This window comes from Rhizobium sp. FKY42 (assembly GCF_005222835.1).
Lineage (GTDB): Bacteria > Pseudomonadota > Alphaproteobacteria > Rhizobiales > Rhizobiaceae > Neorhizobium.
In genome coordinates this window covers 1-46,840 of sequence record NZ_STGA01000024.1, presented here as the reverse complement: position 1 = coordinate 46,840, position 46,840 = coordinate 1, and the positions used below count along the sequence as shown (strand labels likewise).

45 protein-coding genes and 2 pseudogenes are annotated in these 46,840 nt (G+C 55.9%); 30 read left to right on the top strand and 17 right to left on the bottom strand.

Annotated features, from left to right (window positions below):
- The first annotated feature begins 238 nt into the window (after window positions 1-238).
- Window positions 239-2,386, top strand: coding sequence for a TonB-dependent siderophore receptor (locus tag E8M78_RS08995; RefSeq protein ID WP_137134750.1), 2,148 nt, complete (start codon window positions 239-241; stop codon window positions 2,384-2,386).
- 54 nt (window positions 2,387-2,440) lie between these two features.
- On the opposite strand, the gene E8M78_RS08990 is transcribed toward E8M78_RS08995, so the two are convergent.
- On the bottom strand, window positions 2,441-4,426 hold the full coding sequence (locus tag E8M78_RS08990) for an EAL domain-containing protein (RefSeq protein WP_137134749.1): 1,986 nt from the start codon (window positions 4,424-4,426) through the stop codon (window positions 2,441-2,443).
- A 274-nt stretch (window positions 4,427-4,700) separates the two neighbouring features.
- Between E8M78_RS08990 and E8M78_RS08985 the strand changes: the two genes are divergently transcribed.
- Window positions 4,701-5,447 (top strand): FadR/GntR family transcriptional regulator, encoded by a 747-nt coding sequence (locus E8M78_RS08985; protein WP_348640112.1) that lies wholly within the window; start codon window positions 4,701-4,703, stop codon window positions 5,445-5,447.
- 77 nt (window positions 5,448-5,524) lie between these two features.
- Here the strand turns inward: E8M78_RS08985 and E8M78_RS08980 are convergent, their stop codons facing one another.
- Both E8M78_RS08980 and E8M78_RS08975 read right to left on the bottom strand, forming a co-directional pair.
- Entirely contained in the window at window positions 5,525-6,337 is an 813-nt protein-coding gene (locus E8M78_RS08980; RefSeq protein WP_137134747.1) for a discoidin domain-containing protein, read from the bottom strand.
- A 10-nt stretch (window positions 6,338-6,347) separates the two neighbouring features.
- Window positions 6,348-8,132, bottom strand: a complete 1,785-nt coding sequence (locus E8M78_RS08975) for a heparinase II/III family protein (RefSeq protein WP_137134756.1) — start codon at window positions 8,130-8,132, stop codon at window positions 6,348-6,350.
- Window positions 8,133-8,313: 181 nt separating this feature from the next.
- On the opposite strand from E8M78_RS08975, the gene E8M78_RS08970 reads away from it, so the two are divergent.
- The 7 genes from E8M78_RS08970 (at window position 8,314) to E8M78_RS08940 (ending at window position 16,362) form a co-directional block, all read left to right on the top strand.
- Complete coding sequence (locus tag E8M78_RS08970; RefSeq protein WP_137134755.1) at window positions 8,314-9,246, top strand: sugar ABC transporter permease; 933 nt, start codon at window positions 8,314-8,316, stop codon at window positions 9,244-9,246.
- Window positions 9,247-9,249: 3 nt separating this feature from the next.
- Window positions 9,250-10,086 (top strand): carbohydrate ABC transporter permease, encoded by an 837-nt coding sequence (locus tag E8M78_RS08965; protein ID WP_137134746.1) that lies wholly within the window; start codon window positions 9,250-9,252, stop codon window positions 10,084-10,086.
- Window positions 10,087-10,091: 5 nt separating this feature from the next.
- Window positions 10,092-11,264 carry a glycoside hydrolase family 88 protein gene (locus E8M78_RS08960; protein WP_137134745.1) on the top strand — a complete coding sequence of 391 codons (1,173 nt, stop codon included), beginning with the start codon at window positions 10,092-10,094 and terminating at the stop codon, window positions 11,262-11,264.
- Between the two features lie 14 nt (window positions 11,265-11,278).
- Entirely contained in the window at window positions 11,279-12,388 is a 1,110-nt protein-coding gene (locus E8M78_RS08955) for an ABC transporter ATP-binding protein (protein WP_137134744.1), read from the top strand.
- A 20-nt stretch (window positions 12,389-12,408) separates the two neighbouring features.
- The gene (locus tag E8M78_RS08950) at window positions 12,409-13,107 is read left to right on the top strand and encodes a DUF624 domain-containing protein (protein WP_137134754.1); all 699 of its coding nucleotides are present in this window, start codon (window positions 12,409-12,411) and stop codon (window positions 13,105-13,107) included.
- A 58-nt stretch (window positions 13,108-13,165) separates the two neighbouring features.
- Window positions 13,166-14,443 carry a sugar ABC transporter substrate-binding protein gene (locus E8M78_RS08945; RefSeq protein WP_137134743.1) on the top strand — a complete coding sequence of 426 codons (1,278 nt, stop codon included), beginning with the start codon at window positions 13,166-13,168 and terminating at the stop codon, window positions 14,441-14,443.
- A 71-nt stretch (window positions 14,444-14,514) separates the two neighbouring features.
- The gene (locus E8M78_RS08940; RefSeq protein ID WP_137134742.1) at window positions 14,515-16,362 is read left to right on the top strand and encodes a DUF2264 domain-containing protein; all 1,848 of its coding nucleotides are present in this window, start codon (window positions 14,515-14,517) and stop codon (window positions 16,360-16,362) included.
- Here the strand turns inward: E8M78_RS08940 and E8M78_RS08935 are convergent, their stop codons facing one another.
- Both E8M78_RS08935 and E8M78_RS08930 read right to left on the bottom strand, forming a co-directional pair.
- The gene (locus E8M78_RS08935) at window positions 16,363-17,727 is read right to left on the bottom strand and encodes an amidase (RefSeq protein WP_137134741.1); all 1,365 of its coding nucleotides are present in this window, start codon (window positions 17,725-17,727) and stop codon (window positions 16,363-16,365) included.
- A gap of 68 nt (window positions 17,728-17,795) precedes the next feature.
- Window positions 17,796-18,551 (bottom strand): IclR family transcriptional regulator, encoded by a 756-nt coding sequence (locus tag E8M78_RS08930; RefSeq protein ID WP_137134740.1) that lies wholly within the window; start codon window positions 18,549-18,551, stop codon window positions 17,796-17,798.
- A 138-nt stretch (window positions 18,552-18,689) separates the two neighbouring features.
- Here E8M78_RS08930 and E8M78_RS08925 point away from each other — a divergent pair, with 138 nt between their 5' ends.
- The 3 genes from E8M78_RS08925 to pcaF are packed head-to-tail and all read left to right on the top strand — an operon-like array spanning window position 18,690 to window position 21,300.
- The gene (locus E8M78_RS08925; protein ID WP_137134739.1) at window positions 18,690-19,397 is read left to right on the top strand and encodes a 3-oxoacid CoA-transferase subunit A; all 708 of its coding nucleotides are present in this window, start codon (window positions 18,690-18,692) and stop codon (window positions 19,395-19,397) included.
- A complete protein-coding gene (locus E8M78_RS08920; RefSeq protein ID WP_170973374.1) occupies window positions 19,394-20,083 on the top strand; it encodes a CoA transferase subunit B in 690 nt (229 codons plus the stop codon). The genes E8M78_RS08925 and E8M78_RS08920 overlap by 4 nt, the downstream gene beginning before the upstream one ends.
- Window positions 20,084-20,094: 11 nt before the next feature.
- Window positions 20,095-21,300, top strand: a complete 1,206-nt coding sequence (gene pcaF, locus E8M78_RS08915) for a 3-oxoadipyl-CoA thiolase (RefSeq protein ID WP_137134738.1) — start codon at window positions 20,095-20,097, stop codon at window positions 21,298-21,300.
- A gap of 24 nt (window positions 21,301-21,324) precedes the next feature.
- Here pcaF and E8M78_RS08910 read toward each other — a convergent pair whose 3' ends face one another.
- The 3 genes from E8M78_RS08910 to E8M78_RS08900 all read right to left on the bottom strand — a co-directional run bounded on the left by E8M78_RS08910 (window position 21,325) and on the right by E8M78_RS08900 (window position 24,024).
- On the bottom strand, window positions 21,325-22,827 hold the full coding sequence (locus E8M78_RS08910; RefSeq protein ID WP_246658277.1) for a carboxypeptidase: 1,503 nt from the start codon (window positions 22,825-22,827) through the stop codon (window positions 21,325-21,327).
- Window positions 22,828-22,923: 96 nt separating this feature from the next.
- Window positions 22,924-23,775 (bottom strand): sulfite exporter TauE/SafE family protein, encoded by an 852-nt coding sequence (locus E8M78_RS08905; RefSeq protein WP_137134737.1) that lies wholly within the window; start codon window positions 23,773-23,775, stop codon window positions 22,924-22,926.
- Between the two features lie 90 nt (window positions 23,776-23,865).
- On the bottom strand, window positions 23,866-24,024 hold the full coding sequence (locus E8M78_RS08900) for a YqaE/Pmp3 family membrane protein (RefSeq protein WP_082547372.1): 159 nt from the start codon (window positions 24,022-24,024) through the stop codon (window positions 23,866-23,868).
- A 258-nt stretch (window positions 24,025-24,282) separates the two neighbouring features.
- Here E8M78_RS08900 and E8M78_RS08895 point away from each other — a divergent pair, with 258 nt between their 5' ends.
- The gene (locus E8M78_RS08895) at window positions 24,283-24,984 is read left to right on the top strand and encodes a TIGR02587 family membrane protein (protein WP_137134736.1); all 702 of its coding nucleotides are present in this window, start codon (window positions 24,283-24,285) and stop codon (window positions 24,982-24,984) included.
- Complete coding sequence (locus E8M78_RS08890; protein ID WP_137134735.1) at window positions 24,981-25,397, top strand: hypothetical protein; 417 nt, start codon at window positions 24,981-24,983, stop codon at window positions 25,395-25,397. Before E8M78_RS08895 ends, E8M78_RS08890 begins: the two co-directional genes overlap by 4 nt.
- A gap of 12 nt (window positions 25,398-25,409) precedes the next feature.
- On the opposite strand, the gene E8M78_RS08885 is transcribed toward E8M78_RS08890, so the two are convergent.
- Entirely contained in the window at window positions 25,410-25,748 is a 339-nt protein-coding gene (locus tag E8M78_RS08885; protein ID WP_137134734.1) for a hypothetical protein, read from the bottom strand.
- Window positions 25,749-25,785: 37 nt separating this feature from the next.
- A complete protein-coding gene (locus tag E8M78_RS08880) occupies window positions 25,786-26,598 on the bottom strand; it encodes a helix-turn-helix domain-containing protein (RefSeq protein ID WP_281405058.1) in 813 nt (270 codons plus the stop codon).
- Between the two features lie 198 nt (window positions 26,599-26,796).
- On the opposite strand from E8M78_RS08880, the gene pobA reads away from it, so the two are divergent.
- The 3 genes from pobA to E8M78_RS08865 all read left to right on the top strand — a co-directional run bounded on the left by pobA (window position 26,797) and on the right by E8M78_RS08865 (window position 30,383).
- The gene (gene pobA / locus E8M78_RS08875; RefSeq protein ID WP_137134732.1) at window positions 26,797-27,966 is read left to right on the top strand and encodes a 4-hydroxybenzoate 3-monooxygenase; all 1,170 of its coding nucleotides are present in this window, start codon (window positions 26,797-26,799) and stop codon (window positions 27,964-27,966) included.
- 145 nt (window positions 27,967-28,111) lie between these two features.
- Window positions 28,112-29,161: an NAD(P)-dependent alcohol dehydrogenase gene (locus tag E8M78_RS08870; RefSeq protein ID WP_137134731.1), complete on the top strand. Its 1,050-nt coding sequence runs from the start codon at window positions 28,112-28,114 to the stop codon at window positions 29,159-29,161.
- A 4-nt stretch (window positions 29,162-29,165) separates the two neighbouring features.
- Complete coding sequence (locus E8M78_RS08865; RefSeq protein WP_137134730.1) at window positions 29,166-30,383, top strand: MFS transporter; 1,218 nt, start codon at window positions 29,166-29,168, stop codon at window positions 30,381-30,383.
- On the opposite strand, the gene pcaQ is transcribed toward E8M78_RS08865, so the two are convergent.
- Window positions 30,378-31,295: a pca operon transcription factor PcaQ gene (gene pcaQ, locus E8M78_RS08860; RefSeq protein WP_137134729.1), complete on the bottom strand. Its 918-nt coding sequence runs from the start codon at window positions 31,293-31,295 to the stop codon at window positions 30,378-30,380. The two genes, E8M78_RS08865 and pcaQ, sit on opposite strands and share 6 nt — an antisense overlap.
- A gap of 90 nt (window positions 31,296-31,385) precedes the next feature.
- Here pcaQ and pcaD point away from each other — a divergent pair, with 90 nt between their 5' ends.
- The 6 genes from pcaD (at window position 31,386) to E8M78_RS08830 (ending at window position 36,246) form a co-directional block, all read left to right on the top strand.
- Window positions 31,386-32,174 (top strand): 3-oxoadipate enol-lactonase, encoded by a 789-nt coding sequence (gene pcaD, locus E8M78_RS08855; protein WP_137134728.1) that lies wholly within the window; start codon window positions 31,386-31,388, stop codon window positions 32,172-32,174.
- A 12-nt stretch (window positions 32,175-32,186) separates the two neighbouring features.
- Window positions 32,187-32,606 (top strand): 4-carboxymuconolactone decarboxylase, encoded by a 420-nt coding sequence (pcaC, locus tag E8M78_RS08850; protein ID WP_137134727.1) that lies wholly within the window; start codon window positions 32,187-32,189, stop codon window positions 32,604-32,606.
- Entirely contained in the window at window positions 32,603-33,343 is a 741-nt protein-coding gene (gene pcaH / locus E8M78_RS08845) for a protocatechuate 3,4-dioxygenase subunit beta (protein WP_137134726.1), read from the top strand. The genes pcaC and pcaH overlap by 4 nt, the downstream gene beginning before the upstream one ends.
- A gap of 1 nt (window position 33,344) precedes the next feature.
- Complete coding sequence (gene pcaG, locus E8M78_RS08840) at window positions 33,345-33,962, top strand: protocatechuate 3,4-dioxygenase subunit alpha (RefSeq protein ID WP_137134725.1); 618 nt, start codon at window positions 33,345-33,347, stop codon at window positions 33,960-33,962.
- Window positions 33,963-33,968: 6 nt separating this feature from the next.
- Entirely contained in the window at window positions 33,969-35,024 is a 1,056-nt protein-coding gene (locus E8M78_RS08835; protein WP_137134724.1) for a 3-carboxy-cis,cis-muconate cycloisomerase, read from the top strand.
- Between the two features lie 151 nt (window positions 35,025-35,175).
- On the top strand, window positions 35,176-36,246 hold the full coding sequence (locus E8M78_RS08830; protein WP_137134723.1) for a GH25 family lysozyme: 1,071 nt from the start codon (window positions 35,176-35,178) through the stop codon (window positions 36,244-36,246).
- A 23-nt stretch (window positions 36,247-36,269) separates the two neighbouring features.
- Here the strand turns inward: E8M78_RS08830 and E8M78_RS08825 are convergent, their stop codons facing one another.
- Window positions 36,270-37,319, bottom strand: coding sequence for an ornithine cyclodeaminase (locus E8M78_RS08825; RefSeq protein WP_137134722.1), 1,050 nt, complete (start codon window positions 37,317-37,319; stop codon window positions 36,270-36,272).
- 130 nt (window positions 37,320-37,449) lie between these two features.
- On the opposite strand from E8M78_RS08825, the gene E8M78_RS08820 reads away from it, so the two are divergent.
- The 6 genes from E8M78_RS08820 (at window position 37,450) to E8M78_RS08795 (ending at window position 43,377) form a co-directional block, all read left to right on the top strand.
- Entirely contained in the window at window positions 37,450-37,887 is a 438-nt protein-coding gene (locus E8M78_RS08820) for an Lrp/AsnC family transcriptional regulator (RefSeq protein WP_137134721.1), read from the top strand.
- Window positions 37,888-37,976: 89 nt separating this feature from the next.
- Window positions 37,977-38,396: an RbsD/FucU domain-containing protein gene (locus E8M78_RS08815; RefSeq protein ID WP_137134720.1), complete on the top strand. Its 420-nt coding sequence runs from the start codon at window positions 37,977-37,979 to the stop codon at window positions 38,394-38,396.
- 200 nt (window positions 38,397-38,596) lie between these two features.
- The gene (locus E8M78_RS08810) at window positions 38,597-39,655 is read left to right on the top strand and encodes an LLM class flavin-dependent oxidoreductase (RefSeq protein WP_137134719.1); all 1,059 of its coding nucleotides are present in this window, start codon (window positions 38,597-38,599) and stop codon (window positions 39,653-39,655) included.
- Between the two features lie 39 nt (window positions 39,656-39,694).
- On the top strand, window positions 39,695-40,339 hold the full coding sequence (locus tag E8M78_RS08805) for a TetR/AcrR family transcriptional regulator (RefSeq protein ID WP_137134718.1): 645 nt from the start codon (window positions 39,695-39,697) through the stop codon (window positions 40,337-40,339).
- 47 nt (window positions 40,340-40,386) lie between these two features.
- Window positions 40,387-41,982: a GMC family oxidoreductase N-terminal domain-containing protein gene (locus E8M78_RS08800; RefSeq protein WP_137134717.1), complete on the top strand. Its 1,596-nt coding sequence runs from the start codon at window positions 40,387-40,389 to the stop codon at window positions 41,980-41,982.
- Complete coding sequence (locus E8M78_RS08795) at window positions 41,983-43,377, top strand: coniferyl aldehyde dehydrogenase (RefSeq protein ID WP_205910232.1); 1,395 nt, start codon at window positions 41,983-41,985, stop codon at window positions 43,375-43,377.
- A 215-nt stretch (window positions 43,378-43,592) separates the two neighbouring features.
- Here E8M78_RS08795 and E8M78_RS08790 read toward each other — a convergent pair whose 3' ends face one another.
- The 5 genes and pseudogenes from E8M78_RS08790 to E8M78_RS08765 form a co-directional block, all read right to left on the bottom strand.
- Window positions 43,593-43,928, bottom strand: a complete 336-nt coding sequence (locus tag E8M78_RS08790; RefSeq protein WP_246658275.1) for a hypothetical protein — start codon at window positions 43,926-43,928, stop codon at window positions 43,593-43,595.
- Between the two features lie 45 nt (window positions 43,929-43,973).
- Window positions 43,974-44,168, bottom strand: a complete 195-nt coding sequence (locus tag E8M78_RS08785; RefSeq protein ID WP_137134716.1) for a hypothetical protein — start codon at window positions 44,166-44,168, stop codon at window positions 43,974-43,976.
- Between the two features lie 3 nt (window positions 44,169-44,171).
- Window positions 44,172-44,834: an acyl-homoserine-lactone synthase gene (locus E8M78_RS08780; protein WP_137134715.1), complete on the bottom strand. Its 663-nt coding sequence runs from the start codon at window positions 44,832-44,834 to the stop codon at window positions 44,172-44,174.
- A 107-nt stretch (window positions 44,835-44,941) separates the two neighbouring features.
- Window positions 44,942-45,664: a LuxR family transcriptional regulator gene (locus E8M78_RS08775; RefSeq protein WP_137134714.1), complete on the bottom strand. Its 723-nt coding sequence runs from the start codon at window positions 45,662-45,664 to the stop codon at window positions 44,942-44,944.
- Window positions 45,665-46,431: 767 nt separating this feature from the next.
- Window positions 46,432-46,584, bottom strand: a pseudogene (locus E8M78_RS08765) (integrase core domain-containing protein); the annotation flags it as partial.
- A gap of 72 nt (window positions 46,585-46,656) precedes the next feature.
- Here E8M78_RS08765 and E8M78_RS23535 point away from each other — a divergent pair.
- Window positions 46,657-46,840, top strand: a pseudogene (locus tag E8M78_RS23535) (hypothetical protein); the annotation flags it as partial.

The window sequence follows — 46,840 nt, the reverse complement described above, 5'->3', positions numbered from 1 at the left end:
AATATAATCAATATTTTCGCAAACCAACCAAAATACACACAAAAGGACAACGCCAAACCCTGAAAAAAGGAATACAAATAGGAAGTGAATGCACTTTCCGCGCCCCGTTCTAATCGTATTCCAAGGCAAACCCGTTTAGGGAGCAGGAATTTCAATTCCGCCCTTGCCCGTCAGCAAATAGTTGAGTTAGAAAATCCACTTATTATTCGAGGGGCGATCGCCAAACTGGGGATGAAAGATGATGACCATTTCGAAGACGGGACGCATTGCGACCACACGGAGACTACTGGCGGCAGTTACCCTCTATGCTGCGTTTTCCACGGCTGCAGCGCAAGCTGAGCAGAAGAAGGCCGAAGAGGCCGAGGTCGTATTGCCTGAGGTGCTGGTGCAGGGTTCGACATACCAGACAGACACGACAGACAGCTATACGACGGATCTCATCAGTGTTGGCGATAAGGATACCCGTCCCCTCCGGGAGGTACCTCAATCAACGACGGTGCTGACCCGCGAACGGTTGAATGACGGAAATTATACGTCGCTGGACACTGCACTGAAGGAAACACCTGGCGTCGTGGTTTTATCGAATGACGAAGGACGCTCTAGTCTGTATTCTCGCGGTTTCGAGTTTGACAGCTTTTATCTCAACGGCTTGCCTACACCACTTTCCAGTATCTACGGCACACAGCCAGATATGGTCTTGGTGGATCACGTCGAAATTCTTCGTGGCCCATCCGGCCTGTTTGGCGGATCCGGCGAACCAAGTGGTGCAATCAATATGCGCCTCAAGCAAGCTGCGGATGTGCCGCGCGTGAGCGTAGATGCAATCTATGGATCCTATGGCAACAAACGTATCGAAGGTGACCTGACTGGACCACTCGTCGAAAGCGGCGCTGTCCGGGGCCGCCTTGTTGGCGCTCTGTCATCCAAGAACGGCTTCGTGGACGACACATTCAACAAGGTAGGAGTGATCTACGGTACGCTACAGGCTGATATTGCTGAAGATACAACTGCGACGCTCTCAGTCAGTCATCAGGAACGTCACATAAAGCCGTTCAACGGGCTGCCGGCTCTCAGCGACGGAACACTGCTCAATCTGGATCGCTCTACATTCACCGGTGCGGACTGGAACTATTTTGACAATCGTGTGACCAACTATCTGGCAGAAGTGGAGCATCGGTTCGAGGATGGCGGTCACGCCAAGATTTCCGCGCTTTACTCGCGCGCGGATGTTGATTTTCTTTACGCCTATGCTGCTGGCGCTGCTAATAGTGCCGGTGTTGTGACGAGTGGTACGCGCTGGTTGGCTCGCGACTATCAGGAAGACTCGTTCGCCCTTGATGCGCATATTAGCCGCCCCTTCGAGCTATTTGGCCTCGAAAACAATATCATAGCCGGTATAGATTATCGCGGTTCCGACAATTCCCTCTCCTCTGCGACAGGCGTTATCAGCGGCGCGCAGAGCCTCTACAATTGGAATACCTCTATCGCGCGCCCGCGCATTACCTTGAGCGCACCGGCGGAAACAGAGACGAGGCAGACCGGTGTTTACGGCCAGTGGCGCATAAAACCGACAGACCAGCTCACTTTGATCGGAGGCGGACGTTTCACCTGGTTCGGCAGCGAAACCAGCAGCAGCAAGGTGAGCGTGAACGGTGAATTCACACCCTACGCGGGCATCACCTATGACCTGACAAATTGGCTCACAGCGTATGGAAGCTTTACGGAAATTTTCCAGCCGCAATCCGTCACCAATGCTGCGGGCAATATCCTGGATCCTCGCACGGGCAAGCAATACGAAGTGGGCCTGAAGGCCGATCTATTCGACAATGCCAATGCTACGCTTGCCTATTTCAATATGACGGACAAGAACAGGGCAGTCTCGGATCCCAACAACTTGAGTTCCTATCTGGCGAATGGGGAAGCGAACATTCAGGGTCTGGAAGTCGAGGTTAGCGGCACCATTCTTGATCGATGGGAAGCGACAGCTGCTTACACATACACCGATACCGAGTTCAAGAATACGAACCGCGCCGCAGGATCTGAATTCTACACACCGGAGCATATGGTCCAGCTTTGGACCAAATACACGTTTGATGATCGCACCCCAGCGCTTGACGGCTTCTTTATTGGAGGAGGCGTGAAGGTGTTCAGCTCCTTCAAGAACGTTTCCCGGACTGCCGCCGGAGGAGCGACAAGCATCGAGGCACCGGGCTATACTGTTGTCGATCTTCAGGCAGGCTACAAGTTCAACGAACATGTCACCGCAAGCCTGACGGTCAATAACGTCTTCGACAAAACCTATTATGAGCGTGTCGGCGGCACCTCGGTCTTCAATTTCTATGGAGAACCGCGCACGGTGGTCCTGCGGGTGGGCACCACTTTCTAACATCGCATTGAGCTCGGCGGGATGCCTGTCGAGCTCAACGAGCGGCTTGCGAATTCAGGCTGTTCTTTGTTGTGCAGCGGTCTCATTCCGACCGTGATCGTCAAGGATCAGAGTGCGAGCATCATCAGGTGTCAGGGGGCGAGAGAAATGGAAACCCTGAACATATTGAACGCCCATTTCACGCAAGACTTCGAGTTCTGCTTCGCTCTCCACTCCCTCCACAATCGCACCAAGACCGAGTTCCCCGCAAAGAGAAAGCATCGTCCGGATGATTTTGGCGCTTGCTGGCCGCTCATGCACTTCGGAAACGAAACTACCGTCGATCTTGATCTTGGAAAGTGGCAGTTTGTGAACATGGTTCAGACTCGAATAGCCTGTCCCAAAATCATCAAGAGAAATCCCGGCCCCCAATCGTTTCAGTAGGGTGATCGACTGGGTCGCCTGCTCGAAATCTCGAATGACGGCAGACTCGGTGATTTCGAAGTTGATGCGCTTGGCATCGAAGCCGGATTGCTCAACAAGTGCGACAATCTTGAGAATGCTATCAGGGCTCGCAAGATCCAGCGGTGAGAGATTGAAAGAGAGAATTGCGTTTTCTGGCCATGTCTTCGCCTCCGCAAGTGCCTGGCGAAGCAAAGTGCGGGTAATAAGACTGATCCGCCCGGTATGTTCTGCAATCGGTATGAATTCGGCTGGAGAAACTCGGCCAAGCCTGGGACTTCTCCACCGTGCCAAAGCCTCGAAGCCAACGCAATGATGCGCCTGGATATTGTAGATCGGCTGGTACTCGAGTGTCAGTTCGCGGTCCAGATCGGCCGCCATCAACGCCTCTTCCACTTGCTTCTGACGATCGAGGGATCGGGCCTGAGCCGCATTGAAGATTACAACGCCTGCGCGCTGGTATCGCTTGGCTGTGTAAAGTGCATAATCTGCTCGCTCGTAGAGATCCTGCCCGTCGCGACCCACATCCGGATAGATCGCGACACCCATTGAACCGGTCACCTGCACCGTGTTCCCACCGACGGACATTCTTTCCGCAATCGAACTGCAAAGCTGTTCGCCCAGACGGGTCAATCGCTCCTCAGTGCAGTCTCCTGTACAGATCATGCCAAATTCATCACCGCCGAGGCGGTAGAATGACAAATCGCCCTGCTCGAGTTCTTTGAGCCGTCGAGCGACCTCGATGAGGACCTTATCGCCCGCGGCATGACCATACATGTCATTGATCGGCTTGAAGCCATCAAGATCAATGACCCCAACGCAGATTGACTTTGTGTCCCGTTCGGCAGTTCCGAACACCTCGGTCAGCACGTTGAAGAAATTTCTTCGGTTCGGTATTTCCGTCAAGCTATCCAGATTTGCCAACCGGAGATTTTCGTCCGAAAGCGCCTGCAAAGCCTTTTGCTGTTCGAGGAGCACCAGTCTCGACTCGTTCAACTGGCGAAAATCCCGATAATGAGTGACGACAATCGCAATCATTGCGCCGGTTACAAGCGCTACGTTCACACCGGTTGCTATGAAGGTTGGCTCTCCTGTCATGAACATAACGACCATGAACGGAATGTTGACGGTGACCGCCACGACCAGGGCGGCTGAGCGCAGGTGCATGAGACAAAAGATGATGCCGATCACAGTGATCGCCATGAAGAAGGCGACATGTGCTTTCTGATAGGCATCGCCATAGGGAAGAAGTGAGATCGACCACCAGGTACAAAACACTGCTATCGGTGCTGCCAGAATATTCGTGGAGCGGAGCTTGCGATAGGCGAAGTCCGGCGAAATCACCTTGTTTCGGTAGGAAATCCACTGTGCCGCCCGGCGCAGGCACAGGAGCGCAAAGACAATGGGCAAACCGACAACCAACCAGAGTGGTGCGGAACCTGCATGCGTCAGAGCGAGCGAGGTCATGTTCACGAGCAGAATGAAGTAAAGCAGAGGCACCTGCTTCGATAGCGCCTCGAACTGAGAAACGGTCAACACCGGATTGTGGTTCGGAACCTTCAACTCGCTGATGATTTTCGATGCATATCGACGTAGCATTCCAGCTCTTTTCGGTAGGTCGTGTGGTTCATTTGTCTCTCGATATCTAGCACTCCTCCGTTAAACTGCCGATAACGAAGGGTGCGAACCTGCGGATCTCCGCTCCCAGAGATTGAATTTCCTGATTGTGCTTAATAGATCCTACCACCCGGCCAACCATCCCAGCCGCCTTTCGATTGGTCTGACCTTTGACGATTTTGTTTGAATTTTTCTGGAATTCATCATACGTATTTGAGCAGTGGTGCGATTTTGTCACCCCAGCAGGATGGAACTCGTGGCAGTGGAACTGAAGACCGGTCGCAAGGGAAGCGGCTCCCTCGTCGCAAAGGTTGAGCAAAGCTTGAGAGATGCGATACTCGCGGGCAACTATGCTCCGGGGGATCGCCTGCCGAGCGAAATTGAATTGACGGAAACGCATGGTGTCAGTCGCACCGTCGTTCGTGAGGCTGTCACTGCCCTGCGCTGTGACGGTTGGGTCGATGTGCGCCAAGGTGCAGGCATCTTCGTGCTTGATCGCTCTGAGCTACCCCAGAAGTCGGAAACTCTTGATGGTGCCCGGCTCGCGTCAGATTTAGAAGTTCTAGAGGTTCGCACGCCACTGGAGATCGAGGCAGCAGGGCTTGCGGCGCTGCGCAGATCTCCTGCTCAGGAGGAATTGATCTTCGATTGTCATGCGGCGGTTTTGCACTGCATCAACGACAATAGATCGATCCGCGAGGCAGATCTGGCCTTGCATCTTGCAATCGCTGCGGCAACAAACAATCCGCTGTTCACGCAGTTCCTGGAGCAGCAAGGCCAGCATGCCATCCCGCAATCAAAGGTCGTTGCAGAACATCAGAATGACGAGCAAACAGCCTACAGACGGCTCATTCACAAGGAACACGAAGCTGTCGTTCTGGCTATATCTGATGCCGACGAGCGGGCCGCCAGACTGGCAATGCAGAACCACCTTCGAGGCAGCCAGCTAAGATACCGGGATCTGTTGCGAGCGGCACGCGGCCTTGAACGCTCCTTCCCCTGACGTCCACTGTCGTGCAATTCCAACGGAGCCGTCAGTCGTCATCAAGAGACCGATCAGGTGATGAACGCGGACCTGGCTTACGGTTGGGATTGGATTGGGGCTAGCATAGCTTCAGTTCCCCAGGCCTCGAACTGGGTCAATGCGGGAAACGGTGACGGATCGTCGGCCTTGATGAGATCATGCAGTTTCAGCCATTCGATCCGCCGTGGCTTCACGGCAAAACGTTGGGCCGATCCCGATTTTCCAAGCTCCAACTGCTCGGTTGATCCGTCGGAAAAGGTCACAGAGGCCTGCTTCCACCACGCATCATGGGGAAAATCGGCTCTGAGATAAAGCTTCAATTCATCGATACTTACTTCTCGACCGAAGTCGATTGTCAGCTCGGCTTGCGGATCCTGATTGATCCCCCAGCTGGTGAATGGCCACTTGCCATGGTCAGTATTTGCCTTCTCGCCATCAATCGCATTCCTAGCCGCAAATGCTGCCTCGCCTCGTGTTTCGACATTTGCGGAGGCGTGAGGGTAAAGGGCATTGTTGGCGGCAGTATCGAGCGGATTGAACGCAAGATTTCGTCTCGTCACGATCTCTTCATGGGAGGCTTCACGCGCGAACAGCCGATGAATCTGCCCCGTAAAAGCAACGGGGGAAATTGTTTGCCCCTGCTGACCAAGGGGGAGAGGATAGGAATACTCTCGCTCCCGCATGAAGAGAAGCGATGGAGCGATGGCTGCGTCGAACGCAAGGAGCAGATAACCCGGCTCCGACACGGTCAGACGAATGCAGTCGCCGGCCTCGTATTCACCACGATAGACGAGATTGATTTCACCGTCCGATGCTGCTTCCGCTTTGAAACGGCCATTGATATCCATGATCGCGAGTGTGATGTGCATTTCGTTTTCCTCAAACGATACGGATGGTAAATTCCGTGCCGACCACCGGCACGAGTGTTCGATAAAGGCGGGCAGGCCAAGCCTTCCTCAACCGGGCATCCTCGATCTTGATTTCTTCGACGGTCGGCATTTCGCCGCCGGAAATCTCCAGCGTAGCAAGGCCAGGCAAGGTTACGAGGCCGAGCCTGACGAGAGGTCGCTGCTCCGTCATCAATGACATAACCGGCGTCCGATCGCATTCGTAGCGATCGGTGAGTTCGATGAACCTGCCTTTGAACAGGCTTACACGACGGGTGAAACGGCCTAACTGCGCCTCGGCCGGATAAGCTTCGGCAAGTTCCATGGTGAGGCTTGCCTGGTCAGGCCCCAACACCGCCTCAACCTGTTTTGCCGCGAAGGCTTCTCCGTCCTGCTGCATCACATCATCGAATGTCGGCAGGTTGTGGAAGGCCGACTGCATCGTCCAGATTTCGTAACGGCGGGGAGAGAATGTCTTGGCCGTATAGGTCTCGACGCCGACATCGATCAAAAGCGGACGGCCATCCTTGTAAACCGTAAAACTGCCGACATCGTTGTGGTTATGGCTTTCGCCGTTGCTACCTGCTTTTGCAGCAAGACAATAGCTGCTATCTCGCGCAATCATCAGGCCAATGCCGGGGAAAAAGACGTCTTCGTGCACGACAGTCACCGGGGGCGTGCGCATGATCTCACCGTGAGCCTCCGCCGCTTGAAGCCGGTACCAGAGGTTCCATTCCTGCGGCATCAGACGGTCTGGATCGCGCCGATAATCGGCGGCCGCAAAGGAACACAAAGCCTTGGAGCCAACGGCCTTGCCAAACAGATATTCGCGCGCGCCGCAGGGCGTCACCACTGCCGACGAGTCTGCAAAGTTGATGTAATGGTTTTCCGATACATGCATGTGGGAGATGAACTCGGCCATGTTTCGGATTTTAGGTTCCGCCCACAGTTCGCCGATAAAACCATCACCGACCTGCTGCAGGATTTGCATTGCACCGAACATGCACAAAGCAGCATGACGATAGTAGACGACACCCTCCTCACAGGCCCCATCATCCGCATAATCCTTGACGAAGGCGTCGAGGCTACCGAGTGCCTTCAACGCAACCGAATGTCGAATGCGTTGATCGGTCGGTAGCAGAAAGGCAGACAGGAGGACATTCTGCGTTATCCAGGCAGTCCAGTTGTTCATCCGCTCTTCGCCATTGCCCATCCACCAGAAGTGCTCTGACAGGTAAGGCGTGAGAATACGACGACCAACCTCCTCTTCGATCCTGAGACCAATTGTCGGGTCGACGGCGTCCAGTTGCCGCTTCAGAAGATGCCGAACGACACAGAGGATCGCAGCCGTCTCGGCGGCAAAGAGATCAACGATGGGACGGTCTGCGCGAGGCAAAGGGAGCCGCACTCCACCACGTACATAAGCGTTGTGTGCAGGTAGTTGCCAGCCACTCTCTTCGCAGATGAGAAAGATGCCATCGATGATCTGATCTATATACCTGCCGGACCCAGCGGCCCACTCGGCCAGGACAAGATCATTAAGCTTGAGGCGGCGGCAAAAGTAGCGGTCTTCAAAGCGAGCACGGTTGCCGCTTGAGACATAGTCTCGGTAGTGACTGGCCAGCAGTTCAGACCAAGGCTTGGTCAATGCGGCATCTCCCGCCGCCTCCAAAACTTTGCACACCTCTGGATCAATCTCTCCGATCCCACTTGATGACAGATGCGGGGAAAAGTCCGCCAGATACGCCGGCAGCCGACTGCCAATTGCACTGAACATGCTCACGCGCGCTTGATCTCCTTGCCACTGATCACGTCCCTATCATACCTATTTTACTTCATCTAGCAAATTTGTCTGATGTTATGTAAAGTTGTTTGACCAATGCGATGAGTGTGCTATGCAGAGGCTGGGAATTTGATGGAAATTGGGAGAAGCGCTGGTGGCAAGTCTGGATCCAGCAATGTCTGGCGATGCGGCGAAACCCGTCAGGGTCCGCAGAAAGGTCCGGGTCGTGTCTCGGCGTCGCCGTCGCGTTGAGAATACCCTCGTTGCGTATTCCTTCATTGCCCCAAACTTTTTGGGTTTTGCGGTCTTCACACTTGGCCCTATCCTCTTCGCATTCGCGTTGGCCTTCATGCATTGGGACGGCTCAAACCCGATCAAATTTGCCGGTTTGGACAATTTTTGGCGGCTGTTCGAAGACCGTGCATTCATTGCAGCCTTCTGGAACACAATTGTTTACACCGTCGTCTCCGTCCCGCTCACTCTTGCTTGCGCACTGGGTCTTGCGATGCTGCTGAACCAGAAGATCGTCGGCCGGGATTTCTTTCGAACAGCAATGTTCTTTCCCTATGTCGCATCGCTGGTCGCTGTCGCAGTCGTCTGGAACATGATCTTCAACCCAGAAATGGGTCCGGTGAACATGCTTCTCTATACCTTGGGGCTGGACCCGAAGGACATGCCAGGCTGGGCCGCTGACCGCCACTGGGCCATGGTCACGGTCATCCTTTTCGGCGTCTGGAAGAGCATGGGCTATTATATGGTCATCTATTTGGCCGGGCTTCAGGGCATCAATTCCGAGCTTTACGAGGCAGCGGGGCTGGATGGCGCAAATGCCTGGCAGAAGTTCCGGCACGTCACGTTGCCGCAACTGGCTCCGACCACCTTCTTCGTCACGGTGATGCTGACAATCCAATCCTTCAAGGTGTTTGACCAAGTCTACATGATCACGCAAGGCGGTCCTGGTACATCGACCCTCGTTCTTGTCTATCACATCTACAACGAAGCCTTCATTTCCTGGGATCTCGGTTATTCCAGCATGATTGCGCTCGTCCTTTTCTTCTTGGTGCTGGCGGTAACCGTCATCCAGTTTCGTCGCCAGAAGGAGGATTGAGCCATGCGCAAGACAAAACGCAGGATCGATGTCTCGCGTATCGCCGTCTATGTCACGATCATCGCCATCACGATCATTATGCTGCTGCCCTTTGCATGGATGCTATCCGCGTCTTTGAAGCTCAGCCGTGACGTCTTCGTATTCCCCATCGAGTGGATCCCTTCGCAGCCGCGCTGGGAAAACTACACGGAGATCTGGACGAAGATCCCGCTTGCGCTCTTCATCTACAACACATCGAAGCTGACAATCATCGTCACCCTGCTGCAGTTGCTAACATCCAGTTTTGCCGCCTATGCCTTTGCGAAGCTGCGCTTTCCCTACAAGAATACGCTATTTCTCGGCTACATCGCGACGATCGCGATGCCATGGCAGGTCTATATGGTGCCGCAGTTCCTGCTGATGCGCGAGTTTGATCTGAACAATACGCATCTGGCGCTCATCTGCCTGCAGGCCTTCACGGCCTTTGGCGTGTTCCTGATGCGACAGTTCTACATGTCGATTCCGGATGAACTCTGCGAAGCGGCTCGTATCGACGGAATGAACGAGTACCAGATCTGGGCAAAGATCATGCTGCCGCTTTCCAAGCCGGCGCTTTCGACTCTCACAATCTTTACCTTCGTCACGACGTGGAACGACTTCCTTGGACCGATGATCTACCTCACCAAGACTGAACTGAAGACAATCCAGATCGGTCTGCGCATGTTCATCTCGCAATATTCTGCCGAGTACGGATTGATCATGGCCGCATCTGTTGTGGCCCTCATCCCGGTACTCATCGTCTTCCTGTCGTTGCAGCGCTTCTTCGTCGAAGGCGTAGCCTCGTCGGGCTTGAAAGGTTAATTTCCATGAACGCTCTCCGATCCGGCTCGCCTGCGCCGATCAAAGACGAAGAAGTCAAGGCGGCTCTGGACATTGCTGTCGTGCAGGTTCGCCGCAATCTGCCGCAGTTCACATATCAGGCACAAAATCACTCGAGTGTCGGCAACATCTATCCGGCTGTTGCAAACGACCAGTGGACCGCGGGTTTCTGGCCGGGCGAAATCTGGCTAGCCTTCGAACATACAGGCGACAAGCTGTTCCAATATGCAGCGCAAATTCAGGTACAGAGCTTCCTGCACCGCATCGAAAACCGGATCGAGACCGACCATCACGACATGGGGTTTCTGTATTCGCCATCCTGCATCGCCGCCTGGAAACTGGTGGGAGACGAAGACGGGCGCAAGGCTGCACTGCTGGCTGCCGACCAATTGCTTGAGCGCTATCAACCTGTCGGCCAGTTCATCCAGGCCTGGGGCCGAAAAGGCAACCCAAACGAGTACCGCTACATTATCGATTGCCTGTTGAACCTGCCGCTTCTCTACTGGGCAAGTCACCAGACAGGCGATCCGAAGTATCGCGACATTGCGCTGCTGCATGCGAGAACGACGCTTGCGAATTCAGTCAGAGCGGACAATTCCACCTATCACACCTTCTACATGGATCCGGAGACGGGAAAGCCTGTGCGCGGGGCCACCAAGCAAGGCTATAGCGACGATAGTTTCTGGGCGCGCGGGCAGGCTTGGGGCATTGCAGGCATGGCCCTCTCCTATCGCTATGAGCCGATTGCGGAATACAGGGAAGCGTTCGAACGTCTGCTGACATTCTATCTGAACCGTCTGCCGGCCGACATGGTGCCCTATTGGGATCTGATCTTCACAGACGCAGATGCGGAACCGCGCGATAGCTCATCGGCATCCATCGTTGCCTGCGGACTTCTGGAAATGGCCGAACTTGTCGATGCAGAGGATGCCGCTCGCTACCGCGATCTCGCACGACGGATGATGAAGAGCCTGGTTGATCACTACGCGGTCAAGGATCCAGCTCACTCCAATGGGCTCGTTCTTCACGGCACTTATTCAAAAAAGACCCCGCATAACACCTGCCGCGGCGAAGGCGTCGATGAGTGCGTGTCCTGGGGTGATTATTATTACATGGAAGCGTTGACGCGTCTTTCGCGCAACTGGTCTTCCTACTGGTGAGGGCCGAAGGGCAGATGGCTAGCATTTCATTGAAGAAGCTGAACAAGACTTTTGGCGCACTGACAGTCGTACACGACATCGATCTGGAGATCGCCGACAAGGAATTCATCATTCTGGTCGGCCCTTCGGGATGCGGCAAGTCGACCACTCTGCGCATGATCGCGGGGCTAGAGGAAATTTCCGGCGGCGAACTCATCATCGGCGATGACCTGATGAATGACGTACCCTCCAAGGATCGCGACATTGCGATGGTCTTTCAGAACTATGCGCTCTATCCGCATATGACCGTCTACAAGAACATGGCTTTCGGTCTCGAACTCAGGAAGGCCCCCAAGAACGAGATCGACCGCAAGGTACAGGAGGCGGCCAAGATCCTCGATATCACGCACCTTCTGAACCGAAAGCCGAAGGCTTTGTCCGGCGGTCAGCGCCAGCGTGTGGCACTGGGCCGCGCAATGGTGCGCAACCCAGAGGTCTTCCTGCTGGATGAGCCGCTCTCCAACCTGGATGCGAAGCTTCGCGGTACGATGCGTGCTGAAATCAGCAAACTTCATAAGCGACTGAACGCCACGTTCATCTATGTAACCCACGATCAGGTCGAGGCCATGACCATGGCAGACCGCATCGTGGTGATGAAGGACGGCCATATCCAGCAGGTGGATACGCCGCAAAACCTCTATGACCGACCAATCAATATGTTCGTGGCAGGCTTTATCGGCGCTCCGCAAATGAACATGCTGCCAAGCACCATCCGAAAGGAAGGAGAACGACTGGTCGCCGTCTTCAACGATCATGTGCTGCCACTTCCCGTAAGCTTCGACCGGGCGCGGATCGAACCCTATGTCGGCAAAGATATCATTCTGGGAATTCGACCGGAAAACTTTCACGAACTTGCGCCGGGCGATATCGATCCGGCCAATACTGCCCCCTTCTCCGCCACCGTAGAGCTTGCCGAACCCATGGGCTCAGAAGTGCATCTCAATCTGATCGCAGGCGGGCAGAACGTGATCGCGCGCGTATCGCCGCGTTTCAGGGCGCGATTGGGCGAAGAGGTCCGGCTGACTGCAGACATGACCAATGCACAGCTTTTCGACCCGCAGACTGAAGTTTCAATCCTGTACTAGGAGCAGATAAAACCATGGCCGTGCAATGGCTGCAAAATTATTGGACGAAGGAAGGTGCAGGCATCCCGAAAGATGCGCCGAAACGCACCGGCCTCGCTCTGTTTGCAGAAATTTTCGGCCGCGAGTGGTGGGAGATTGTGAAGCTGAACATCCTGTTCCTGCTGACATCTCTTCTTGTGGTGACGATACCGGCGGCAATCTTCGCCATGGCCAGTGTTTCCCGTGCCTTCGTCGAAGACAGAAACGTTTATCTTTTGCGGGACTATCTGGATGCGCTAAGAGCTTATTGGTTCAAAGCGTCGGTTTGGGCTTTCGTCTCCGGCGCAGTGCTGGGCCTGTGCGCCTATGCGATCCAGACCTACGCATCCTACGCGACAACGGACCTGACCTATGCGGCGCCTCTGACGGTCAGCCTGTTCGTCACACTGTTCGTGGCGATGATGACATGCCAGTTCATCGTGATTTCCGTCATCGAAAGCCGATCTGTCTTGACGACGATCCGTCTCTCGGCACTTGCGATCCTGCTCAAGCCGCTGCCGCTCGTCGGCGCGCTTCTGTTCGTCGGCGCACTTTGGCTTGCTCACATCCTGCTTTACCCGGTCTCGGTCTTCATGCCTGCGGCCTTAAATTTTTCGCTCGGAATGTTTGCCATCGTTTTTGGCGCACATGGAGCCGCAATGCACGTGCTTGCCCTGTCGAAAGACGGGATTGGCTCATGAAATACAGGTGTTGCAGAGGCAACGCCTGAACCAGACACGATCAGGGAAGGAGATCAGAATGGTTCTGGAACATTTGGGGAGAACATTGAAACTTGCGGCCACCGGCTTGGGGCTTGCAACGCTTTTGGCAGGCACAGCGCTTGCGCAATCCGCACCGGTGACGCTGAAATGGGCGCTGTGGGACTGGGACAAGGTCGCCTACTACAAACCATTGATCGAGGCGTTCCAGCAGAAGAACCCGAACATCAAGGTCGAGCCGATCGATCTCGGTTCACAGGATTATCCGCAGATGGTGTCAACCCAGTTGACCGGCGGCTCCAAAGACCTCGACATCGTGACTATCAAAGATGTGCCCGGCTACGCCAACCTCGTGCGGGCAAATACCATCACGGATCTCAGCGCCTTCATCAAGGATGAGAAGATTGATCCCGCACCTTTCGGTGGCTTGCTGCAGGAGTTAACGGTCGATGGGAAGATCTATTCGATCCCGTTCCGCTCGGATTTCTGGATTGTCTACTACAACAAGGACATCTTCGATAAGGCAGGCGTTCCCTATCCGACCAATGACTGGACTTGGAAGCAGTTCGACGAGACAGCTGTGAAGCTTACAGGCGGCATGGGCGTCAACAAGACCTATGGCGCGCTTCTGCACACCTGGCGTTCGACGGTACAGCTGCCTGGCATTCAGGATGGAAAGCACACCGTAACCGGCGGCGAATACGAGTTCCTGAAGCCTTGGTATGAACGCGCGCTGGCACTGCAGAAGGCTGGAGCCGTACCGTCCTATGCGCAGTTGAAGACCTCCAACACGCACTATTCGGCCCTGTTCTTCAACGGCACCGTAGGCATGCTGCCCATGGGCACCTGGTTCATAGGTACGCAGATTGCCAAGGTGAAGTCCGGTGAGTCCAAAGCCAAGAACTGGGGTATCGTCAAGTTCCCGCATCCCGAAGGCGTTGCAGCCGGCACGACGGCTGCGCAGATCTCAGGCCTCTCCGTCAACAAGAACTCGGATCACCAGAAGGAGGCTCTGGCCTTCATCAAATTCGTCACCGGGGCGGAAGGCTCTGCGATTGTTGCATCGACCGGCACTCTGCCCGCCATGCGTAACGGCGACGTTGCAGCCAAGATCACATCGCTTCCCGGCTTCCCGCAGGACCAGAATAGCAAGGATGCGCTGCAGTCCGGCAAATCCTATCTCGAAATGGCGGTCAACCCGAATGCGGCCAAGATCGAAGTGGTCCTGAACCGCGCCCATGATGCAATCATGACCGACAACATGTCGATCGCCGACGGTATCAAGGAAATGAACGAAGGCGTGAAGGCCATCAAGTAAGGTCCGCTCAAACCCGGCCGCGGAGCAATTCTCCGCGGCCGGTAAATTAATCGCAGACTGGAATTCTCGCCGTGCCTCATCCCTTGCTTCGCGCCAATCCGCTCCATGGCAATCCCCTTCAAACACGCCAGGATGTGGCAAAGGCACTGATCGACCTCTTCGAGCCGCTCTTGCCCTACTTCTCGGAAGGCGGCGCGCGCGTCACCTTAAGTGCAGCAGGCGCCATCTTCGATCACCCAGCGGCAGACCTCGAAGGCTTTGCGCGCCCGCTTTGGGGCATCGTGCCCTTTGCGGCAGGTGGAGGGGAATTCGCCCAATGGGATCTCTACCGGCGCGGCCTCGTCAACGGTATGGACCCGGATCACCCCGAATATTGGGGTGACGTCTCCGATCGAAATCAAAGGCTCGTTGAACTTGCCGCCATCGGCTTTGGCTTGGCGCTTGTGCCGCAGTATCTTTGGGAACCGTTGGACAAGCGCGGCAAAGACATCGTTTCGAATTATCTGCTGAAGGCGCGCGAGCGCGAATATGTCGACAATAACTGGAAATTCTTCCGTGTGCTGGTTGACCTTGGACTTGAGCGCATCGGCATTCGCTTCGACGCCGCGAAGACCGAAGCCTATCTCAAAGAGTTGGAAGCCTTCGACATCGGCGATGGCTGGTATCGAGATGGCCCGGTACGTCGGGTCGACCACTATATCCCCTTTGCCATGCACTATTACGGTCTCATTTATGCTGCTCTCGCCAAGGACGATGACGAGCGGAAAGCTCGTATCAGAGAGCGTGCAGAACGGTTTACGCAGGATATTCGACACTGGTTCGGACCTGATGGTTCCGCGCTCGCCTTTGGCCGAAGCCAGACCTATCGCTTTGCGCAAGGCGGCTTCTGGGGCGCGCTCGCCTTTGCAAATATCGAAGCCCTGCCCTGGGGCCAGATCAAAGGCTATTACCTTCGTCACCTTCGCTGGTGGTCGGAGCTTCCAATCGCAGATCGCGATGGCATTCTGTCGGTCGGTTACGGCTATCCGAACCTGTTGATGAGTGAGAGCTATAACTCCGCCTGCTCACCCTACTGGGCACTCAAGTTCTTTCTGCCTCTGGCTCTGGCGGACAATCATCCCTTCTGGTCCGCAACAGAGGAGAAAGCCCCAGCCTGCAATGATGTCGTGGCGCTGGAAAAGCCCGGCATGGTAGCCATGCATCAACCAGACAATATCGTGGTTCTGGCAACCGGCCAGGAGCATGACAAGATGCGCGGCTCGAACGAGAAATATTCGAAGTTCGCCTATTCCACCCGCTACGGCTTCAACATCGAAGCCAACGACAGGCATTTCGATGCGGCGAGTTTTGACAATATGCTCGGCCTGTCAGACGACGGCGTGCATTTCCGCATGCGGGCAACCTTGGAAGACGCGCTCATTGCTGAGGATGTGCTTTATTCGCGTTGGAAACCATGGAGCGATGTCGAGGTCGAGACCTGGCTCATTCCGCGCAACCCGTGGCATCTGCGAGTGCACCGCCTGACAACGCCACGCAAGCTCTTTACGGCAGAGGGTGGTTTCCCGATTGAGCGCGCCAATTTCAACCGCGATACAATGGTCGAGACGGAGAACTCAAGCATCTGGTATGGCCAGACCGATACAAGCTTGATCGTCGATTGCGGTTCGTCCATCAAGCGGGCGGGCAAGGCACAGCTGGCCATTGCCAATACCAATCTGATCTGGGCGCGCACACTGGTGCCGCAACTGCGTGCAAGTGTCCCGGCGGGCACCTCAATTCTTGGCTCGGCAATCGTAGCTTCGCCCAACCATGCCTGGAAGACAGAATATCTGACCCATCCGCCAGCAATGCCGACTATTAAGCAACTCAAACAGCTGATTAGGGACAAAGGCAGAAAGATCGCGGCCTTTGACCTCTGATCAGCTATTGGTGGCCTGCTGTAACACGTGTTCGATGGCGAGACCGACCGAGAGGATCTCGCGGTCACGCATCTCCGTTCCCGCGATCATAAGACCCGAGGGCGCCTCATCGCTGTTATGCATCGGAACGGAAAGTGCGCATCCATCGAGGAAATTGATCATCGTTGGATTACGCAGAACGAGACTGTTGGCTGCAAAGAACTTCGCATCGTCATCGATGAGCGGCTGGATCGCCGGGGCAATGACGGGCACCGTCGGCATGATCATCGCATCGAAGCCGTAAACTTTCTGGAATACACGGCGCTTCCACGCAGCACGTGTTTCTAAAGTGCGAATGTAATCAGCGGCGCTCACTTCGCCTCCGCGGGTAATCCGCAGCTTGACGCGGGGGTCATAGTTGGCACTCGCTCGGGCAAGAAGATCGCGGTGCCACGCAAAAGCCTCCGCCGCAACCATGTTACCGCGCGCATATATATCGGCAACTTCGGAAAACTCTTCCAGGCCAATTTCGCTGATGATCGCACCTGCATTGGACAGTAGATCCAGCGTTCTGGAGAAGGCTCTCGCAACGGTTTCGTCCATGTCCGACAGAACTATCGCCTGTGGAACAGCCAGACGTAGACCCTTGATCGGGGCCTCCAGCGGAACGTCCAGGCCGTCTCCGGAAATGATACTGTCAATGATGGCACAGCAGGTGACACTGGCCGCCAAGGGCCCTATCGAATCGAGAGAAGTCGAAAGCGGCACCACACCTTGGGCAGAAACCCGGCGCGCGGTGGGCTTGAACCCGGTCAGTCCGCACAGTGCGGATGGAATCCGGATAGAGCCGCCTGTATCCGTTCCGATTGCCGCGATGGCCATTCCATCGGCCACAGAAATCGCGGCACCGGACGAGGAGCCACCGGGTACCCGCCCCGTGTTCCGGTCATATGGATTGCGCGGCGTGCCGTAGTGTGGATTGATGCCTATGCCTGAAAAGGCAAATTCGCTCATGTTTGTCGTACCAGTGATCACCGCACCGGCAGCAATAAGACGCTGTACAACTGGCGCATTTTCAAGCGCTGCGGGTGCGTCTTGAAGCGCGATGCTGCCTGCAAGCGTCGTTTCGCCTGCAATGTCGAAAAGATCCTTGACCGATATCGGCACACCCTCAAGCGGTGATCGTTTTATGCCAACACCCCTCAGTACGTCAGAGGTTTCGGCCAACTTCACGGCGCGCTGATCATTACGGCGCACGTAGACCCGTGCGCCTTCGCCTGCCGGATCATCCATCCGCGCGAGTGTGTCATTGGTCAACGTGCCTGAGGATGCCGTCCCACGATCCAGGGCCTCGGCGGTTTCGACGACGGTAGGATATCTGGACATGAATGCTCCGCAGCTAACGTTTTGAGGTCTGTCAATTCATAAGCCGCCCGCAATACGAATTCAAAGTCTTATCGCAGCATCGGACGCAGTTCTGCGGCGATCCTTTGCAGGGGACGAAGGAAGCGGTCTGCCATCTCATCCGCCGCGATTTGCGCTGCAGGCGCCCCAATGTTGACGGCCGCGACCACCCTGCCCTTCGCATCGTGAAGCGGCACCGCGAGAGAACACAGGCCCAGCTCCAGTTCCTGGTTGATCACCGCATATCCCTGACCCCGTACTCTCTGAAGCTCGGCAATGATCTCGTCGATATCCGTCATCGTGTGTGGCGTGTTCTTCGTCTTGGGACATTGCTCCAGCAGAGCTCTGGACTGATCCGGCGGCATTGCCGCCAGCAGAACACGACCCATGGAGGCGCAAAAGGCCGGGAGCCTGCTGCCTGCTGTCAGGTTGATGGACATGACCCGCCTCTGGGATGCACGAGCAATATAGACCACCTCCCAGCCGTCCAGAACGCTGACGGACGCGCTTTGACCAACCTCTTCTGAAAGCCTGTCGAGAAACGGCTGCACGATATTGGGCATAGGCGTTGCTGACAAATAGGCGTGGCCAAGCCGCAGAATTCGCGGCGTCAGACTGAAGAACTTACCGTCATAATCGGCATAGCCGAGCTCCGACAATGTGAGCAGGCAGCGTCGTGCGGTTGCACGGTCGAGCGCCGTGATCTTCGAAACGTCAGCTATGGAAAGCTTGGGTGTATTTTCGCCAAACGCCTCAATCACGCGCAGGCCTTTGGCGAAGCCCCCCATCAAGTCCGTATCAGCCACAGCCATACTCCTCTGCTCATATCGTCAAACTATGTGTGCGATATTCGCACAAATGTCAAATAACGCACAAATAGTTTGACGCCTGCTGGCTAATGGCGCTTACTGCGCCGCGAAGAGGAGCATTGGGAGTCTCTCAATATGGACAAGTCAATTCGGAGCGCGGCGGAAGCCGTCTCCAAGATAACGGATGGCGCAACCGTCATGATCGGCGGTTTTGGTGGTTCTGGCGCGCCGATCGAACTCATTCACGCGCTGATTGACCACGGTCCGAAGAACCTGACCGTCATCAACAACAATGCAGGCAATGGACGGATCGGCATCGCCGCGATGATTGATGCGGGCATGGTCAAGAAGATGATCTGCTCGTTCCCGCGTTCCTCCGATCCGCGCGCCTTCACAGATCGATATCTCGCAGGCGAGATCGAGCTCGAGCTGGTGCCGCAGGGGACCCTTGCAGAGCGAATCCGCGCTGGTGGCGCAGGCATCCCAGCTTTCTACACCCCCACGGGTTACGGCACCGAACTGGCCGACGGCAAGGTGATCGCGGAATTCGAAGGACGTCACTATGTGCAGGAGCGCTGGCTGAAGGCCGATTTTGCGATCGTGAAAGCGGAACTCGGCGATGTTCACGGCAACCTGACCTACAACAAGGCAGGACGAAACTTTAATCCCCTGATGTGCATGGCAGCCAGGACGACGATCGCTCAGGTGTCCAAAATTGTGGAAGCAGGCGGCATCAATCCGGAACAGGTCGTCACACCGGGCATCTTCGTCAACGGCGTCGTGGAAATAGCCGACCCGCAACAGGAAGAAGTTCTGATCCGCGCTGGAGTTGCATACGCATGACCCTCGATACACGCGAAGACATAAAGCTTTCCAACGCGCAAATTGCATGGCGTGCCGCACAAGACATCGAAGACGGCGCCTATGTAAACCTCGGCATCGGCTTTCCGGAAATGGTTGCCCGTTTCCAGCCGCCCGGACGCGAAGCGATCTTTCACACAGAGAACGGCATTCTCAACTTTGGCGAAGCCCCTGCTGCCGGTGAGGAAGACTGGGATCTCATCAACGCTGGCAAGAAAGCAGTGACGCTGAAGCCGGGTGCAGCCTTTTTCCACCACGCGGACAGTTTCGCCATGGTGCGGGGTGGACATCTGGATGTCGCCATCCTCGGCGCCTATCAGGTCGCCCAGAATGGTGATCTCGCAAACTGGCGTGTCGGGTCCAAGGGTGTTCCGGCCGTAGGCGGGGCCATGGATCTCGTGCACGGCGCCAAGCAGGTTTTCGTCATTACCGAACATGTCACGAAAGACGGCAAGCCAAAGCTGGTCGACAAGTGCACTTTTCCGCTCACCGGCGTCGGCTGCATCACGCGGATCTATACCAGCCATGCGGTGATCGACGTGAAAGATGGCCACTTTGTCGTTCGCGAAAAGCTGGCCGACATGACGATGGATGAGCTTCAGGCCATGACAGGAGCACCGCTCCATACGGATGGCCCTGTGGCAGACCTCATCGTCCCGCAAGTTTAAGGAGCAGGCTAGTGACCGACGCTTTTATCTGCGATTACATTCGCACGCCTATCGGGCGCTTTGGTGGCTCTCTTTCCGCGGTCCGCGCGGATGATCTCGGCGCAGTGCCGCTGAAGGCCCTGATGGAACGCAACCCCTCCGTCGATTGGGAAGCGGTGGATGACGTCATTTTCGGCTGCGCCAATCAGGCGGGCGAAGACAATCGCAATGTCGCCCGCATGTCGCTTCTCCTTGCCGGTCTTCCGGTCAGCGTAACGGGCACAACGATCAACCGCCTCTGTGGCTCAGGCATGGATGCGGTGATCACCGTTGCCCGAGCCATCAAGTCCGGCGAGGCCGAGTTGATGATAGCTGGCGGCGTCGAGAGCATGAGCCGCGCCCCGTTCGTCATGCCCAAGGCGGATACCGCCTTTTCCCGAAACGCGGAGATTTACGATACGACCATTGGCTGGCGCTTCGTGAACCCGTTGATGAAGAAGCAGTATGGCGTCGATTCCATGCCGGAAACGGGTGAGAATGTTGCCGCAGACTTCAATGTCAGTCGCGAGGATCAGGACGCGTTTGCCGTGCGCAGCCAGAACAAGGCTGCAGAGGCGCAAGGCAATGGGCGTCTGGCAAAGGAGATCACGCCGGTCATCATCCCGCAGCGCAAGGGTGATCCGGTGATCGTTGCAAAGGACGAACATCCCCGCGCAACGACGATTGAAACGCTGGCAAAACTTCCGACGCCGTTCAAGAAGGAAGGCGGCACTGTCACGGCAGGCAATGCCTCTGGTGTGAACGATGGGGCGGCGGCGCTGATCATCGCGTCTGAAGCGGCGATCAAGAAATATGGTCTGCGACCGATTGCCCGAATTGTCGGCGGTGGTACCGCTGGCGTTCCGCCGCGCATCATGGGCTTCGGCCCGGCACCGGCCTCCGCAAAGCTCCTCGCGCGCCTTGGCCTGACGCAACAGCAGATGGACGTCATCGAGCTCAACGAGGCCTTCGCCAGCCAAGGTCTGGCGACCCTTCGTGATCTGGGCATCGCGGACGACGATGCACGCGTCAACCGCAATGGCGGAGCTATCGCGCTCGGACATCCGCTCGGCATGTCCGGAGCCCGCATCGTGGGTACAGCCGCCATCGAACTGCATGAAATCAGCGGGCGCTATGCGCTTTCAACGATGTGCATCGGTGTCGGTCAGGGAATTTCCACGATCATCGAACGGGTTTGATCGGGGAAGGCGCGATCGGGGCGGCTATCGCCCCGATTGTCGACCATAGAATCGCGCGGCATCCTCGAACATTTTGCTTCGCTCCGCGTCGTTTGTGTAGAACATGTGCCCGCCACGATAGAGCCTGAGTTCGGTTCGATCCTTGGCAATTGCTTCCGGCAAATGATCGAGCACAAACCGGCTTGCGCCATACGGCGTCAGGATGTCGCTGTAGCCGTGGACCACCATGACACGAAACGACGGAATGACCGAGAGCAAATCCCGGAGATCATTCGCGATACTTGCAGAGACACGGGCATCTCCGCCACGACCGCCATTCCACTCCCAGCGACGATTGACCTCCTCGTTAAGCAGGGAATAGGTCATCTCGGTCTTGAAGCCGAGGACATCTCTCGCATAGGCCGCAAAGGCCGACCCATAAGCGCGTGTATAGCCCTCCAAAATCGGATCATCGTTGCGGGTGTAGCTGGCTTCAGGATAGGCATCAGGCACAGGAACGCTTGCGTCATACGGGCTTAAAATCTGCCCTTCGCCTCCAGCTTGCTTGGCATAGATCTCTCCCACGAAACCGCGTGTGCGCACCACGTCTTGTGTTGCAAGGCCCGTCATCGTCGCAATCCGGTCATAGATCGCGTCCGCGTCCGCTCCCTGCTCCGGCGGATCGATCAAGGCGCTGACATAGTCGCGATTGGCGAAGCGCTCGGCCAGCATCACCCCATCCGTGGTAAATGTGCCCTTTCGCTCCATTTGTGCCGCGACAAGTGAGGGGAACTGAAGCGCTGCTGCAAGCGGATCCTTCTCGGGTCCAAAGACGAACCGGCCTTCCATCAATGGCGAGACCATAAGGATCCCGGCTGGCACCATGTTCTGATTGTTCTTCAGCGCGAGCGCCACCTTGGCTGCGCGAAAGCCGCCATAACTTTCACCCAGCAGATATTTCGGAGCCGCTAACAAGCTGTTGTTCTGCACATAGAGCGCGATGGCCTTTGCAAGGCTCTCGGCATCCTGACGCACACCATAGAAGCGCGCCGCCGCATCATCGTTGACGGCGCGGCTCCAGCCGGTCCCCACCGGATCAATCAGAACCAGATCGGTGAAAGCAAGCCAGCTCTCTGGATTATCCCGAAGCTCGGGCCGGGTTCCATCCCGATTGGCTCCTTCGAAGGGGAGGATCTTCGGCCCGACGAGCCCCAAATGAAGATAGGCGGATGCGGCACCCGGCCCACCATTGAAGGCAAAGGTAACGGGTCTGTCCTGTACCCGATCCTTTGCCCGATAAGCCGTATAGAAAATCCTTGCGGCAACTTTGCCGTCCGAACCGCGCAGCGCCAGTGTTCCAGCCGTCGCTCGGTATGCGATCTCGCCTTGCGACGTCTTCAGCACTGCTTCCGTCGTCACATCGGATGGTAGAAGATCAAGCAAACCAGAAGGGTCAGCCGATGCCTGTTCGGCTCTTTCCCCTCTTGAACGCTCCTGTGCGAATGCAGGTGCAGCCAGACCGACTGCTGTAACGAACGCTGAAATCAAGACATATCGCAATGGAGTACCCCTTCTGCTGACTTCAACATAGGGCAGACCGCCATGATGGAAACTCAACTCAGCTTCAACACCCGGTGACTGCGTTCAGAGCGAAAGCAGGAACCTGATGCAAATCAGAAGCAGAAAGACACCGAAAGCCAGTTCAAGTCGACGGCGGGACAGGCGGTGCGCAAGATTGGCACCGAAGGAAGCGCACAAGACGCTCGTGGGGATAAACAATATAGCTCCAAGCAGCGATACATAGCCAAGGGCGAGCGGGAACTGCAAAGCCGCGATTTCGGGATTCTCGGCAACTCGCCCCCAACCCGCGTAGATGTAGCCAAGCGCTCCTGGGATCGAAACAAGCAGCCCGACGCCGGAAGAGGTTGCTACGGCCTGATGGATTGGACGCGAGTAGAAGGTCAGCATCAGCGTCGACAACTGCCCTCCACCAATTCCCATGAGCGACGACAGCAGGCCGATCACGACACCATAGGCACGCAGAATGGGCTTACCCGGAAGTTCAACCCCGAGCCGCCAGCTCTCCCGACCGAATAGAAGCCTGACAGCTGAAAAACCTGCAACGGCGATAAAGACCAGCTTGAAGACTTCCGGCGGCGCATAGCGGGCAATAATACTTCCCGCCAGTACGCCAAACAAAATCGGAACCGCCCAAACCTTCAAAACGTCCCGATCAACGGCGCCCTTGCTCCTGTGTGTTCGGTAAGAGCGGAAAGATGTCGGGATGATGATGGCCAGCGAAGTGCCGACACACAGCGGCATCCGCAAGTCTTCTGGCACGCCGAGCAGACGAAAGAGCTCGTAAAGTACAGGCACAATGATGGCGCCTCCGCCGACACCGAACAATCCTGCCAGTATTCCTGTCAAACATCCTGCAAGAAGGAGTGCAATGACAAGCAGCGCGAGTTCCTGCACCGATACTCCCAAGACCGCCATCATCTCGTCCCTCGCAAAAACGCCTCATGCTCATATGCATGAGGCGCAAATTGGCCAAGGGCGCTCAAGACGTAAATACGCCCATCAACTTTATTTTTTCACGATCACCCAGATCGCGTGAATGATACCCGGGAGATAGCCGCACAGCGTCAGCAGTATGTTCAGCCAGAAATGAAGGCCGAGACCGACCTGCAGAAACACGCCTACCGGGGGCAGGAGAATGGCGAAAAGAATACGAATGACGTCCACGGTCGTTCCTCATAATCGGCGTTGTCTGGAGCCGTGCAAACGCACAACTCAGCTGATGGTTCAGATCTGGTTTTTCTCTTGCAGCACTGCAAGGCATCCACCGCAAGAATTCTGACCAGGTTCCCTTTTCGATGCACCCAGCCGCTCTAAGTCCGTGAGGTCGAGATTTGCGCCAATCTGCAGATCGATCCTTTGAAGGACTTGCATCGTTCCGTTGCTGACGACCCGGTGGCTTTTGCGCATGAGGACTGACGATCAATCCGAAACGATCCGTTTCGCTATCGGGCTGCTGCGCGGCGCATCGGGTTCGAACATACGTTCACTTGGTCAGAGGCGGTGCGAGACGCAATTGTTGCATACGCGCTCGGCATCCTCACCAGTGCTGCAATTCTCACTCTTCTGGGTATCGTGATGGAGGATCAGCCGCCGCGCGAATGGATCGGGAAAATCGCGCTTCAGGCTGTTCCGGCAAGCATCGGTGCACTCCTTGGGCGCAGCCAGTTGGGCGGACAACAGGACGACGATAAGGAACAAGAGCCAGCCGAAGAAGCATCCACCAGTTATACAGGGGAGCTGTTCATGATGGCGGTCGGCGCACTGTTTCTCAATTTGAACATCGCGCCAACAGAGGAGGTCATTGCGATCTCCTACAAGATGACGCACTGGCACAGCATGGCGACGATTGTCATCTCCATCTTGCTGATGCACGCTTTCGTCTACGCCGCAAAGTTTCGCGGAACTCACACGCTCGCAGGCAAAGCACCCGCCTGGCACGCCCTCGTCCGGTTCACACTGCCCGGCTATGTCGTTACCTCACTCATCAGCGTCTGCGTTCTTTGGACATTCGGTCGACTGGACGATGCGTCGCTGGCGCAAGCCATGATGTCCATGATCGTACTGAACTTCCCCGGCGCAGTGGGCGCTGCCTCCGCTCGCCTCGTGCTGCGAGACCGACCATGACTATTTCAAACAGGCAACAAAAGACCCATACAGAGACCGGCAACCCGCACTGGATCGAATGGTTGACGGGCATCGTATCGACCGTGCTTGTTCTGGCTCTGTTGTCGTGGATAGGCCGGGAGGCTCTCGTGGCCGATTCGAAACCACCCAACCTCACCGTCAAAATACTTAGGATTGAGCAGGCCGGAGCGCTTTACCGGGTCGATATTGAACTGGAAAATTCCGGACCGAGCACTGCTGCTGCAGTTCGGGTGGTTGGAAAGGTAACGCCGCAAAGCGTACTGTCCGAGACTGCCGAGGTCACATTCGATTTCGCGCCCGCCGAATCCCGGACCAAGGGGGCTCTCTATTTTCGAACAGACCCGCGTTCCAATCCGATCGAGTTGACGCCGTCAGGCTTTACCGAACCCTGACGGCACATTCCGTCAATCTCTCATCCAGCCCAATTCAGGAAAGGCCGCCCGAACTGCTTCGAGGGAAGCGAACGTCCGGTCTTCGCTCCGAAGCGTCACAGAGATTGGATGGCTTACGTCCAACTGGTCGTCGAGAATGACATCAAGGTCTTCACCAGCTTCACGATGGAGCGTCGCCTCTCGTTCAAAGCCTTGCTTCAGAAGCCAGTCACGAGGAGCCATGACGCTAACGGCGACGACAATCTGCTGGTCCGGCTGTTGTATGGCAACAAGCTTATAGCCGACGCTGGATTCTTCTCCACCCAGAGATAGACGCCCGTTGCCAGACAGTTCCTGCAAATGCTCGGTCATGAAACCTCCTTCATCGTTCAGTCCGATAAACAGGCATTCAAACCCCTTTGTTCCTCATCCGCGCAATCTCCTGATCGCGATAGGTCTTGGGTGTGAGACCAATCCGGCTGCGGAATACCCGACAAAAATATGCTGCGTCACTAAAGCCCAGGTTTTCTGCGACCTGGTGAATGCTGTATCCGGTAAAGACGAGCTCACGACATGCTTCGTCCATCAGGCGATCCATAATAAGTTCATGAGCCGTCTTGCCGCTGACGAGGCGAGCCATCCGATTAAGATGAGTGGGCGAAACACCCAATTGCCGAGCGTAGGCTTCGGCAGGCAAATGATCGCGCAGGTGACGAACGATCAATTCCTTGAACTGGCGTATACGCAACTCCGCCAGCGTTTCGGGTTGAGTACCCAGCGCCGGTAAGACTCTCCGGATCAGCATGACCATGACCGCCGCAACATGCAATTCGAGAAGAATGTCATTCTGCGGAGTATCCACTTTATGTTCTGTCACGATGCGGGCGAATGTCGCCTGGAAATAACTCGCGTCGGCGGGATCCTCATCAAGTGGTATTAGGAGCGGATCTGACAGTCGTCCTAGTGAATCATCAATTACGTTACGCAATGGTTCGCGAACAAGCCGGGTGGCAATCGTGATAACGAGTCCATCAATATCGCGCGAAAAGCGGAAACCATGTGCGGGGCCGGGCGGAATCACGACAACGCAAGGAGGCTGCAGCGTGATGGTAGCGTCTTCCAGAACAACATCACCCGCGCCGGAGCGGATGTAAAGAAACTGCAAGAAACTCTCGTGCCGGTGTAACGCAATCTCGAAGCGGTACGTGCTGCTCCGCGACACGATGGTTTCGCAATGCAACCAGGAAAGTCGACTCTCTGCGGGATCTTCACCGTAAAGTCCATAAGTAGGAACTGACACGTTATATCCGCCTCCCCGCAGTCATGTTCGATTTGTCCAATAAGCCGGCAGATTTGTCCATTGTTAAGCCACGTGGGCTTTGCCAATTTTCACGGAGAGGAAGAGCATCCGGAGGATTTCATGCGCACCAAAGTTGCCATCATTGGATCGGGGCCATCGGGCCTGTTGTTGGGACAGTTGCTGACTAGAGCAGGCATTGACAACATTATCGTCGATCGGGTGAGCCGCGACTATATTCTGGGCCGCGTCCGTGCAGGCGTCCTGGAATGGGGAACCGTCGGACTTCTCGAAGAAGCCGGTGTTGCAGCGCGGATGTTTGCCGAGGGCCTGCCGCACGACGGCTACTCACTTGCCTTCGACGGACGCGATCATCGGATCGATCTCTTTGCCCTGACTGGTAAACGGGTCATGGTCTACGGCCAGACTGAAGTAACCCGCGATTTGATGGATGCGCGCGAAGCCGCTGGCGGCACCACGGTCTACGAGGCGAACCATGTGCAGATCTTCGACTTTGATGGCGGAAATCCTTATATCACCTACGAAAAGAACGGGGTGACGCACAGGATTGATTGCGACTTCATTGCAGGCTGCGATGGCTTTCACGGTGTCAGCCGGAAATCGGTTCCGGAGAAATCCATCAAGACCTTTGAGAAAGTGTATCCCTTCGGGTGGCTTGGCATCCTCGCTGATATTCCGCCTGTCAGCCACGAACTGATCTATGCCAACCATCCGCGAGGCTTTGCGCTCAGTTCCATGCGCTCCGAGACCCGTAGCCGCTATTACATCCAGTGCGAACTGGATGATAAAGTCGAAAATTGGAGTGACGAGCGCTTTTTCGACGAGTTCCGTCTTCGCCTCCCTGCGCATCACGCGGAGGCTCTGGTCGTCGGGCCCTCGTTCGAAAAATCCATTGCCCCTCTTCGGTCATTCGTTGCAGAACCCATGCGGTTCGGCCGGCTATTCCTGGTGGGGGATTCCGCTCATATCGTTCCACCGACTGGGGCGAAAGGGCTGAACCTTGCTGCGAGCGATGTCTATTATCTTTTCAACGGCCTCCAGGAATATTTCGCAGAAAAGTCCGAAGCAGGTATCAACGCCTATTCGGAACGCGCACTTAGCCGCGTGTGGAAATCGGTTCGCTTTTCCTGGTCCATGACGACCCTGATGCACCGCTTTCCCGATACCGGCGACTTTGGGCAAAAGATCCAGGAGTCAGAGCTCGACTACCTTATCCACTCCAAGGCGGCGTCTACGGCGATGGCAGAAAACTACGTCGGGCTGCCGTATTGACCTCGACCTGAAGCAGTCTGGAGAATCGTGCAACAATTCCGGCTGATCGAACAAACCAGAATGCGCATTTGCGCGTTAAGTAATGTTGCTGCTGCCCCCCCAACGGGGCAGTTTCATTTTCAGGTCAATTCCGGAAGGTTCAAACATGGCTATAGCACAAGGCTATGCGGCAACGGATGCATCCAAGCCGCTTGAGTTCTTTACCTTCGAGCGCCGTGAGCCGCGCGAGGATGATGTCGTGATCGACATCAAGTTCAGTGGCGTCTGCCACTCCGATATTCACCAGGCTCGTAACGAATGGGGCAATTCGCGGTTTCCGATGGTGCCGGGTCATGAAATCGCAGGTGTCGTAACGGCCGTCGGGCCCAAGGTAACACGCTTCAAGGTCGGCGATCATGTCGGTGTCGGATGCTTTGTCGACTCGTGCGTTCATTGCCAGACGCGCGACGTCGATAACGAGCAGTATCTGCCGGGCCTCGTTCAGACATACAACGATGTAGAGGCTGATGGTCAGACCCCCACTTACGGCGGCTATTCGGACCATATCGTCGTGAAAGAAGGCTATGTTTTGTCAATCCCAGACAACCTGCCGCTCGACAAGTCTGCGCCGCTCCTGTGCGCCGGCATCACGCTGTACTCGCCGCTCGCACATTGGAAAGCAGGCCCGGGTAAGAAGGTCGCAATCGTCGGCATGGGTGGTCTTGGCCACATGGGCGTCCAGATCGGCGCTGCGATGGGAGCAGATGTGACCGTCCTCAGCCAGACGCTTTCCAAGAAGGATGATGGGCTGAAGCTGGGCGCAAAGGCCTATTATGCAACTTCGGATGCCGAGACCTTCAAAACGCTGGCGGGAACCTTCGATCTTATCGTCTGCACCGTGGGCACAGACATCGACTGGAACGCCTATCTCAACCTTCTGAAGGTCGATGGGACGATGGTTATCGTCGGCGCTCCAGAACATCCGGTGCCGGTGCATGCTTTCTCACTGATCCCGGGTCGTCGCAGCCTCGCCGGCTCCATGATCGGATCGATCAAAGAAACGCAGGAGATGCTGGATTTTTGCGGCAAGCACAACATCACCGCAGAAATCGAACTGATCGATATCAAGGATATCAACACTGCCTATGAGCGTGTGATCAAGAGCGATGTCCGCTACCGCTTTGTCATCGACATGGCAACGCTTCCGAAGGCTTGAAACAATGACGGATCAACGCACCGAACACCGGCAGAACAGTGACGCTGGACCGTCACGGACGTTGATCTCAGTTGTGGGATTGGCGGCGGGTTCCCTTGTCGCCAATATCTATTACGCTCAACCACTGATCAACGAGATCGCCCCTGAACTGGGCATCACAGGAGATCTTGCTGGTGCGCTCGTCAGCACAACCCAGGTTGGCTATGGCATCGGCCTGTTCTTCCTCGTGTCTCTGGCGGATCGGATCGAAAACAAGCGGCTGACACTGACACTGTTGACCATCACGCTCTTCGGCCTGCTCGGCATGGCGGCCTCGACATCCGTGATTCCTTTTTTCATATGTTCATTTCTGATTGGCGTCTGCTCGACGGGAGCACAGGTTCTCATCCCCTTCATCGCGCACAGGGTTCCGATTGAGAAGCGCGGTCGCGTGGTAGGTAATGTCATGGCAGCAGTCCTGACCGGGATCATGCTGTCACGCCCCATCGCACTTTTCGTCTCCGCGACATTCGGCTGGCGCGCAATCTTCCTCATCTCTGCGTGCCTGATGGCATTCATAGGCGTTACCTTGTTGAAGGTCATGCCGCAACAAAAACCCCAATCCAGCATGAGCTATCCCGCAATCCTGCGGTCAATGGGAAGCCTGATCAGAGAAACCCCGGTTCTTCGTTGGCGGTCAATGTATCAGGCAATCATCTTCTGTGCGTTCAATCTGTTCTGGACAGCCATCCCATTCGCACTCAGTGAGCAGTTCGGTCTCAGCCAGGAAGGGATCGGCCTCTTTGCACTTGCAGGCGCCGGTGGTGCGCTTGCGGCACCGATCGTGGGACGCCTCTCTGATCGCGGTTGGGGGCTTGTATTATCCATGTCGGCCATGCTCGGCCTCGCCGTCTTCTTCGCATTGTCGGGATATGCAGTCGCTGCCGGTGGGCTCATTCTGCTGACGATATGCGCTGTTCTGATCGATGCCGCCGTGCAAGGCAACCAGATCGTATCGCAGCGGATTATTTTTGCCATCGCACCGGAAAAGCGTGGGCGCCTAAATGCGATCTACATGACATCCGCTTTTATTGGTGGCGCCATCGGGTCGACGCTCGGCACCGTCACCTATCACGCAGGCGGATGGAGTGGCACCGCCGCCACTGGCGGCTTGCTTGGAATTCTAGGCTTGCTCCTCTTCCTGATCGAGCATCGTGGAAGGCTGAAAACCAAAAGCTCATGAAATCTCGGCAGCCGCCTGACGAATATTCTGCATCAGGATGGACATTGGCAGGCTCGGTGTTGCGTCCGTGCGAAGTGTAAGCCCAACTGGCCCACGTGTTTCTGTCGTATCAATCGGAAGCGGAGCCAGAACGCCATCTTCAATATCGCCCGCGACAACGCCGCTGGAAATGATCCAGATGGCATCGCTTGAGCGGACAAAAGCGCGACCGAACGAGTCTGATACGGTCTCGACCTGGGTCGTCAGGGGTCCGGAACCGTTCGCAATCAGGAACTGCTCCACGACCGGTCGGATGATCGAACCGCGAGTCGGCATGAGCACCGGGTAATCGCCAAGACTGGCGAAAATCGGTCCCCTTTCCGTCAGCAGCGGGTGATCCGCCCGGACGATGAAAAGCACCTGTTCCGAGTAAAGATGCTCGAAGGAGAAGCCGGTCATCTTCTCGGGCGGAGCCAACCGGCCGACGACGAGATCCAGATCGCCCGTTCTCAATTGCTCCAGCAGCACAGCATTTTCGCCGGTGACAATCTTGATCCGGCTTCGAGTGCCTTCCGCAAGAAAAAGTTCCATCGCACGCGGCATGATGCGGGTCGACACCGTTGGCAAAGCGCCGATGCGAACAGGAGGGACACTTTCCAACTGCTCCTGCGAGACTGAATCAATGCCCTGGCGCAACGCCGTCAGGGATGCGGTTGCATGCCGGAGGAACACTTCCCCCGGCTTGGTGATCCTGATGCCGCGTCCATCTCGCTCGAAGAGTTCGACCTTCAGGACGTCCTCGAGTTCCCGTATCGTTTTCGTCACGGCAGGCTGGCTTATGTGCAAACTGTCCGCGGCCTTCACGACGCTGCGCTGCCGGGCAACCTCCACGAAGGTCTGAAGGTGACGGTACTTGATACGCGATCCGATCAAATAATAACCCCTGAGTTAATAATATGGCCTCAAAATCTTATTTTACCTAACCATTTGAGCGATGCAATAAAGGGGTTGGAGGAACTCATCATGAAATTCTTGCGCATTGGCGATGTGGTAATCAGCCATGACATCGTCGGGGCTGACAGTGGCAAGCCCACGATTGCCTTCATCAACTCGCTCGGAACGGATAGACGCATCTGGAGCCAGGTTGTCGAGACGCTTTCGGGTGAATTCACGCTTTTGACATTCGATAAGCGCGGACATGGCCTGTCGGATCTCGCTTCGCCGCCCTATCAGATCGAAACGTTCGCGGACGATCTGATCGCTCTCATTGAGCACTACGACCTGCGCGATGTGACGCTCTGCGGGCTTTCCATCGGTGGGCTGATTGCGCTCAGTACCTACGACAAGCGCCCGGATCTCATTCGGGGTCTTTTCTTCGCAGACACGGCACATAAAATCGGCACACCGGAATTCTGGGCAGCGCGCATTGGTGCGGTGGAGAGCGGCGGGATTGGGAGCATACTCGAACCCATCATGTCACGGTGGTTTACAGGTCCGTACCGAATAGCTGAGAACGCTGATTACCGAGGCTACTGCAATATGCTCCTTCGCCAGCCCGTCGAAGGATATGCCGGCGCTTGTGCAGCCATTCGTGATGCAGATTTTACCGATGTCGCAAAGCGTATCGCGGTCCCCGCGCACTGCGTTGTCGGCGCGGAAGACGGTTCTACCCCTCCGGAACTGGTGCGCTCGCTTGCCGACCTCATTCCGGGTTGCGGTTTCGAGCTCATCGAAGGAGCGGCGCACATACCCTGTGTCGAGACGCCAGAACTCTTCATCGGCATTTTTCGCCGTTTTCTATACGCCCTTTGACTGGAGCCGATCATGACCGACCGTACAGATGTCTCGGACCGTTATCGCCAAGGTATGATAACGCGCCGTTCCGTTCTGGGTGATGCGCATGTCGACCGCGCCAACGCCAATGAAACACCGTTTGATCAGCCATTCCAGCGTCTCATTACAGAGGCGGCCTGGGGAACGGTCTGGTCCGGCTCCCACTTTTCAAAACGCGAACGCTCCATCGTGACGATCGCACTTCTTGCTGCCCTCGGCCAGGACGATGAGGTAGCCATGCATATTCGTGCCACGGCGAATACAGGCGCGACAAAAGAGGATATCCGCGAGGCACTTCTTCATGTCGCAATCTATGCCGGAGTTCCGGCAGCAAATCATGCCATCAAGATAGCAAAATCGGTCTATGCCGAGATGGAGGCGTCAGCCGGCGCCGAGGAGGTTACGAAATGAAAAATACATTGCCCGAAACGGGAGGGTTCTTCGCTCGAGACAGAGCCATGCACCCGCCTGCATTGACACCCGGTTACAAAACTTCGGTGCTGCGCTCGCCCCAGCGCGCCCTGATATCCCTTGAAGGTACGAAGAGCGAAATCACCGGCCCGGTCTTCGGCCATAACATCATAAACGAGTTCGACAACGATCTGATCGTCAACTACGCAAAGCCCGGCGAAATGGCGATTGGCCAGCGTATTCTCGTGCACGGTCGTGTTCTGGATGAACGCGGTGTCGGCGTTGCAGGCGCGCTCGTCGAATTCTGGCAGGCCAATGCGGGTGGTCGTTATCGGCACAAGAAAGAGACTTATCTTGCGCCGCTCGATCCGAACTTCGGCGGCTTCGGCCGCTGCGTGACAGACGAAAACGGCTATTACTGGTTCAAGACCATCAAGCCGGGTCCATATCCGTGGCCAAACGGTGTAAACGACTGGCGCCCCGCGCACATTCACTTCTCAGTTTTCGGGCACGGCTTCGCCCAGCGGCTGATCACACAGATGTATTTCGAGGGTGATCCACTGATCTGGATTTGTCCGATCGTCAAAACCATTCCGGATGAGGAAGCGATCAAGCGTCTGGTGGCGCCGCTCGACATGAACAATACGATCCCGATGGACATGCGCGCCTACAAGTTCGACATTGTTCTGCGCGGTCGACGCTCGACCTTCTTCGAGAACCGCAAGGAGGGTAACTGATATGGTACAGCCGCTGAATTACTTGAAGGAATCCCCTTCCCAGACAGCCGGTCCGTATGTGCACATCGGCTGTACGCCAAACTTTACCGGCATTCACGGCGTATACGAGACGGATCTCGGTTCAGGTCCGCTCTACAACGACAAGACCCGTGGCGAGCGGATCACGATCCGTGGCCGTGTCATCGACGGTTCCGGTACGCCATTGCGGGATGCACTGATCGAAATATGGCAGGCCGATAGCGACGGTTTCTACAACAGTCCATCGGAAACACGGGGTACCGCCGATCCCCATTTCGCCGGTTGGGGACGATGCCCAGCCGACATGACGACGGGGGAATTTGTATTTGAGACCATCAAGCCGGGCCGAGTGCCCTTCAATGATGGTTCGCTAATGGCGCCTCATGTCACCTTTTGGATCGTCGCTCGCGGCATCAATATCGGCCTGCACACGCGTATGTACTTCTCTGACGAAGAAGCTGCCAATGCGCAGGACCCGGTTCTGAACCGGATCGAGCATCGTGTGCGCGTGCCAACGCTCATCGGCAAGCGCGAGGGCGACACGGTGACCTTCGACATTCACCTGCAAGGTGAGAATGAGACTGTATTCTTTGATATCTGAGGCACCATGAACGCGACCGCCTTCGCCCATCCTTTTCTCTCCGGTCTGTTTGGAGACGACGAAATCTCTGAACATCTGGGGGCGGAGGCGGACATTCGTGCGATGCTTGCCTTCGAAGCCGCGCTTGCGCACGTACAGGCTGAAGCTGACATACTTCCACAAACGGCCGCTCATTCTATTGTTGCTACGTGCAAATACTTCTGGCCTGATATGGATCAGTTGAAGGCTGGCGTTGCGACAGATGGTGTTGTCGTCGCAAACCTCGTCAAGCAGCTACGCGCAGCGCTGCCTTCCGACGTGGCCGGACACCTTCACTATGGCGCAACAAGCCAGGACGTCATCGACACGAGTCTGATGCTGAGACTGAAGTCGATCTTTCCGATCCTCATCCGTCGGCTGCAATCCTTGATCGATCACCTCGCCAAGCTGAACCAGTTATATGGATCGCGCTCGCTCATGGGATATACCCGCATGCAGGCGGCCATTCCGATCACCGTCGCCGACCGTATCTTTGCGTGGCAAGCTCCGCTCGAACGCTGCCTTCAACGGGCCATTGAAATGTCGCAAACGGGATTTCCGGTTCAGTTTGGAGGAGCTGCCGGATCGCTCGACAAGTTTGGAAATCGCGCCGCAGATCTTCGTGCAGCACTCGCCCAAGAACTCGATCTCGCAGACCGAAAGCAATGGCAAAGTCAACGCGATGTTGTCGCCGACCTTTCCAACCTGCTGTCTTTGATCACCGGCAGCCTCGGCAAGTTCGGGCAAGACATTGCCTTGATGGCAGAGATCGGCGGCGAGATCGCCATGTCCGGCGGAGGTGCGTCTTCGGCAATGGCGCACAAGCAGAACCCGGTCACGGCAGAAATACTGGTTACCCTCGCTCGCTTTAACTCTGTTCAGGTCTCCGGGATGCATCACTCGCTCGTGCATGAGCAGGAGCGTTCGGGTGCCGCCTGGAGCCTTGAGTGGCTCATTCTACCGCAGATGCTTCTTGCAACTGGCGCAGCCCTTCTCCAGGCAAACAAACTCGCTTGCTCCATTACCTCTCTGGGTCGTGATTAAAAGTTGAACTGTTGCTCTTGATAAAACCATCCCGAACCGGAATGGTAAAGTTAGCATTTACCATTCTCTGGTAAGTCTCTGTTAGCTAATCCCCGTTGGACGGGCGCATCCGGGCATTCCGGTGTGCTGAAGCAAGCAGAGTGTTGGTGTAATGCGTTTTCCGGTCTTGCCTGCCATTTTCATCGGCTGCATCCTTCTTGGGGGCTGCCGTTCCAGTGGACCCGAGGATGCGCTTGACCTCGCTCCTTCCAAGGAAACGACGAGCGCGCTGACGCCAGTCACGCCACCGGCCTCGATCGGGAACAGCGTGGCGCCGCCCTCCGCCCGAGCGGCATCCGTGCCTTCGCAGCCGATGCCACAATCAGCACCGGAGGCAGCACCCCACGAACTCGCCTGGGCGGGATCTGCAGCGCCTCACGCGCAGGCGCTGGATGTTAAGCAAAGCCAGGTCGGCATGCCCATGTCGTCGGCGCGTCCAGTCGCGATGATGATGCCGCAGGACCCTTCGCCATCCGCCTCTGCCAAGGGCCCACGGATCTACAATCAGCGCTTCCGCGATGCGAAACCGATCAATTTCGGGAAGGTCACGCCACGCCATCATCCCGTTCACGGAGTTGATGTCTCACGCTGGCAGGGCGAGATCGATTGGGCGACCTTGCGCACCCAGGGCGCTAACTTCGCCTTCATCAAAGCAACAGACGGCGGCGATCATCTCGATCCGATGTTCCGAACAAACTGGCGCAAGACCAAGGAAGCTGGCATCAAGCGCGGTGCCTATCATTTCTTCTACTGGTGCCGGGTGGCAACCGAACAGGCAGCCTGGTTCATTCGGAATGTGCCAAAGGATCCCGACGCGTTGCCGCCGGTGATAGACGTGGAATACAATCACCTTTCCGACTGCAAGCGCAGACTGTCGCCAGAGAAGATCCGCGAGAAAATGCAGGTCTTCATGGACATTCTCGAAAAGCACTACGGCAAGCGACCGATCATCTACACGGCCCCGGATTTCTATGCCGACAATCTGCGCGGAGCCTTCCCGCATCATCCCTTCTGGCTGCGGGCGGTTGCACAACACCCCTCGCAGGTCTATCCGGACCGTCGCTGGCTGTTCTGGCAATATTCCGGCTCCGGTCTCTCCCAGGGTGTAGACGGGAAGATCGACCTCAACGTCTTCTACGGCAGCGAAGCAGATTGGCATCGCTGGTCGTCAGGACGAGGCTAACCAAGGGCTTCAGCCGCGCGGCGTTAACCCGCCGCCCGGCTGAGCATGCCGAACAGATCGCGTGGATCATCAGGATCGGCAATCAGGTCGAGTTCTTCGAAGAACTGGGTGTCACGGATTTTCTGACGGACATATCGAAGGGCTGAAAAATCCTCGATGGCGAAGCCAACACTGTCGAAAAGCGTGATCTGGCGTGGATCACGGCGTCCTTCTGTCTCACCGGTCACAACCCGCCACAATTCGGTAATGGGAAAGTCTTTCGGCATCTGCTGGATTTCGCCTTCGATCCAGGTCTGCGGAGGATATTCGACGAATGTATCCGCCCGCTTCAGGATATCCGGGTGTAGTTCGGTTTTCCCGGGGCAATCCCCACCAATCGCATTGATGTGCACGCCAGAGCCGACCATGTTGTCGGTCAGGATGGTCGCAAAGGCCTTGTCGGCAGTACAGGTCGTGATGATATCAGCACCCTCAATGGCTGCCTGAGCCGAGGAGCATGCCACTGTTTTCAAGCCACTGCCCGCAAGATTGCGGACGACCTTTTCCGTCGCCTTCGGATCGATATCGAAAAGCCGAACGCTCTCGATACCCAGCACGGCACGCATGGCAAGTGCCTGGAATTCGCATTGCGCGCCGTTACCTATGATCGCCATTGTTCGGCTGGATTTCGGTGCCAGGTGTCTGGCTGCCATGGCAGAGGTTGCGGCTGTACGCAGCGCCGTCAGTACGGTCATTTCTGTTTGCAGAACGGGATAGCCCGTGGCGACATCGGCCAGAAGTCCGAATGCTGTGACGGTCTGCAAACCCTGCGCCATGTTCTTCGGGTGGCCGTTCACGTATTTGAAACTGTAGATCTGACCGTCAGATGTCGGCATCAATTCGATGACACCGTCATGGGAGTGCGAGCCAAGCCTCGGCGTCTTGTCGAATTCCGGCCAACGCGCGAAGTCCGCTTCTATTGCGTGCGTCAACTCCTTCAGGAAGACCTCTACCCCGACATGATGAACCAGTCGCATCATATTGGCGACACTGACGAACGGTACGAGCGCCTTTTTCGATGGAGCGTGCAACATATTCACCTCGTTGGTTGAGCTTCGTTACGAGTGTGCCTGTTGCCAAACTTATAGAAAAGATCAAGTTTGTGTTGATACCGACAGCGAATTAAGCAATTTGGTCTACCAACTTGTTTGAACGGACATTTTAATGAACAGGCAGCATTATATTCCAGACGATCTCGATCGCCAGTTGATTGCGCAACTGCGGATCGATGGACGCGCATCCCTGTCCAAACTGGCCGAGTTGCTGGATGTGGCGCGAGGCACCGTTCAGAACCGCCTCGATCGCCTTCAAGAGTCGGGTATACTGCTGGGCTTCACGGTGCGGGTCAGGGAGGAATTTGATTCCCAAAGCGTCCAGGCCATTATGATGATCGAAGTCACAGGCAAAGCGACTGGGCAGGTCATTAGGAAACTGCGTGGCATTGCGGAAATCAACAGCCTGCACACCACAAACGGCAACTGGGATCTCGTGGCGCAGATTCGTGCCGCCAATCTTGGGGAATTCGATCGCGTGCTTCGTGAAGTCAGGATGATCGAGGGGGTTTCGAACAGTGAAACAAGTCTGCTGTTGAGCAGTGTCTAATCATATACTTGACGGAGACCGGTCGCTGTCGGTAACGCTTTGTCCTCGTGGTCATGCGTCTGTCCATCGACCGCTTCGAGGAGGATGACATGCTGATCAATATCGACCCACTGCTCTCGCCGGATCTGCTACATATTCTCAGGGCCATGGGCCATGGCGATGAGATTGCCATCGTGGACGCGAATTTTCCGGGAACGACGAATGCCCAGCGGCTAGTCCGGCTGGACGGGATCAGCGTGACAAGGGCGACGGAAGCGGTTCTTTCTGTTCTACCTCTCGATGATTTCGTCGATGTCCCGGCCGTCACCATGGAGGTCGTTGGCAATCCGGATGAAGTCCCGCCTGCCGTGCAGGAACTGAGGGCTATCGTCGGTGACCGTGGACAGTGCGGGACTCTCGAGCGCCATGCGTTCTACGCGCGAGCAAAACAGTGCTTTGCGATCATCCAGACCGGCGAAACACGCCTATACGGCAACATCGTTCTAAAAAAAGGCGTCGTTCGCAGTTGAGGTAATGGTCGCGTGATGAGCTTGGCGGGAAGCGTCGTCACCTGACTGCCCGTTCCCACAGCTTCCAATTCGCTTGTAAGCAGTGATTTGAAATCTCATACCAATATTGCTGGACCATGCGGATCGCTTTCTCTTCATCTGAAGATTGCCCGTTTATAAAAGCAAAAGATACGTATGTTCGTAAATAAGGACCGAACTGAATGACGAAGGCCTGTGAGATCGCATGGTTTTCCGCGTTATGCGATGACGATTACCAGTTTCTTGGCGTTCCTGATGCGAGACTTCAGTCCAGCTTCGAGCACTGTCGGGATATCGTTCTTCAGGCCGAAAGCGGAGGCTTCGACAACATCCTTCTCCCTTCCGGTTACGCGCTTGGTGTCGATACGACGGCCTTTGCATCGGCCATGGCCATTCTGACCAGGCGGATCAAGTTGCTTATGGCACTTCGTATGGGGGAAGCATGGCCCGCCCAGCTTGCGCGCCAGATTGCAACAATCGACCGCATGGCAGGCGGTCGCCTGGCTATCAACATCATTTCCAGTGATCTCCCGGGAGAAGCCTTGGCCAGTGGGCCGCGCTATCAGCGAACGATCGAAGCGATGACGATCCTGCGATCACTCCTGAACGGAGAGAGCGTCGATCACGACGGGACTTTCTGGAAGCTGAAGGTTGAGCCACCGCGTATTTCCACGCTTTCCGGACGCTGCCCGCAATTCTACTTCGGCGGCCTTTCCGAAGATGCACGTCATGCAGCGGCGGTCGGCGCTGATGTTTACCTCATGTGGCCGGACCGCATGGAAGCCGTGAAGGATGTCATTCGCGATCTTACAGAGCGCGCGAAAGGCCAGGGCCGCACGCTTCGCTTCGGTTATCGCGTCCATGTCGTGGTGCGCGAAACCGAAAGTGAGGCGCGGGAAGCTGCAGATCGGCTGCTTTCGAAACTGGACGATGCGACCGGCGCTGCAATTCGTGCGAAATCACTGGACAGTCAATCTGTGGGGGTTCGCCGTCAGGCCGAATTGCGTGAGCAGTCGGCAAATGATGGTTATGTCGAGGACAACCTCTGGACCGGGATCGGTCGGGCAAGGTCCGGATGTGGCGCTGCGATCGTCGGCGATCCAGACCAGGTTCTGGCCAAATTGAAGGCATACCAACAGGCTGGCATCGAAGCCTTCATTCTGTCCGGCTACCCTCACGCCGCAGAGGCAGACCTGTTTTCGCGATACGTACTTCCCCGCATCGAGCATGGAAAGCTATAAGCAACTATCTGCAGGTGGTTTTCAGCAGACCTATCTTCCGTGACCGGGATCATGATGGAAAGCGCGAGCAAGCCAAAGACGTCTTCCAAGCTCGAAGCCAAACGGATGCGCAATCGCGATGCGATCAAGCAGGCGGCTTGGTATGTCTTCGCGCATCATGGGCTGGACGGGTCCACTGTGCGCGACATCGTTGCTCACAGCGGCATCTCCATAGGAACCTTCTATAACTATTATGGGACACGGGAAGCCGTTTTTCAGGAGTTGCTGGCCGACCTCACGACGGAGATCCGCAGGCGATCAAACGAGGCCCGTGGGAAGGAAACCGAACTGGAGGCGATGCTGCAATCCAGCTATCGCGGTTTTCTGGAATTTATTCTCGGGATCGAGCATGCGCTGGATTTCTGCGCACGCAACCAGCACCACATCCGCTCCTACCTGTTTAAACTCTCGGCTACCACCGGCATCGTTGATGACCTCATCCTCGATCTGCAGCGCACGCTTCCCAACAACAGTCTTGGACAGGGTGAACTGAAGCAGATCGCAACATTGATCGTGGCCAATGGTCTCGAACTTCTTCTGCAATCGCGTGACGAGGCGGAGGCCGATATCTTTGCTGCCAGCGTTCTATTGGTTCGTGTCCTTGTTGGCGGCATAGCCACTCTCGGATCAGGCAATCAGAATTGACGCCTGCGTCAATTTTGCTAGTGTCTGTGCTGGGTGGGGGACGAGACATGACGGTTGCCGATTTTATTGTGGTCGGGGCAGGACCTGCAGGATGTGCGCTGGCCACGGGCCTTGCAAAATCAAAGCATGCGCCGCAGGTCGTATTGATCGAAGCAGGCGGCCCGGATCCGTCATTGTTTTCTCAGATACCCTTGGGTCTTGCGACGCGCGTTCCCTGGAGAAACCGCGAGAATTATGCATTTGAAACGATACCGCAGCCGGGCATGAATAACCGCAAGGGTTATGTGCCCCGTGGCCGTGGCCTTGGCGGTTCCAGCCTGATCAACGCCATGATCTACATTCGCGGACAGCGTCAGGATTACGATCACTGGGCGGCCCTTGGGTGCAGAGGTTGGGGTTGGGCCGACGTACTACCATTCTTCAAGAGCGGCGAGAGCAACAGCAGAGGCTCGGACGACCATCACGGAGGCGATGGGCCGCTCCGTATTACCGATCTTACATCGCCCGGGGCCGCGACTTTCGCCTTCCTGCAAGCGGCAAAGCACTGCGGATTTAAGCTCAATGAGGACTTCAACGGCGCAGATCAGGAGGGCGTTGGTCTCTATCAGGTCTTTCAGCATCAGGGAAAACGCTTCAATGCTGCAGAGGCCTATCTCGGCGCCGCCCCCTATCCGCCGAACCTGCGGGTTATGACCGATATCCAGGTTGAGAGCGTGGTCTTCGAGCAACGGACAGCCGTCGGCGTCAAGATCAGGTCAGGCGGGAAAGAAATCGCGATCCGCGCCAGGCGTGAAGTCATTCTATGTGCTGGTGCCATTGGCTCGCCCCACCTTCTCCAGCTCTCCGGCATCGGACCAGGAGACGCTCTGCGGTCTCATGGCATTGACGTCGTTTACGATGCCCCGGAGGTTGGCGAAAATCTGCAGGACCATGTGGATTATACTGGGAACATCCTGTCTGGATTGGGCGGACTTGTGGGTTACACGCCAAAAGCGCTGGGCAACATAGCCAAGGCCGCCTTCGAGTACCGGAAGAAGACAGGGTTGCTGACCAGCAACGTTGCTGAGGCTGGAGGATTTATCCGCAGCCACCCGGGGGTGGACAGACCAGACCTACAGCTGCATTTCTGTATTGGTCTGGTGGACGATCATGCGCGAAAGATGCATGTGGCCACCGGCTATGCTCTCCATGTCTGTGTATTGCGCCCCGAGAGTCGCGGTCGCGTGAGCCTGGCTTCCAATCGCCCCGGTAGCAAACCTCTCATTGATCCCCGGTTCTTCTCTGACGAGAGAGATCTGGACCTTCTCGTGAGGGGCGCTAGGATCGTGCATGACATTGTGGAGGCGCCTCCCCTTGCCGGTTCTGCATCACGTCCGCTCTATCCAATCGATTTCAGAAATGAGACAGATGTGAAACAGTTCGTCCGCGAACACGCAGATTCGATCTACCACCCCGTCGGCACCTGCCGTATGGGAGGGGATGTGAGGTCTGTCGTTGACCCAACACTCAAGGTTCGGGGCGTGGATAGACTTCGGGTGGCAGATGCTTCCATCATGCCGACCCTGATCAGCGGCAATACGCAGGCACCGTCCGCCATGATCGGCGAAAAGGCGGCCGCTCTCATTCTTGACGAGGCAGTTTAAGTGGCAAAGTTTCAGCAGGTCTTTCAATCGATGCACCTCGTGTCGCGGACTGGACCCGAGGCGACTTACTCGGAACGCATCGACAGGCTCGGTCGACTGGAAAGACTACTTTCTGACAATGTGGAAGCGCTTTGCAAAGCGATATCCGCCGATTTTAACTGGCGGTCGGAAACGGAAACGAAGCTTCTGGAGATACTGCCGGTACGCCGCGGGATTCGCCATGCGAAACGGCATCTGGCGCGCTGGATGAAAGAGGATCGGCGGAAGGTCGATCTGGCATTCCAGCCATCCCGAGCATGGGTTCGCTATGAAGCACTGGGTGTCGTGGGCATCATTGCGCCCTGGAACTACCCGCTTGCCCTTGCGATAGCGCCGCTGACGGATGCTCTGGCGGCAGGCAACAGGGTCATGGTCAAACCATCGGAACAGACGCCCTGCTTTTCAAACCTGTTGGCGACACTGATTTCCGAAAACTTTGCATCGGATGAGGTTTCCGTTGTCCTGGGAGATGTTTCGGTCGCTCAGGACTTTGCAAGACTGCCATTCGATCATCTGCTCTTTACCGGGTCGACTGAGGTTGGTCGATCGATCATGCGCGCAGCTTCGGACAACCTCACACCCGTCACGCTTGAACTCGGGGGAAAATCTCCAGCCATTATCTGCGACGATTTTTCGATAGACGCCGCGGCCCGCTCCGTCAGCTTCGGCAAGTTCATCAATGCGGGTCAAACCTGCATCGCGCCGGACTACGCACTCGTGCCCCGTCATAGCGTTGACCGGTTCGTCGGCGCTGTCATGAATGGAGCGGCACAAGCCTATCCGAACCCTGCATCCAACCGGGACTACACATCCATCATTTCCGAAAGACATCTGACGCGTCTAAGGAACGCCGTGCAAGAGGCAGAAGCCGCGGGAGCACGGATTGTCAAGTACGCCGGAGAGATATCTGATCGCGTGATGCTTTACCCGAAACTCGTGATTGATCCCCCGCGCGACAGTCTTCTCATGCGGGAGGAGATCTTCGGGCCTGTACTGCCCGTTATTCCTTACGACACGGTGGATGAGGCCATTGCTTTCGTGAACGCGAAGCCACGGCCGCTTGCTCTCTATCTGTTTACCGACAATCGAGAGACACAGTCGAAGATCATCGGCCACTGCAAATCAGGCGGCGTGACCATCAACGGAACCCTGCTGCATTACGCTATGGAAAACTTGCCTTTCGGTGGAATCGGAGCAAGCGGCATGGGAGCCTATCACGGCAGGGATGGGTTCCTGCGGTTCAGTCACGCCCGCGCCGTTCATAAGGTCGGCAAGATCAACATGTTTGAAAAGCTGGGGCCACCCTGGGGGCTCCTCCTTCGTCTGACATTGCGGATACTCGGCAATATCAGGTGAGGAGCAATTGACCGGATATATGCTACGGTATGAAATCAAAAAAGCCTGCAGCATCTGGGGAGCTGCTGCCGTGGGCGGATCGGTAGCTATCTTCTGGAAGTGGATTGCTGCGAAGATTGGGGTTTGAGCAAGCCGGGCACGCTCATCGCCAGACTTCGATGTTCAGAAAGGTGCCTGTCGATCCATGCCCATAGATCTGGACGCTTATCCAGCAATCACCGCGCAAAATCATCTGCCGTGCGGTTGAAGACATTGAGCCATTTGGCCATCATAGACTCAAGATTCTGGCGGTTGACTTCGTCAGCGAAAAAGCTGTCACCCTCATCGCCACGATCGCGCATGCCATATCGATGATAGTTGGCGCGATACTGACGAATAATCTGCCAGGGCTTGGTCAATCGTTCTCCGCTTGAATTGTAGAGATCGTCGCGCCCGATGTAGGCGGAGTAACTTTCCAGTGGTTCAGGTGCTCGTGCACGGGTAGCCGATTGTGCGTAGGCAGTACTCGTTGCTGCAAACCCTGCAGCCAGAACGGCAGATAGAAGTTTCATCAATTCTCCAGGCTTTTTGGACGAGTTTTGCTAGCAGCCGCCACGTTAGTTGACTAGGATCTTCTTCGCGTACATACGCTTTGCAAGCGATTCTATCTCGCTAATGTTTGCCTTCTTGATCGCCGCCTCCAGCAGCATTTCCAAGAGGTAGGAGAGCAGCGGATCCCCGGCTTCTTGAACATCCTCACGGCACTCCAGTGATTTGGCGACAATTCGCGCGTATGGATCTCTGATCGTCATGGTTCAAGCTGCCTCCAGCATCAGCGGCTGTGCAAACCAAGTTTGCGTGGAGGTTCTATAGAAGCTTTCATCAACACCAAGTGTCTCGCGCATGAACTGGCAAACTTCGGTCGTAACTTCGAAGGCGCCACAGCAGACGGGAAGCCTTCCGAATCCATCTGCGCGGCCAAGCTCCTGGATACAGGCTCCTGCCCTTCTGTAGACGCGGGCCATTTGCGGTTCGTAATTGGATATCAAAGTATGGATGCCATGTTCCAAGCCACACTCGCTGAGCGCAAGGATCATCAGGCTGAATGCTCTCGCCGCTGTTATTTTCAGCTCATGTTGTTGTATTGCGTCCTCATCAATGCAGAGGCGTGTGGCCTCCCATATGCCAGGTGCACGCAATTCAACAGCATTTGGAAATGTCTTGCGGAACACGTCATAGAGCAGCGTCGGGCCCGTGGTGGGCATGAAGCGCACGCCTCCAAATAAGGTTTGAAGGTTTTCGTCGCACCAGAGTAGATACACTGGCTTTAAACGATCATAGCGGTCTGTCTCTTTTCCGTCTTCGACGGGGACGGCCCACCCCAGATGATCCGCAAATACCTTCTTGCGAAGTTTGAAATATTGATCCAGCAAGTGCGAATATGCGCTGAATTGATGCGCCTGTACGGTGATGAACATCTTTATTCCCCTTAACGTGTTGCGTTGGGGAACTGATGACATTTAGCTGACTTTTACAAAATTCCCGCAGGTGTGGCCCTGTCTTTCTACCCCTACAATTGTAGGGGTTATGGGCTGATAACTCTTAGCTTCAAAGCCTTGGCGATAGCTTGAGCAATGTTGGCGCAACCCAGTTTAATACGGGCTGACTTCAGATAATCCCGCGCTGTATGTTCCGAAATTCCCAAAATAATGGCGACGGCCTTATGATCCTTCCCCAGCGCGGACCAATGAAGGCACTCAAGCTCACGTGGGCTCAATACCGGAACAGGGTCATCCTCACCGTAAAGCTCACGCATCGCCTTTGCGTGAATTCGATGTGAGAGCTCGATCCAGTCATTTCTGAAATTCGCCACAAATTCGCGCCAGTTTTCTTTGCTTCCATTGAAAGACACTAGGGCGCGCCTAGCAAACTTGTCGGTGACTGGAACCGAATAGCCATTACCGCCAAGGCCATGATCCTTTGCGTCCTGCAAGAAGTTAACAGCAGCCTCAGTTATACGTAACTCTTCCCAGAAAAAGGGAAGGCTCCGCTCGAACCCTTCGACCACTACAGGGTCGATGGCCATGTAATTCCGCATCAAATACCTCCCCACCCAGGCTGCAGGGTAGGTGGTGCGGACATAGAGAGAATCGACTTTGCTGATCACGGTCTGCGAAAGATGATAGGTCAGGTTGTCCAGTTCGTAGTTTTCCCGCATCAGGGCTAGCGCCGCTTCAACACTTTCGGCCTGTTCAATCTGTGAATGAGATTTTTCGAATAAATAAACCGGACTCAAACTATCAATCATATAAATCCCCTGCAATCTGAGGGGATTATGTTGTAACCGAGGCATATCCTCAAGGGGTCACCCCCTCATGTGGGGGGATTCCGTATGATGCTCACAAATTCTACTGTCCAAATGCAAAAAGAAGCGAGGTTTTGCAAATGGCTGAGCAGTACGAGGGAATGGTCACTGATCAAGATGCTGCTCGGGTATTGTCGGCAAGTTATGGTGATCTTGCTGCGTCTGAAGCGCTGACGAGGGCTCTGGTTGCGGAACGAAGCGCAAACCAGCCTGCCGCACGCTTTTGGGTGAGCATCTACAATCTTCTGACGCGGAGCGAAGGCGAGTGTTGGGGAGAAACTGCTATACAACGACGCCCACAACGATTGCCAATCGAAGAAGCAGAGCCGCCAGCGCCGTTAATAAAATCACGAGTACAAGAAGAGCAGCTAAAACGTTGAAAGCTCGATCGATCATATTCTCTTGAAACGGTGCATTTCGACCCGTGGAGGTCTGGCCGGGCAGTCAGATGCCAAACAACCTTATGCGGGCCGCGCATTCAAGCCCCAGTAACGGGGCCCTATACTGGCAGCCCACCCTGGAGCTTGTCCGTCAGTTCATCATTTTGGTATGTGGTCTGCCCCCTGAAAAGTGATTCTTCTTGAAGTATGGCTTATGAGCCGATAACGTGCACCCCGATTTTGGTCCATCGGGAGCTGGAGTTTTCCGGGGTTATTGACGTGCTCCCCGATTTTGGGCCAGCGGGAGCTGGAATTTTCCGGGGTTAAGGCTCAGTTCGGCGGGGATGCCGATGAGCCGTTCATCAGCGAAATCGGCACTTTGTTGCCAATAGCGCTGTGTGGCCGGAACTCATTATAGTCTCTACGCCAATCCTCCATCTTCGCTCGCGCGTCGTCAAGGCTTATGGACCAGTGAGCGTTGAGATGGCGTATTCGGAGCTTCGGTTCCCGAGACGCCGGTGCTTTCCTACCGGTGTTCAACTAGGAGGAACGGCAATGACAGAATTTTACGTTGGCCTGGATGTTTCACTTGAGCAGACGGCGATTTGCCTTGTTGACGGGAATGCTGACCGCCTCTTTGAGTGTCAGGCGACATCTGATCCTGAAGCAATCTGTTGGTTTCCGCGCGGAACTGAGCCGGTTTTTCCACCGAGAAGTGAGCCACCTCTGAGTATGGTTT

What these genes read in the sequence shown, in the direction of transcription:
- E8M78_RS08995 (WP_137134750.1), top strand. Translation starts at nt 239, where the DNA reads ATGATGACCATTTCGAAGACGGGACGCATTGCGACCACACGGAGACTA.
- E8M78_RS08990 (WP_137134749.1), bottom strand. Translation starts at nt 4,426, where the DNA reads ATGCTACGTCGATATGCATCGAAAATCATCAGCGAGTTGAAGGTTCCG.
- E8M78_RS08980 (WP_137134747.1), bottom strand. Translation starts at nt 6,337, where the DNA reads ATGCACATCACACTCGCGATCATGGATATCAATGGCCGTTTCAAAGCG.
- E8M78_RS08975 (WP_137134756.1), bottom strand. Translation starts at nt 8,132, where the DNA reads ATGTTCAGTGCAATTGGCAGTCGGCTGCCGGCGTATCTGGCGGACTTT.
- E8M78_RS08970 (WP_137134755.1), top strand. Translation starts at nt 8,314, where the DNA reads ATGTCTGGCGATGCGGCGAAACCCGTCAGGGTCCGCAGAAAGGTCCGG.
- E8M78_RS08965 (WP_137134746.1), top strand. Translation starts at nt 9,250, where the DNA reads ATGCGCAAGACAAAACGCAGGATCGATGTCTCGCGTATCGCCGTCTAT.
- E8M78_RS08960 (WP_137134745.1), top strand. Translation starts at nt 10,092, where the DNA reads ATGAACGCTCTCCGATCCGGCTCGCCTGCGCCGATCAAAGACGAAGAA.
- E8M78_RS08955 (WP_137134744.1), top strand. Translation starts at nt 11,279, where the DNA reads ATGGCTAGCATTTCATTGAAGAAGCTGAACAAGACTTTTGGCGCACTG.
- E8M78_RS08945 (WP_137134743.1), top strand. Translation starts at nt 13,166, where the DNA reads ATGGTTCTGGAACATTTGGGGAGAACATTGAAACTTGCGGCCACCGGC.
- E8M78_RS08935 (WP_137134741.1), bottom strand. Translation starts at nt 17,727, where the DNA reads ATGTCCAGATATCCTACCGTCGTCGAAACCGCCGAGGCCCTGGATCGT.
- E8M78_RS08925 (WP_137134739.1), top strand. Translation starts at nt 18,690, where the DNA reads ATGGACAAGTCAATTCGGAGCGCGGCGGAAGCCGTCTCCAAGATAACG.
- E8M78_RS08920 (WP_170973374.1), top strand. Translation starts at nt 19,394, where the DNA reads ATGACCCTCGATACACGCGAAGACATAAAGCTTTCCAACGCGCAAATT.
- E8M78_RS08905 (WP_137134737.1), bottom strand. Translation starts at nt 23,775, where the DNA reads ATGGCGGTCTTGGGAGTATCGGTGCAGGAACTCGCGCTGCTTGTCATT.
- E8M78_RS08890 (WP_137134735.1), top strand. Translation starts at nt 24,981, where the DNA reads ATGACTATTTCAAACAGGCAACAAAAGACCCATACAGAGACCGGCAAC.
- E8M78_RS08885 (WP_137134734.1), bottom strand. Translation starts at nt 25,748, where the DNA reads ATGACCGAGCATTTGCAGGAACTGTCTGGCAACGGGCGTCTATCTCTG.
- pobA (WP_137134732.1), top strand. Translation starts at nt 26,797, where the DNA reads ATGCGCACCAAAGTTGCCATCATTGGATCGGGGCCATCGGGCCTGTTG.
- E8M78_RS08870 (WP_137134731.1), top strand. Translation starts at nt 28,112, where the DNA reads ATGGCTATAGCACAAGGCTATGCGGCAACGGATGCATCCAAGCCGCTT.
- E8M78_RS08865 (WP_137134730.1), top strand. Translation starts at nt 29,166, where the DNA reads ATGACGGATCAACGCACCGAACACCGGCAGAACAGTGACGCTGGACCG.
- pcaD (WP_137134728.1), top strand. Translation starts at nt 31,386, where the DNA reads ATGAAATTCTTGCGCATTGGCGATGTGGTAATCAGCCATGACATCGTC.
- pcaC (WP_137134727.1), top strand. Translation starts at nt 32,187, where the DNA reads ATGACCGACCGTACAGATGTCTCGGACCGTTATCGCCAAGGTATGATA.
- pcaH (WP_137134726.1), top strand. Translation starts at nt 32,603, where the DNA reads ATGAAAAATACATTGCCCGAAACGGGAGGGTTCTTCGCTCGAGACAGA.
- pcaG (WP_137134725.1), top strand. Translation starts at nt 33,345, where the DNA reads ATGGTACAGCCGCTGAATTACTTGAAGGAATCCCCTTCCCAGACAGCC.
- E8M78_RS08835 (WP_137134724.1), top strand. Translation starts at nt 33,969, where the DNA reads ATGAACGCGACCGCCTTCGCCCATCCTTTTCTCTCCGGTCTGTTTGGA.
- E8M78_RS08830 (WP_137134723.1), top strand. Translation starts at nt 35,176, where the DNA reads ATGCGTTTTCCGGTCTTGCCTGCCATTTTCATCGGCTGCATCCTTCTT.
- E8M78_RS08825 (WP_137134722.1), bottom strand. Translation starts at nt 37,319, where the DNA reads ATGTTGCACGCTCCATCGAAAAAGGCGCTCGTACCGTTCGTCAGTGTC.
- E8M78_RS08820 (WP_137134721.1), top strand. Translation starts at nt 37,450, where the DNA reads ATGAACAGGCAGCATTATATTCCAGACGATCTCGATCGCCAGTTGATT.
- E8M78_RS08815 (WP_137134720.1), top strand. Translation starts at nt 37,977, where the DNA reads ATGCTGATCAATATCGACCCACTGCTCTCGCCGGATCTGCTACATATT.
- E8M78_RS08810 (WP_137134719.1), top strand. Translation starts at nt 38,597, where the DNA reads ATGACGAAGGCCTGTGAGATCGCATGGTTTTCCGCGTTATGCGATGAC.
- E8M78_RS08800 (WP_137134717.1), top strand. Translation starts at nt 40,387, where the DNA reads ATGACGGTTGCCGATTTTATTGTGGTCGGGGCAGGACCTGCAGGATGT.
- E8M78_RS08790 (WP_246658275.1), bottom strand. Translation starts at nt 43,928, where the DNA reads ATGAAACTTCTATCTGCCGTTCTGGCTGCAGGGTTTGCAGCAACGAGT.
- E8M78_RS08785 (WP_137134716.1), bottom strand. Translation starts at nt 44,168, where the DNA reads ATGACGATCAGAGATCCATACGCGCGAATTGTCGCCAAATCACTGGAG.
- E8M78_RS08780 (WP_137134715.1), bottom strand. Translation starts at nt 44,834, where the DNA reads ATGTTCATCACCGTACAGGCGCATCAATTCAGCGCATATTCGCACTTG.
- E8M78_RS08775 (WP_137134714.1), bottom strand. Translation starts at nt 45,664, where the DNA reads ATGATTGATAGTTTGAGTCCGGTTTATTTATTCGAAAAATCTCATTCA.